Here is a 43,195-nt window from a genome sequence, read left to right on the forward strand (position 1 = left end):
AAGGGGGTGTCCCAAAAGCCATGAAATGGCTGCTTGGGACACCCTTTGGTTTTAGAGTAGGATATACTTAGGCACTTCGAGAGGACGCTCCGTGAACGGACCGTTGTTCCAATCGCTGTTGTCCCCAGATTTTATTTATTTTCCTAAGCGGTGAAAATCCGGGGACAAAGGCGACCGCTACCGCTTTTCCACAATCAGTCCGTCCTCTCCACTGTTTAAGCGGGAGAATCATTTTCAATTCTTTTAAAAATACAAAAAAAGAAACCATTCTTTGGTAAAATGGAAGTGTCGAGCAACCATTTCAAAGGAGGGTTTCTTTTGTACATTCAATATACCATGGACCAACTTTGCTTGCCAATGGATCTGGAAGAAGATATTCCAGAACACCACCTCGTTCGTGTCGTGAATGCGGCCGTCAATCGGCTGGACGACGCCATTTTTGACGCGGCCTACCCTGGCGGTGGCCGTGACAGCTATCACCCTAAAATGCTTACCAAAGTCATCATTTACGCCTACACTCAGCGTATATATTCCTCCCGCCAAATCGCCAAATCCATCCGGGAGAACATCCTCTTCATGTGGCTCGCCGGACGGCAGCGGCCAGACTTTCGGACCCTTAACCGCTTCCGCTCCGAGCGGATGAAGAGCGTTCTCGAAGCCGTATTTACCGCCGTGCTTCAGTTTCTGGCTGACGAAAAATACGTTTCTTTGGAGCAGTACTTTGTGGACGGAACCAAAATCGAGGCCAATGCTAACCGTTATACGTTTGTGTGGGGCAAAGCCGTCAGCAAACACAAAGCCAAACTGCAGGAAAAGGTACATGCCCTGTTCGCTGACATTGAAGCGGCACAAGAGCAGGAAGACCAAGAGAATCAAGGGAAAGATCTTGCTGAACTCGGCACAGGTTTCGAAGTGAGCAGTGTAAAACTCGAACAAGCCGTGGAAAAGCTTGAAGCTCAGCTTGCCCTAAAACCGAAAGACAAGCCCCTAAAAAAGGCAGTTCGGAGGCTACGGAAGGATTTGCTTCCTCGGCTGCTAAAGTACGAGCAGTACCAAAAGCTGCTTGGTGACCGAAATAGTTTCAGTAAAACAGACTCAGACGCGACGTTTATGCGAATGAAAGAAGACCACATGCGAAATGGCCAGCTGAAACCAGGCTACAATGTACAGATTGGGACCGAAAACCAGTTTATTTTAGCCTACAGTCTACACCAAAGAGCGACCGACACCCGCTGTTTACAACCGCACATGGAAAAAGCAAGGCAGATCCTTGGGAAACTTCCAAAGACCGTAATTGCGGATGCCGGCTACGGCAGCGAAGAAAACTACGCCTACCTGGAAAAGAAAGAGATTCAGGCGGTAGTGAAATATGGCAGCTACCACAAGGAAAAGAGCAAAGCCTGGAAAGCGAATGTCGGAAAGATGGAGAACTGGATGTACAACGAAGCCGAGGATCACTGGATATGCACGGCTGGACAAACGCTGTATTTCCGCAAAGAGAGTAAGGAAATCGTAGAGAGCGGATACGAAATTCGGAAGCGTCATTACCGAAGTCAGAGCTGCGAAGGATGTCCGCTAAAAGAAAGCTGCACGAAGGCAAGGGGAAATCGGGAAGTCGTGGTGAGCTTGGAACGATTACGGTACCAGAAGCAGGCTCGGGAAACGCTGCAAAGCGAGGAAGGATATCTCTTATCCGTACGCCGAATGACGGAGCCAGAAAGCGTATTTGGACAACTGAAGAACAACCGGGGCTTCCGGCGATTTCTGCTTCGCGGCATCGAAAAAGTGACGCTGGAGGTCGGCTGGCTTTCGCTCGCCCATAATCTATTGAAGCAAGCTGTAAATGACCAAAAACGCAGAGCAGCGATTCTCCAATAACGGGAGAATCGCTGCTCTGTTGACGTTTTAAGCTTTTGAGAACACAGAGGGCCTGTCTCCGCCAGTAGAATATCTACTTATGGGACAGCCTCTCTTTGTATTTCTCCTGTCATTGGCAGTGGTGAATACGATGAATTAGGGTACATTATCTATAGGGGGTAGGAGGCTCATCAAAGTTCTGGTACAATGATATTTTGCGTTGCAGGACTAATTGTCATCAGGAGGATTTTTACAAAGTGATAAAGGACATGATAAGTCTAACCAAGCCTAGGCTGCTGCAGTTAAATGTATTTGCCTCCTTGGCCGGCTTCTGGATTGCTTCACGCTGGTCGCTGGATTGGGGCATTATGCTCTGGATGCTGATCGGTACTACCCTAACGATTGCCTCGGCCTGCGTAATGAACAATTATTGGGACTATGAGCTGGATCAGCGAATGGAACGAACGCGGGAGCGTGCTGAGCCCATTGATCGACTTTCCTTACGATTTGTCTTCGGATATAGTATTGTGCTCGGGGTCATCGGGATCGGAATTTTGTTCTTACTCGTGAATCCCGTCACAGGCTTGCTGGGACTGCTTGCCTGGTTCGTTTATGTGGTAGTGTATACAATGTGGCTGAAGCGCAGTTCCACCTGGAGCACCTCTATTGGTGGAATTGCTGGCTCCATGCCTCCGGTGATGGGCTATTGTGCTGTTCGTGGAGAGGTTGATCTGGGTGCATGGCTCCTGTTCATCTTTTTGTTTCTGTGGCAGCCCGCGCACTTCTGGTCCCTTGGCATTCGTCGGGTTGAGGAATATCGGGTAGCTGGCTTTCCACTTCTGCCTGTCGTAAAGGGCGTCCGTCGTACGAAGCTGCAAATGATTCCCTATGTACTTCTGCTAATACCTGCTGGCATTTTACTTTTCGTATATGGCTATACCGGATATATTTTCTTGGTGGTGTCGGTCATTGGCGGCGTGGCATGGCTGGTGCATACCATCAGCGGACTTCGTGTTCAGGAGAATGAGCGCTGGGCCAAGGTGAATTTCATGTTCTCCGTCAATTATCTAATGATCATGTTCATTCTCATGGTAGTCGATACGCCACGCCTGTAGTGCTTATTTACTCTTCGTTAAACTTATGCTTCTTAAGAAGCATTCTTTCAGAAAGCTTTTAGCTACGCTTCTCCAGCACGCTTCTGCACGCTTCATTATCGTTTGTTGTTGAATTGCTTCGTATATAACGACTAGTAAGGTGCAGGAGGTTTGTTCATGATAATCTAATTTGCACTTGTAGCATGAAATCCATACAACAAAACCTCCTACACCTTGACTAAGGTACAGGAGGTTTTGTTCGTGTTGATCTTATTGTGCGCTGTCGATAACCTCTTGCGGGATCGAAATAGCTTCCACCTCGTTAAGCTTGGAGAAGGTAGCGTCCATGGCCATGCTCATATCAAGTGATTGCCCATCCATGCTCATGTCCATCTGCATTTTGACAGTGGAGCTAAGTGGGAAATAGGTCTTTTTATCAATCAGATAGCTGATCTCCATACTCTTCAGGTTCATTTGCTGCAGCATCGCCGATAGCTGTTCGTCGGCAGCACCACTTTGACTCAGAAATTTCTCGGCCAAGGCTTTTACGTTATCGCCAGAAATCTTGGCTTCCATGAAGTATTGTCCATCCTTCTCGGAGACGTTAACTTCGTCAAGGATCGAGCTGAGCTGCTTCAGCTGCTCCTCAGGATTCCCTTGTGCTTTCATCTGTTCAACCAGTTCTGTAATGGTCGCATCAGGCAGCTTCATCCACGTTCCGGCATTTTCCATGTAGGCAGCTTTTTCGGTAATGTACTGCTTCATGGTTGTTTTCTCGGCAACACCAGGCATCTCGGTAACAATCTCCGAATAGACGCCAAGTGGCTCACCTACATAATCCATGTCAATAGTCATATTGAGCTTCTGATCCTGTGTATTCTCACCAGCTGTGATCTTCATGTCTTGGTTGATGCTGCTTTGCATGTGGAAGCTCTTCAGATTGGCTCCCTCACTAGCAACCTTCTCGATCAATTCCTGAGCTGTTGGCAATGCCTCTGCTTGAGTAGCTGTACCTGTACCTGCGGCCGGAGCCGCCTCTTGTGGAGCAGCGCTGTTGCTACCACATGCGGTGATGCTGATCGCCGCGAGCAACCCCACTGCAATTGATGTCCATTTCTTCACAATTATACCCCCTAATGTAGTTAGGGATTCTGCTTGTGTCGTGTAACACTTCTTTATTCCAGACTGCCTTCATGGTAATAGCAATAAAAGAAAACACAGAACCCTCTTTATTCAGTACTGCATAATGGTTATGCAAATACTCAATACACCTAATCATAACCAATATTGGCGAAATATGCAGGAGTCTTAATTCCTAACATGGAATGTATTGTTTGCACACCAAATTAATCATACTTTTTTTCAAAATCAGGAATAATGTCCTAGAAACAGACTTTTAGTATGTATTTTTTGTAAGCTATAATAGCATCAGGACAGCTCTGCTTTCACAAAAGAACATGATGTGGGATGATGAAGGCACAGGAAGGGGTAGGGATATGGGATTGGAGCCAGGAAAGACGGTTGTTGGTTTTATTGGTATTGGTGTCATGGGGAAAAGCATGGCTGGGCATATCAGGCGGGCCGGATATGAGCTGCATGTGTACACAAGGACAGCTGCAAAGGCGCAGGAGCTGATTGAGCTGGGTGCTGTGTGGCAGGAATCGCCTGCACATCTTGCGGAGATCTGTGACGTGATCATCACGATGATTGGCTATCCCAAGGATGTGGAAGAGGTATATCTGGGGACAGAGGGGTTGGTCCAGCATGCCAAGAAAGGTGCTTATCTCATTGACATGACGACCTCCAGTCCACTTCTGGCTGCGCGGATTCATGAAGCTGCAGCAGCGAGGGGATTGTATGCACTGGATGCTCCCGTATCCGGTGGAGATATTGGAGCACGGGACGCGAGACTGTCCATCATGTGCGGTGGTGCGGAGGATGACTTCGCAGCCGTGCTGCCGATCTTGGAGCTTATGGGAGCCAATGTGGTGCTACAAGGTAAGCCAGGAGCAGGACAGCACACGAAGATGTGCAATCAGATTGCCATCGCAGCGGGAATGATTGGTGTGTGTGAAGCGCTGGCTTATGCACGTACTGCTGGTCTGGACCCGGCGCAGGTACTGAAAAGCATCGAATCCGGGGCTGCAGGTAGCTGGTCGTTAAGCAATCTCGGTCCGCGGATGATCGCGGGTGATTTTGAGCCGGGCTTTTATGTGAAGCATTTTATCAAGGATATGGGGATCGCCCTTGAGGCTGCCAAAGAGATGAAGCTGGAGACACCGGGTCTGGCTCTGGCAGAATCTCTCTATCGCGAACTGGCTGCTCTGGGCTACGAGGAGAAGGGCACGCAGGTGCTCTATAAGCGCTGGTTCCAGGACTAGACTAGTGACTTGACCAGCACCTTAACCAGTATCGAGATCAAGTGTGAGTGTAGAGTCGCTGCAAGCGGGGAGCCTTTTTCAATGCGAAATTAGATTCGCTCAAGGTACTGCTATAGGATTATTCAATAATCGCTAAGCTACAACGGTACGCCTTGGAGGGCTGTGAATAGTCTCCAGGGCGTTTTGAATTTCTACTATTTCGCAATTGCATAAATATGAAATGAACCAGAGACTGAGTACGAATAGATGACTTCAGCTAATAAGGGGAATTGGTACAAAGTTCTTAAAAAAAGGCTACCACAAGCTGATATGATTTGTCGCCGCATTGTACTATGATGCAATAAGTGCATTATTTGTAAGAGACTACATAAGAAGACATAGAGGAGTGGGTATTTGTTTTGAAGACAGGACATCAGGATCACAGCACAGTACACCAATCAAGCCTAATGGACAGATTCAGAGGCAGTGTCAGCTTGAAGCTGCTCATGATCGGATTAATCATCGTTCTGCTGAATGCATGCGGTAGTGGTAAAGGTAGTGGTGATGGACAGACGCTCGACAGTCCGAATATCGACAGTGATATCCAGGTCGGGCAGGAGACAGGTCAGCCGGCTACTAATGATACGAAGACAGAAGACGGGGCAAGTGAGACGACTGGAACGCAAGCAGCTGAAGACACAGCTACAGACTCAGGGACGGCCAGTCCCGCTGGACATCTCGGATTAGAGACCTCGCAGGAGGAGCTGGGCTCGTATGTGGATGAGCATGGCTTCATTCGCATTAAGGAGCATCCCATCCGTCGAGTGAAGGTGCAGGATACGGGCAACATCACTGTAGCCAATTTCGGGGATTCAGTAGTCAATGTAGAGACAGAGGAGGCCATCCATCCGAATTCAGAGCAATATATTCAGGATGCGTACACATTCTTCACAACAGGGCTTGCACCAGAGGAGACCTATAAGACATGGAACGAGGCCTCTAATACGGAGAGAGCGCTGGTGAAGGTACTATTTTTGTCGAGAGAAGGATTGCTGATCCTGGAGGAGGCTCAGCGGACCAATGACTTCACCAGTGAGTCGGCGCGTAATTCGCTTCGATTCTTCCAGGAAGCTTCTTCTTTGGATTCGTGGCTGCCTAGCGGGATAACCTCCTCGGACACGATTATGTTCACGAAGTATGACACGCTAACCAAGCCTGCCTGGGCGAAGCTGGCCGCAATTCAAGATCCGGCAGCACAGCCTGAAGCATTCGCAGCAGCCTACCAAGAGGCAAGAGCAGAGACTAACAATATCATGGGGCTTCTCAATATATTCCTGTCGCCGAATGCACAGGAGCGTCTGGACAAGCTGGATAATGGCAGCAAATAGAATCTATTCAGGTTGAACGCGTAAAAGTAAGAAAAAGGAGGGCAACAGAGAAGTGTGAAATGGGAAGAGAGACCGCTGTATGCTCTCTTTTATTCTTCAATAATAGAGTCATAACTTGGCTGGCTAGGATGATCTAGTCAGCTCTTCTTTTTTGGCCACCTCTATGCTCGGGGGTCTTAGTTGATCCGCATATTCACTTGCTTCCTTAGCTAGTATCACCGATTCGATCCACTCATCCAATCCAATTATAGATTGTTCGCTTTCGTCTTATAACGATGGATGCAGGAGCTTTATGAACTAGCTTCTCAGCATAACACCTCAAAGGTCGAATCATTGAAGAAATGGTACGGATTTTTGAACACTGTGGATAGAAGACAGAAATTATAATAATAAATGGTAATTCAGTATGGCGTGGTAGGGAGGCGCGCACCAGCAGATTGGCAGCATCTATTTTTGTAAGCGCAAACATTTAACGATTGTTCAGAATGAATGTACCTTGGACCATGACTACACTTGGAAGGAGACTGTACATGAAGAAGCGAACAAAAGGAGCTGCGCAAAAAATAGCGATCATTGCTGTAAGCGCAATCATGATTGTGACTGGTGTGGGAGCCGGGGGGCAACCGGCAGCAGCCAGCACCGAGGGGGCTGGGGAGACAAGGATGAAGCAGATGGAATATCTGAACCGTGGACTAGTCGCGGCCACAACGCCGGACGGAGCATTCTTAAGCTGGCGTCTGCTCGCGGATGAAGCTACGGGCCATACAGCATCTGGTCTTAGCGGACCGGGCTTCTATGTATACCGGAACGGTGAGCGGATTGCTTATGTCACGGACAGCACTAATTATCTGGACCGTGAGGGAACACCGGAGTCTCAATATTCCGTATCTGCTGTCGTATATGGAGCGGAAGCTGATCCAACGGGCACTACAGAGGATGTGTATGGCCTAGAGCTGGAGAGAAGTCCTGTAGTACAGCCTTGGGATGGCGAGTACATGGACCTGCCACTGAAGAAGCCGGCCGATGGCGTTACGCCAGCAGGAGAATCCTATACTTACTCGGCTAATGATATGAGTGTGGGAGACGTGGACGGTGATGGAGAATACGAATTGTTCGTGAAATGGGATCCATCCAATGCCAAGGATGTGTCCCAGAAGGGCTACACGGGGAATACTTACATTGATGCCTATCGCTTGGATGGCACCCTGCTGTACCGTATTGATCTGGGGAAGAATATTCGTTCAGGCGCCCATTATACACAATTCATGGTCTATGATTTTGACGGGGACGGGAAGGCAGAGCTAATGTTCAAGACGGCCCCGGGCACGCAGGTCATTCCTTATGATGCGCAAGGTCGTGCAGGCAAGGCGCGTTATATCACGATGCCCAAAGCAGATCTCAAAGCAGGCTATAGTCATAAGGATGACTACCGCATGAGTGCGGAGGATTACTATGAGCATGTCGTGAACATGTTCATGAACTGGCATCGTCATGAGGAGGTCCTTAACGGGAACTGGCCAGCAACTCTGGAGGAGAGCTTCGGAATCGAGCCTCGATACAACTATCCACTCTCTCGTGCAGACGCTGAGAGCCTGGCTGACTATTTCATAGATGAATACGCTCCTTCCCGGAGTACTCGCAATGAATTGCGAAGCTTCGAGGGCTTCATCCTGGAGGGACCAGAATATCTGAGTGTATTCGAAGGACTTACAGGCAAGGAGCTACAGACGATTCCGTTCAAGGTAGGACGTCATGATGATGGTCTAATGTGGGGAGATTATGCCATGAGCCGTATCGAACCGGGTAACCGGGTAGACCGTTTTCTGGCAGGAGTGGCCTATCTGGATGGCGAGCATCCATCGGCTGTCTTCGCACGCGGCTATTACACACGTTCGACGCTGGTAGCGTACCGTTGGGATGGTGAGCGTCTGAAGGAGGATTGGCTGGTGGATAGCGGCTGGACACCGATGAGCAATCCGTTCAATGACGGACCGCATGGTGTTAATGGCACGGACCCTGAGTTCGGAACACTGACGACCCAAGGCGCCCATTCTCTCAGCGTGGCGGATGTAGATGGTGATGGCAAGCATGAGATTATTTATGGCTCGGCTACGATTGATCATGATGGCTCCCTGCTCTACAGCTCCATGGATGTCATGCCTCCAGAGAGCGCCACGCCAGGGACGACAGCACGGCTCGGACATGGAGATGCGTTGCATGTCGCTGACATAGATCCGGATCGTCCGGGGCTGGAGATCTTCATGGTGCATGAGGGGGGTTCCTATGCTCCGTATGGCTATTCCCTGCGGGATGCCCGGACCGGTGAAGTCATCTACGGAGGATATACAGGCAGGGATACTGGACGTGGCATGGTCGGGGATGTAGATCCTTCGCATCGTGGTCTGGAGACCTGGGCTGTCCAGCTTCGTACCGCCGATGGGCAGCAGATTAGTACTTCCATTCCGGGCACGAACATGAATATCAAGTGGGCCGCTAACATGACGACACAGATTGTGAATGGCTCCCTGGAGAACACACCAACTATCGAGGACTGGCAACGGGGAACGTTGCTGACAGCAACAGGAACACGCACCAATAATCACACGAAGGGTACGCCCTCTCTTGTAGCTGACATCTTCGGTGATTGGCGAGAGGAGCTGCTTGTGCGCACAGCCGATAGCTCGGCCATCCGTATTTATATGAGCACCGAGTTAACGGATCGAAAGCTGTATACACTCATGCATGATGCGCAATACCGAACAGGAATTGCATGGCAGAATTCGGGCTATAATCAGCCATCCTATCCAAGCTTCTATTTTGCTTCAGATACGGAGTGGTCTGAGGTGCCGCTTCCACAGCTGCGGGCTCCGGGAGCACTGCATGGAATGGGGGAGGCGTTGAAGCAATTCAAGGCTGATGGTGAAGTAGATGAGAAGGTGTCCCGTAAGCTGGAGCAGCGTCTGACCCAGGCACAGCGACAGCTGGATCGAGGGGAGCTTGGCAAGGCTGAGGAGCATGTGCAGCAGATGATCCGATTGCTGGAGAAAAGTAAGAAGCCGCAGGATATCTCCGTGCGTGCTGAGCATGGCTTGCTTCGATACACGAATATGTTCTTGGGTTCGAACTAGATCGGGAACGTATTCATGTGACCCGACCCTGATCGCTTCATGATTCGTTAATATCTTCCGGTAGATATGGCCTTGTGCCATGATCTGCCGGAAGTTTTTTTGCAATTTCGGACGAAGCTACTGGCAAATGCAGAAAATCATAAAAATATGGGGTATATTAAAGTATACATATTTTGCAATTCACAGTATGAATAACAGGTCCGACAGAGGACGGAAAATTCCGGTTTCGGAGGAATGACTGACTATGGCACTCATATTTACTTTCTTGAAAAAATACCGGATTGCTTCTTGTGTGGCACTGAGTATGATGCTGATCGAACTAGTTGTAGAGCTGTTGCAGCCCTGGATCATCTCCAAAATCATTGATGAAGGAATACGTCAGCAGAATGCGCAGGTCGTATGGATGTGGGGTGGCATCCTGACTGGTGGAGCACTATTGGCCTTCGCAGGGGGTGTATTTGGCTCCTTCTACGCATCACATGCCAGTCAGGGAGTCGGCTACGATCTGCGTGATCGCCTATACCGCAAGCTGGAGTCACTGTCCTACGCAGCGTTTAGCCGCTTTGCCGTGTCCTCGCTCATTACGCGTCTCACAGGTGATGTCACGCAGCTGCAGGAGACGATCTTTATGAGTCTGCGTTTCATGTCACGGGTGCCGTTAATCGTCATCGGGAGTGTCATCATGTCATTATTGGTCCACTTCAAACTGGGGCTGCTGCTAACGGTGATGGTTCCCATCCTGATCGTAATCCTGACCATCGTCATGAAGCGGGCAGCACTGCTGTATCGAAGTGTGCAACGCAGACTGGATAAGGTAAATGGGGTCATCCAGGAGAATCTCAGCGGGATTCGTCTGATTCGCGTATTTGTTCGCATGAAGCACGAAATGGGCCGCTTCGCAGAGCATAATCGGAATCTGATGCAGGGGACGATGTCTGCCTTGCGGTTCACGGAGACGACAATGCCCTTTGTGCTGTTCCTAATGAATCTGGGCATTATCGGTGTGCTGTGGCTGGGAAAAGCGGATATTGCTACCGGAGATGCTACGATAGGTGAAGTCGTTGCGGTCATTAACTATATGCTGCGGACCATTGGAGCCTTGTCGGCCTTGTCGTGGATTGTATCGACGTATTCCAGGGCCGGGGCCTCCGCACAGCGGATTGGTGAGGTGCTCTACGCCGAGGATCTTGCTCCAGAGAGCTCGCACTCTCTATCGAACTCACACGCTCTATCGAACTCGCAAGCACTATCGAACTCGCAAGCACTATCAAACTCGCAAGCTCTAGAGAGCTCGTATGCTCCAAGGAGTCTTGTCCCACAGAGCCATGCATCAGTAGCGAGCCCTTCGAACGGTGATACTCCAATCTCCGAAGCTAATGGTACTACGGAACGGTCGAGGTCTGAGATAGGGCCTGCGTCAGCGCCGATTGTGGGAGACATTGCCTTCGAAGAAGTAAGCTTCAGCTACCCCGGAAGCGACCTGCCTGTCCTGCTAAATATATCGTTCCAAGCGAGAGCGGGGCAACGGATCGCCATCATGGGGGCTACGGGCTCAGGCAAGACGTCCCTGGTGCAGCTCATCCCCCGCTTATACGAGGAGAATTCGGGCGTGGTGCGTATGGATGGACATCCGGCGCGTGAGCTGGATGTGCACCAGGTAAGAAGCTCTATTGGATATGTACCGCAGGAGGTGCTGTTATTCTCGGGCAGTGTGCGTGACAATATTGCTTGGGGGAATCCAGCGGCAACAGCTGCGGAGATTGAGCTTGCAGCCCGCCAAGCACAGATTCACGAGACGATTGAACGTCTGCCACAAGGCTATGATACGATGATCGGCCAAAAAGGTGTGAATCTGTCCGGCGGCCAGAAGCAGCGGCTATCCATTGCCCGTGCGCTAGTTCGCAAGCCAGCGATTCTTATTCTGGACGACAGCACAAGTGCGCTGGATGTGCAGACCGAGAATGCTCTGCTGCGGGAGCTAAAAGAATTGGCGTGCACAACGATTCTCATTACGCAGAAGGTCAGTTCAACGGCCTCAGCAGATCTGATTTTGCTATTGGACGAAGGACGGCTAATGGAGAAGGGGAGCCATCAGGAGCTGATGGAGCGCTCATCCTTATACCGTACCATTTATGATTCACAGCATGAGGAGGAGGGGCAGCATGTTCAAGGCATTCGTTGAGCCTTTCCGTCATCCACGTCCTGTCATAGAGCCGGGCGCAGGACAGGCAGCAGGCTCTGGCCGAAGAGGCAGACCTGCCAAGGTCAAGGACTGGTCTGCTACGTTGCGGAGATTGTGGACCTACCTTGCGTCGCGCAAATTAAAGCTGTTCTGGGTGCTCTTCATGGTAGTGCTTAGCTCAGGCCTCGCACTACTAGGACCTTATATGGTTGGGGTGGCGGTGGATGACTATCTGCAGGGTGCAGGTAGCTGGAGCTGGGGGTATTACCTCTGTGCGCTGGCCCTCGTCTATGCTCTTGCCTCGATCACAGGCTGGCTGCAAAGCATCTGGATGATCGGAATTGCCCAGGATACGGTGTATCGTCTCCGGTATGACCTGTTCTCTCATCTGCATAGACTGCCGGTCGCCTATTTTGGCAAGCGCCAGCAGGGAGAGATTATGAGCCGTCTGACCAATGACATCGAGAATGTTAGCTCGACGCTGAACAGCTCGGCTATCCAGATATTCTCAAGTGTGCTTACCCTGCTCGGTACGCTTGGCGTCATGCTCTGGCTGAGTCCGTTGCTGACACTGCTCACCTTCATTGTTGTGCCTTTGATGTATGTGGGGATGCGCTGGATTACACGCAGGACAGGTCCCTTGTTCAAGCAACGCCAGCGCAATCTGGGCGATCTGAACGGCTACATAGAGGAGACATTGTCAGGACAACGGCTAATCAAGGCCTTCTCTCAGGAGCAGCGGGTCATACGTGAGTTCGGAGAGCGCAATGACCGCATCCAGTTATCTGGCTTCTGGGCGCAGACGATTTCCGGCTTCATTCCGAAGCTGATGAACGGACTGAACAATCTCAGCTTTGCCATTGTAGCAGGGATCGGCGGGATTCTGGCTATCCACGGAGCTGTGACGGTAGGCATCATGATCGTCTTCGCCGAGTATGCTCGCCAATTCACACGACCGTTGAACGATCTGGCGAATCAATGGAATACGCTCCTGTCTGCTCTGGCTGGAGCAGAGCGTGTATTCGAGGTGCTGGATGAGGATGAGGAGGCTGGTGATGAAGGAGGCTCTACAGTAATCTCCAGTGTACAGGGGGCTGTGCGTTTTCAGAAGGTAACATTCTCCTATGACAAGGATAACAGTGCAACTCTAGAAGACATCACTTTTGAGGCTCAGCCTGGTGAAATGATTGCCCTGGTCGGTCCTACCGGAGCTGGCAAGACAACTTTGATTCAGTTGATATCCCGCTTCTATATTCCTGACGCTGGCACGATTACGCTCGACGGGCGGGACCTGAGCACGATCACCCGCGAAAGTCTGAGATCTCACATGGCCTTCGTGCTGCAGGATTCCTTCCTATTCGAGGGAACCATCCGCGAAAATATCCGGTATGGAAGGCTGGATGCGACGGATCAGGAGGTGGAGGAGGCTGCCAGGCTTGCGAATGCCCATTCCTTCATTTCCCGATTGCCGCAGGGCTATGATAGACTGCTACGGGCAGATGGAAGCGGAATTAGTCAGGGACAGAAGCAGCTGCTGGCTATTGCCCGAGCCATGCTGGCTGATCCTGCTATTCTCGTACTGGATGAGGCGACCAGCAGCATAGATACAGTTACTGAGATCAAGATTCAGGAAGGGCTTCACCGTCTCATGCAGGGAAGGACCAGCTTTGTGATAGCCCATCGGCTGAATACTATCCGCAGAGCTGACCGTATCCTGGTGCTGAAGGACGGAAGATTGATCGAGCAGGGGACCCATAAGGAACTTCTGGCCGAAAAAGGCTTCTACAGTCGCCTGGTCTCTGGTCAGCTGGAGCATTAAATAGCAGGTATATTACGATAGGTCTATTAAGCAGAGCACTATTTCCCAACGATGGGGGAACGAGTGCTTTGTTTTTTTATACGATCGCTATGATCCTTTGTTAGAAGCCACTCATCTGTTAGAAGCCGCTCATCCTGGCCTGTTCAGAATCCGTTCAGTGCGTCCTGTTAGAATGAGTGCCACAAGATACTTCAGACAGCCGTGTGTCCACTGGGCTCAATTCGAGAATGGGGACGGCATTACAATATTATATAAAAGGACGGACAGGGCTAATATGAGTAAAAGTTCATACAGCTTGGCGTTGTTGTCGGGGAAGACTGTGGAAGAGCATTGTAGAGAGATTATGCAAATCTATCGAAGATACAAGTTCATGAAGGATGAAGATCTCGGCAAGATCATCCGTTCAGCACAGCAGGAGCCGAAGTCAGCACAAGATAATGAATGGCGTTACATGGTATTCGCTGCAGCAAAAGAGGCCGTTCGCAGGGTGACAGGGCTGGAGGTGCATGATGTTCAGCTCTCGGCAGCCTGGTTCATGACAGAAGGATATTTCATCGAAATGAGATCGGCAGAAGAGAGGCTGCTAGTCTCTCTTTTGGCATCGACCTGGTTAGCTGTACAGGGCTGTGGAGTTCACATCATGGCTGTCAGTGATGAGGAAGCCTTCCAGGACTATAAAATGCTGCGTCCAATCTTTGAATTGCTTGGCATGCAAGCAGGTATGAATTATCCACAAGGAACCGTGAAGCGTAAGCAGCAGGCTTATTTGGCTGATGTGACGTTCGGCGGTTTTCATGAATTCATGGCCGATTATTTGCACGATCATCTGACGATACAGGACAGGGAGCGCATTCAGACCTTTCACCGATATGCGATTATTCATGATGCTGAATCTGTGCTGATTCGTCATATGCTGAGTCCTTTGATTATGCAAAGACAAGGGTATGGAAAAGAGGATAGTGAGCATCTGTTGCGGGTAGAAATGTCCATAGCTCACTATTACAGACAATATACGCACGTGTGTGGCTCAGCGGCTGTACTGACTTCCGATGAGGAGGAGCTCGCACGGATCTATGGTGTTGAATGTGAGATTATGCCTTCCTCGCATCTGCGCCAGCGTGCACTCACAGAGGAGATTGTTCGCCACCACCGCTCAGCCGCCAAGATGACTTGGAACAGACCTGGCTACCAGCCTGAGTCATCAGACAGTCTTCGGGCAGCGGGATTAACTTGTCTCGCAATTAAGCCCGATAAGGAGAAGGAGCATGCCGAGAAGATCTTCAAGGAGCAGCAGGAGGAGCTCTCCTTCCATCTGCATCGACTTGGGCGCACCAAAGAGATGAGGGCACGTGCAGCTGCGCTGGATGAGCCTTTATACGATCACCGCTCCAAGATATATAGCCGAAGAGATCAGATGTGGGAGAAGAAGTCTGTTGCAGGTCATCTCCATACACATTTGAAAAGATATATACAAAGGTATTCGGGGCCACGAAGTAGCCTTCAGCTACAATTATTTAACTTGGGGCTTGAGCTGCTTGAGGATCGACATCCAGTACTGCAGGAGGAGCCTTTAACAACTATGGAGCTTATCGAGACCTGGGACGATCTGTGGGCCGCGATGCTGCGTAGGAATGGTGCCTCCAGAATGCTCATGCACTGTCGGGAACAGTATATGCGTATGCTGGATAAGCACTGGTCACTATATACGGAGAGCTTATTGGAGCTTAAATGGGGAATGACCCAAGGGAAGGAAGAACGCCAAGGAGTAGCAGAGGCTTATTATCAGGCTGCTGAGCATTTCTTTCAGCAAGCGGATCAGGAATGGAACGGTGACTTTGCCTCATGGATGCTGGAGACCGCGTTGCCATCTTATTTGGCACATGGGTCCAGCTTGGCCTGATCCTCTGCCCGAATCGGACAAGCTCGTGTATACTGTAACCATACAGTGACGAACTTAGGAACAGCGACATGTTGCTAGGATTCATGATGGAGGTTATTGCATGACTACACGAATCATTCTGGATGTCGATACAGGGATTGACGATTCACTCGCTATTGCCTATGCTGCAAGCTCGCCGGAACTCGAATTGGCCGGAATTACGACTACGTACGGGAATATCTCGCAAGAAGAGGCTACGCGTAATTCCTTGATATTGCTGGAGCTGCTGCAACATGATGCACCGGTGTATCCGGGAGCTGCCAAGCCCTATGCCCGTGAGCTGTTCAAGCCTTATGCCCGGCATATTCATGGGGAAGATGGTATTGGCAATCAACTGGCTGGGGAGCCGATCAGGAAGGCAGAGGAGAAGCATGCAGCCGACTTCATTATTGAGCAGGCCAAGCTTCATCCACAGCAATTGACGGTAATTGCTGTGGGACCTCTGACGAATCTGGCTCTGGCACTCGACCGATGCCCGGAGCTGCCGCAGCTGCTCGGCCATCTGATTATTATGGGGGGTGCCGTGACAGTTCCGGGGAACGTTACACCTACGGCAGAGGCCAATATTTATTCTGATCCAGAAGGAGCTGCTCGCGTAATCGAAGCAGGCTTCCACATGACGATGGTGGGGCTGGATGTGACGATGCAGACCCTTCTGCCACAGCGACTCGTAGAGAAATGGCGGGCACAGGGGACAGCGCTATCCGGTTTCTTGACAGGGATGACGGAGTTCTACATCGACGCCTATCAGAAGTTCAAGCCGGGCATTGCTGGCTGTGCGCTGCATGATCCATTGGCTGTAGGAGTGGCCATTGATCCGAGCTTTGTTCGCACGAAATCCATGTACATTCAGGTGGAGGCTGGGGCTTCAGTGGCTGTCGGAAGAACGAGTCAGTCAGACGGACCCATAGGGTCCGCCAGTCAGCAGATTGAAGTGGCACTCGAAGTGGATGCTGACAGATTCCTGGAGCATTTCTTGCAAAGGGTCATGCATATCCACAGCACAGCGGCTAACTAAACGTTTATTCTACAATCATGTCTCTCTTTTTGTGGGGAGCATGATTTTTTTTGTTGACACACCGTACTAACTGTATTATATATGATAGTACAGTTAGTACAGATATTAGAGATAAAGAACACTTGGAGCATATGAAACGGGATTATGAACCTTAACCGAAAGGAGGAAGTGTATGTTTGAATTGGATGTTCGCAGCCGGAAGCCCATCTACGAGCAGCTAATGGATAAAATTCGATCCTTGATAGTCAGTCGTGCACTGGCACCGGATGAGCAGCTTCCGTCTGTACGCGTCTTGTCCTCACAATTGACGGTGAATCCCAATACGATTCAGAAGGCTTACCGCGAGCTGGAGCGAGAAGGCTACATTTATTCCGTTCCCGGCAAAGGCAGCTTCGTATCTCCGTTGGAGGAGCTACCCCAAGGAGTCAAGCTGGAAGAGCTACGGGGACATATGCTTACTTTGATGGAGGAGGCTATATTCTTGGGTATGACGAGAGAGGACCTGCTGCAGCTATATGCAGAAGCGTCTCAGCTTCAGCACGGAAGGGGGAAGCACGATGATTGATATTAGTGGGGTCAGCAAAATCTATGAGAGTGAGAAGGCGGTCGACAGCCTGACCATGCAGGTACAGCAGGGATCTATCTTCGGATTGCTCGGCTCGAATGGAGCTGGCAAGACGACTTTGCTGAAGATGCTCGCAGGAATCATCCGGCCCGATGAGGGGACGATTACATTGGAAGGGCGCGAGATCTATGAGCAGCCAGAGGTGAAGCGGCGGGTGCTGTTTGTTCCCGACAGCCCGTACTTTTTTCCACAATCGAATTTGCGTCAGATGGCGGATTTCTACCGATCAATCTATTCGTCATGGAGTGAGGAGAGGTTTAGTCAGCTCAGTAGCATATTCAAGCTGGACCCTCGTCGCAAGCTACATCGCATGTCTAAGGGAATGCGGCGTCAGGCAGCCTTCTGGCTGGCTCTGAGCAGTTCCCCGGATCTACTCATTTTGGATGAGCCCATTGATGGTCTTGACCCGGTTATGCGCAGACATATGAAGAACCTGCTGTTCCAGTATGCTGCCGAGCGTCAGATGACTGTCGTAATCTCTTCCCATAATCTGCGAGAGATTGAGGATATGTGCGATCACGTAGGCATTATGCACAAGGGGTGCCTCTTGCTTCATAAGGAGATCGACGATCTGCGAGGAGATATTCACAAAATTCAGGTCGCCTTCAAGGAAAGTGCTCATCTTGATGAATTAGAGCAGCAGCTAGATATCTTACATAAAGAACAACGTGGCACGGTACTGCTCTACATCATTCGTGGCGATCAGCTTCGTATTAAGAATGTGTTCGCTTCCTATCAGCCTTTGGTTATGGACCTGCTTCCGCTAACCTTGGAGGAAATATTTATCTATGAAATGGGGGACGCCGGGTATGCCATCCAACCGATCCTTCTTTAATCGTGGCATGTTTCGTCAGAATCTTAGACAGCACGGGTGGATCAGCATCTTGTATCTACTCGCTCTGATTTTCGTACTGCCGATCCAACTCATACTAACCGTGAATTGGGAGGGAAGGCTTGGAAGGGAGCAGCTCGACAATCTCTTTGTCGTGCAGGATGCCTTGCAAGCTCTCATTTTGGTGGTATTTCCTGTTATAACCGGGGTGTTCATAACCAGATACCTGCAGAGCAGGGCCGCTGCCGATCTCTACCATAGTCTCCCGCTACGTCGGAGCCAAATGCTGACCAATCAGCTGTTGTGCGGGGGGCTCATTGTGCTGGTACCTGTATGTCTGACCACTGGCATTTTGATCTTGATGACAGGGAACGAGCAGTTAGCTTATCTTTTTGAAAGTGCTGATGTATGGTATTGGGGAATTACCGCGAGTATGGTGTCACTGTTCCTGCTTGCCTTTACGATATTCGTTGGGATGTGCGTAGGACAGTCTATATTCCAGACGGTGGTAGTCAGTATTTTATTGCTTCTTCCTGCCCTATGGGTGGAGTTGATAGAGTTATATTTGCGAAAGTTCATCTTCGGGTATCCAGATGTCAGTCTGCTGGGTATGAAGAGTGAAAGGCTATCGCCGCTAGTCACGGTATTCTCCGCTTATTATTTGCCATTAACCTGGATTGACCTGCTCATATATATTGGATTATGTGTGATCTTCGTCGCACTCTCATTCCTGCTGTACAAGAGAAGACATATTGAGAAGGCGTCACAAGCCGTCGTGTTTACTTACTTTCACCCGGTATTTAAGGCAGGGGTAGTCCTGTGTGCAATGATGGTGGTGGGATTTTATTTCAGTGAGCAATCACGAGGGAGTCTGTCATGGACGTTGTTCGGATACGTGCTTGGCGCGGTGATCGGATACATCGCTGCCGAGATGATGCTTCGCAAGTCGTGGCAGATCTGGGGTCGCAAGATGCTTGTGGAGTCTGCCGTATATACAGCTGTTATTGGACTCCTGCTCTATATTCCTGTCTCTCCGTGGACTGGCTATGAAAGTCGAATACCAGCAGCTTCTACGGTGGACGGCGTATTTTTCGGGGAATATTTACATCCATACAACCAAGATGGTAATGATAACAAGGACATTCCATATGTACAAAATGAAGAATATACGGCTGCTGTCCTGAGCCTGCATCGTGAGATCGTTACCTCGCGTCCTGACGAACGTCGGATAACGGGTAGAGAAAGCCGTCCCGTGGTGATCTCCTATCATCTGAAGAATGGGAAAACGATGCTGAGAGCATATACTGTGCCTGAGCAGCAGCTGAGGGAGCAACTGAAGACGGTTATGGAGATGCCTGCTTATAAGCAGGAGCGGTATCGTCTGCAGCAGCTGGAGGCTTTGCCGGATCGCGTCACCATTGAATCTCCTGACAGCTACAACAAATATACTGTGGTAACTGGTAAGGATGAGATTGATGAACTGATGCAGGTGCTTACTGAGGAATACCAAGCGATGGACTATGAAGTGATGAGCGATAGCATCCGGCCCCGTGCAAATATTGATTTGTTATGGCAGTCACAGGACAAACAAGAAGTGGACCAGAACAGGATTACTTTGCAGTGGAAGCCTAGCTTCAGCAAGCTGAGTGCCTGGATGGAGGAGCGTGGGTTTGCACAAGAGGTTGCTCTTCAGCCTAAGGACATTCGAAGTATTGAGATTGTGAAGTATACACCAGCAAGTGCAGAAGCTATGTCTCAGCAGTGGCTGCCACCATATGAGCTCGTCAAGCAACCCAATTCCATTTCCTTGATGGAAGCTCGGGACGACGCTATGATGCAATATATTCTGGACCATAGAAGAGATTATGATCCTGCTGATCCGCGGACAGCCTATGTACTTCGAATGCTAGTTCAGAATACGGAGAATTTCTACGTACTGTTCGCAGAGGATGTGACACCAGAGCTGACTGCATTTCTTGAGCGCTGACCAATTGCTCGCAAGATAAATTCAGCTTAAAGCAGTCTGTTGTCTGTGAAAGTACGTCAATAGAGTTTGTTATAAAGGAATACCAGGGATGATCTCTGATTGGTTCAGAGGTCATCTTTTTTTGGTATATGCGGATAAAAATCGACAACAAATGATACATAACGTATTTATGTTAGATTATTTGACCCGAAATTGGCTTGATTGCTGCAAGAAATTTCTAATGCAAATTAGTTTAAAAAGCATATATTAATTCAATTTAACATTCAAAATGTAAATAAATAAAGAGAAAAATGGTAGAAAACTAATATTTTTTGCGCTTATAATTATTTTTTTGTAACATTATTTGAAAAAGGTAATTGCCCACCCCTAGGAATGTGTGTATACTAATTGTATAATTCATACCACATAATGTTAAATAAACTAACGTGAAACAGCACAAAGTTTCGCAAAACTCATTAGGGGGAATCTCAGTGAAGTTCAAGGGACAGGTATGGATCGTGTTAGCACTGATTACGGCGTTGCTCGCAGGTTGCGGAGGGGCTGGTGGTAATGAAGCTGCTCCTGCATCATCTGAGCCTGCAAGCAGCAGTGAAAGCAAGCAGGTTATCAAGATTGCTACCCAGTCTCCGCTGTCGGGCGGAAGCTCTGTTCAGGGAGAGGCAATCAAGCTTGGAGCGCAGATGTCCTTGGACGATCACAAGGAAGAATTCAGTGCTCTTGGCTATGAGTTGGAGCTAGTGCCGTATGATGATCAAGGAGATCCCAAGAAGGGGGTCGCGAATGCGGAATTGATCGGTGCTGATCAAGCTGTACTTGGGGTCATCGGCCATCTGAATTCAGGCGTGACGATTCCTTCCTCCGTTATATATGAGAAGTACAATATTGCTATGATATCGCCAGCCAGTACAGCAACGGACGTCACCGACCGCAAGCTGAAGGTTGTGAATCGGGTGGTAGCCCGTGATGACTTCCAGGGCCCGGCTGCTGCCGATTATGCAGTGAATACGGTCGGAGCGAAGAATATCTTCGTGGTTCAGGATAAGACGGCTTACGGACAAGGGCTTGCGGAGGCGTTCCGCGATGCGGCCCAAGGTCTTGGGGCTAACATTTCGGGATATGAAGGAATTACGGTTGGTGAGAAAGACTTTAACGGCGTGCTTAATATCGTAGCTGCCCAGAAGCCTGATTTTATTTTCTTTGGTGGTATGTATGCTGAAGGCGGCTTGCTGGTCAAGCAAGCGCGTGACAAGGGGATCACAGCACCGCTGATGGGTGGAGATGCGCTGGATTCCTCGGGTATGGTTAATGTTGCAGGTGCGGAAGTCAAAGGTGCGCTATACAGCTCGGTTGCTGGGGATATTACGAATTCAGACAGCGGCAAACAATGGGCTGACAAGTATGAACAGACGTTCAAAAAGAAATCAGAGGGATATTCCGTATATGCTTATGACTCCATGAGTGTGTTGCTTGAGGCTATCAAGAAGGGCATTGATGAGAATGGAGGCAAGCTTCCTACGCGCGAAGCAGTCAGCACAGCGGTTCGGGCAACTAAGGAGTTTGAGGGTGTAGCAGGCAAGATCACATTTGATGACATTGGTGACAATGCGTATGCGAAGGTGTTTATCTACGAGTTCAAAGATGCAGCTTACCCGGGTGAGATGATCTCGGAGATTGAGAACAGTAAATAATCATCGCATTTTGCAGCCAAGGGGTTCGTGCCGATTGGAGGCCGTCATCCCTTGGCTGTTACTGCATTTGTCGAGAGGAGCAGAACTATGTTAGGGAGCATGCTGCAATCTTTGCCACAGGTATTAATTGATGGTCTGGCGCTTGGGGCGATCTATGCTGTCGTTGCCTTGGGATACACCATGGTGTACGGAATTCTGGAATTGATTAATTTTGCTCATGGCGAAATATTTATGACAGGCGCATTCGTGGGCACGGCGGTGCTGTTCATGTTCCAAGCCTTTGGCTGGATGCAGGGAATACCGTCATGGCTATTCTACATTCTTATTATTGTAGTAGCGATGCTAATTACCGGTGCGCTCGGGGTCGGTATTGAACGAGTAGCCTACAGGCCCTTGAGAAAAGCACCCAAGCTGATCTCGTTAATCTCTGCTTTTGGGGTATCCTTCGTGCTGCAGGATGTGATTCGTTTTATTGCGGAGCTGAAGACAGGGAATTTCGTGGTGAGCACCCCGACGCTGTTCTCGGAACGCTTCAATCTGGAACTTTCCTCGATCTCCAGTGTATTTTCGGATGCGACGATCAAGGCGAATACGGTGTTTATCCTAATTGTGGCCATTCTTCTGATGGCAGGGCTCGACCTGTTCGTGAATCATACCAAGTGGGGAGTAGCCATGCGGGCGGTTGCCCAGGATCGGGAGACGGCTTCGCTGATGTCCATTAATGTGAACAAGGTCATCGTACTTACCTTCTTCATCGGCTCTGCTCTGGGAGGTTCGACAGGTGTGTTGTTCGCCCAGCAGTATGGCACGATTGATCCTTATATCGGCTTTATTCTGGGAATGAAGGCATTTACGGCGGCTGTACTCGGCGGTATTGGTAACATTCGGGGAGCGATGTTCGGTGGTCTGGTTATTGGTGTGCTGGAGATGTTCGCCTCCTCGAATCTGGGTCTGATGACGAGCGGCAACTTCGGCGCGGAATACAAGGACGTGTTCGCATTCATGATCCTCATTGTCGTGCTGATCTTCAAGCCAGAAGGCTTGTTCGGTAGAGCAGTCAAAGAGAAAGTGTAGGTGGACTGTATGAAGCGAATTCAAAGCATGATTACAAGCTTAATTCAAGCTAGCAGGCCTATCCAGGCTGGAATTCTGATCGTCTTTGTAGCACTGGCAGCCTCGGGAGTCTATTTCATGGACAAATCGGTTGCCTCCTTCCTGCTGCTGCTGGGCTCATTGCTCATGTTGTACTACACAACCTTCAGTAACGGGATGAAATGGGCGATTGCCGGCGTGCTGCTGATCTTGATTATTCCGTTTGCTAGCTCGGGTGGACCTGCTTACGAATCCTACATGGAGGTAGCGACACAGTGCGGAATCTATATTGCCATGGCCTTGGGGCTGAATATTGTCGTCGGGTTCGCCGGGCTGCTGGACATGGGCTTTGTTGCATTCTTTGCAGTTGGGGCCTATACCTACGGCATTTTCGCTACGGGGCAGGCTAATAATTTTATCCGTGGCGATATCTTTCCGCTCGATGGCACAAGCTTCTGGATCTTTATTCTACTGGGTGGCTTCATGGCGGGGATCTTCGGAATATTGCTAGGGCTACCTGTGCTCAGGGTAAAAGGGGATTATCTGGCCATAGTGACCTTGGGCTTCGGAGAGATTATCCGGATTATCTTCAATAATATGGAGAAGCCAGTGAATATAACGAACGGAGCGCTCGGGTTGTCCTCTATTCAGCCTCCCGTATTATTCGGATATGTATTTACGTTCCCGCATCAATTTTATTTCATTGTCATAGGGATTCTGGCTGTGGTCATCTTCGCAGTGAGAAGACTTGAGCATTCACGCCTCGGTCGCGCCTGGAAAGCCGTCCGTGAGAACGAGATTGCCGCTCAGTCCATGGGGATTCCGCTGATTCGTACGAAGCTTACGGCCTTCGCAATTGGTGCATCCTTCTCCGGGATGATGGGGGTCGTGTTCGCAGCCAAGCAGACCTTCATTGACCCGACGAGCTTCACACTCATTGAATCGACGACGATTCTAGTCATGGTGGTACTGGGGGGGATGGGAAGCGTCCCAGGTGTCATTCTAGGTGCGGCGCTGGTCACTATTCTGAATCTGCAGGTGCTGACGGAGTTCACAGGTTGGCTGAACCAGCTCTCCAACAAGGGGATCATAGAAATCCCGAATGCATTATCTCCGGCGAAGATGCAACGCTTTATTTTTGGGGCTATTCTGATTCTGGTGGCCATCTACAGGCCGCATGGTTTGATCTCAGCCAAGAACCGTAAGGTGGCTGTACCTGGCAAGCGGGAATCCAGCGTACACCCAGTCTCTAGCAAGGCGACATTACCTGAATAAGGTTAGGAAGGAGGAGAGCAATGTCGATACTAGCAGTTAAAAACCTTAAGAAGCAATTTGGCGGCTTGCTGGCGGTGAATGGGGTGAACTTTGAGTTCCCGGATGCGACAATCTCGGCTGTAATCGGCCCCAATGGAGCCGGAAAGACAACCTTTTTCAACATGATAACCGGCATCTATGTCCCGGATGAAGGAGATATTGTGCTGGATGGGGAGTCGATTGTGAATGTGAAGCCTGACCGGATTACGGGCAAGGGCATTGCGCGTACTTTTCAGAACATTCGTCTGTTCGGGTCCATGACGGTGCTGGAAAATGTTCAGGTGGGAATGCATATTCACCTAAGGACGGGCATTGTCGGAACATTGCTGAATCTTGCCCGTGTCCGGCATGAGGAGCAGTATGCGCAAGAGGAGGCTTACCGTCTGCTTGAATATGTGGGGCTAGCCCCGTGGTTTAACGATGAGGCTAGCAGTCTATCCTACGGTGCTCAGCGTCGACTGGAGATCGCGCGAGCGTTGGCGGCCAGACCGAAGGTGCTGCTGCTGGATGAACCGGCAGCCGGGATGAATCCGAGAGAGACCGTGGAGCTAACGCAGCTCATACGCCGCATACAAGAGGAGCTAGGCATAGCTATCATTCTGATTGAGCATGACATGAAGCTGGTTATGGAGTTGTCCGAGCATATCCTGGTACTGGATCATGGAGAGAAGATTGCCGAGGGTGGTCCGGCAGATATTCGCTCCCATCCGAAGGTGATTGAGGCCTATCTTGGAAAAAGTGCTGTAGAGGAAGAGGTGACGGTATGAGTCTGCTGAAGATGGAGCAGGTGGAGGCTTATTACGGCGGTATACAGGCGCTCAAGGGCATCTCGCTAGTGGTGGAGCAGGGGGAGATCGTGACACTGATTGGCTCCAACGGGGCGGGAAAGTCTACGACACTCAAGGCCATATGTGGGCAGGTTCAGACGAAAGGTAAGGTGATGTTTGGCGGGAGCGACATCACGTCCAAGCCGCCCTACGGCATCGCATTGGAAGGGATTGCTCATGTACCGGAGGGGAGGCGGATTTTTCCCAAGCTGACCGTGAAGGAGAATCTGGAGATGGGCGCCTTTTCCGTAAAGGATAAGAAGCTGATTAAGGAGAGAATTGAGAAGGCGTTTGTCTATTTTCCACGCTTGAAGGAACGATTCAATCAGGCTGGCGGCACGATGAGTGGTGGCGAACAGCAGATGCTGGCGATTGCCCGCGGACTAATGATGGGCCCCAAGATATTGCTGCTTGATGAGCCTTCTATGGGGCTTGCTCCTGTGCTTGTGGATCAAATATTCGAAATTATACAGGAGCTGAACGCTGAGGGAATGACGATCCTGCTGGTTGAGCAAAATGCTTACCATGCGCTTCAGATTGCGCATCGTGGATATGTCATTCAGACGGGAGAGATTATACTGCAGGATGATGCTTCCCGCTTGCTGTCCAATCATCAAGTGAAGGAAGCGTATCTGGCCTGATGGTTAACGGATATGGAATTGAATAGAGGTATCTTGATCAAAATCAGGCAGGTCCCCTTTTTACCGTCGTGCGTTATCGTAAGGCGGAAGGAAAGGGGTCTTTGCTTACGATATGCTGCGAAAATATAGCATTGGATACAAGACCTGAAGCGATGTGATGGTGCAGATTGACGATTGTCGAACAAGGAAATATAATATAATTATTGTAAAAATTTGGTGCAATTCTCTCGTCAAATTCCGATTGGAGGTGTGATTCGTATGGCTGAGACTACCACGATTCGTGACGAACTCAGGCAGCATCTGATAAGACAAAACTATACATTGGAGCAGTTCGCCGAGATTAGTGGGATTAATCGGGGGACGCTTAGCTCCATCCTGAGTCTACATTCACCGCGTCCCATATCTGTCGGGCAATTGGATCGGATCACTGAGGGTATGGGACGCATGGAGGGTGACTTGTATGACGTCTATGTAGAGGAATGTCTGGTAGAGTTCGCACCACATTGGCGGAGAATTCGCCCATTCCTGCTACGCTGCGCAGAGCTTGGGAAGACAGCCTGTATTCACAGGGTGCTGAATCAACTGGCTGATGATTTGTCCTACATTCCAGGAATTTTCGAGACGGCAGAGCAGATGTATCAGGGGCAGCTGTATAGCGCGTCGGCAGTGCTCTATGAATGCATTGCCGAGAGCGAGCGGTATGCTCACTCCGAGAGGCTGGCCACTAGCCATTACCGTCTCTTCGTCATCGCCTGCAAGCTTCAGGGCAATGCAGCGGACGAGACGATTCGCTTCATGCCATACCGGACCAAGCTGCCTGAGAGCTATGCTGTAGATGCCTTACTGATGCTATGTCAGCAATTTGCCATGACGGATCGCTGGACTGACGTCTATGCGATAGCGAGTGAACTGGAACAGTTAGCAGGGACTATGCTGCACAATCCCCGTGAACGAAAAGAATTTGGACAAACATTGTTGCAGGAGAAGGAGCTTCAGCCGCTAATCGTCTACTATGGGCAAAGTCTGTTCTATCGTGGAATTGCAGCGGAGCAGCAAGGGAGGCTGGATGAGGCGCGGAGCTGCATTCAGGCTTACCAGGAGCTTAGCGGGCTTGAAGAGCTGGATGAATGTGGATTTCAGGAAGCGCAGCAGTTGGTTCGACAGGCGCAGAAGCACCTGTATATGCTGGAGCTACGTAGCGGTAATGTGATGCTGATTACGGAATATGCTGAATTCCTGGCAGGAGGGGAGCCTGCGGAGCTTATGGAAGGGCTGCTGTTGCTGGTGCAGACGGCCATCGCTCATCGGATCTGCATCGATAAGCAGTTAGCGCTACTGCTGGTCGATATGGAGTTTGGTAGTCATGCTGGTGAAGGACAAGCGTGTGGTAGTCTGGGAAAAGCTCAATATGCTCGCTTCTGCTACTATTATGGCATCTATTTGCTTAGCAGCAGACGCTATACCCTCGGCTTGAACTATAATCTGCTTAGCCTCCAGCGTTCGCTAGAGCTGAATCAGACGGAACAATTAGTATTATGCATGGCCTTGTTCGAGGAATATCGTAGCGAGGCAACAGTAGCGCAGCGTGAGCAGTTCGAATTGCTCTGCAAAAATGTACTGCGTCAGACAGAGCGGACGATCCCGGCTGCCTTAGAAGCCTTGGCATGAATCTTACACGCTTTATTGAGCGTGTTTTTTTAATCAAGCGGTCTCAACCCTCTGATGCTGCGGAAATTGCTATCAATGAAAGTAGTGCAAGAATCATTAAGGGAACGGGCAAAAGGACAGCTCACAAAAGTCTGTCCCATGCCTGTTTTTATTTAACTGCAAATCTATAAAGATCTATAAAAATCTACGCAAGTCTACGCAAATCTATTGCAAGTCAACTTCTAGATTAGTGCCCCATAACCGCCTAATAATTGGACAGGCTTAGCCATCTCAAGAGTTCTTTGATGCTTTATTTAGAGAAGGATCGATCTTACTGGGGGAGCTGTGGTCTATCGAACGGAAGAGGCCTGCTCTGTTGGTGCCTGCGTTGCCAAAGCCTCCTCTACGGACATATAGTTATATCCCAGATCCCGGGCTACAGCCTGATAGGTGATAAAGCCGTTCAACGCATTGGTCCCACTGCGAATGGCTGCATTACTGCGAATGGCTTGCTCGGCGCCCAGATCAGCAATGCGTATGGCGAAGGGCATTGTGGCATTGGTCAGTGCCAATGTGGAGGTCTGAGGGACGGCTCCCGGCATATTTGCGACAGCATAATGGAGGACGCCATGCTTCACATACGTAGGGGCGTCATGAGTAGTGATATGGTCGATTGTCTCTACGATTCCACCTTGATCAATGGCTACGTCTACGATGACAGAGCCAGGCTTCATCGTCTTCACCATCGCTTCAGTCACCAGCCTGGGTGCTTTGGCTCCCGGGATCAGTACAGCTCCAATCAACAGATCAGCCTCTGCCACGGCAGTGGCAATATTGGAAGGCGTGGATGCGAGTGTGCGTATATGTGTACCAAAGATATCATCCAGCTGACGTAGACGAGGCAGACTCAAATCCAGCATCGTAACATCTGCGCCGAGGCCAATAGCCATCTTGGCAGCATGTGTACCCACGACCCCGCCGCCAATAATCGTTACCTTTCCTCTCGACACCCCCGGAACACCGGATAATAGAATGCCTTTGCCGCCCTTAGGCTTCTCCAGCAGCTGTGCTCCAATCTGCACGGACATGCGTCCGGCGACCTCACTCATGGGGGTCAGCAGTGGCAGACTGTCATTCACCTCTATAGTCTCATAGGCGATAGCCGTCACTTTGTGATCCGTAAGGGCTTTGGCCAGAGCAGGCTCGGCCGCCAGATGCAAATAGGTGAATAAAATGAGTCCTGGGCGAAAATATTCATATTCGCTTGACAGAGGCTCCTTCACCTTCATGATCATATCAGCACGTGACCATACCTCGGCTGCGTCATGAATGAGGGAGGCTCCTACTGCCTCATATTCGGGATCAGAGAAGCCACTGCCCGCACCAGCTGTACACTCGATCAGTACGGTATGTCCATACTGCACCAGCTGTGCAGCCCCCGCTGGAGTAAGGGCTACACGATTTTCATTGTTTTTGATTTCTTTGGGAACGCCAATAATCATAATCCAATCACCTCATTCATAAAATGGCATGCAGGTTGTACATTTCCTTTCATCCCGATGGTGTCTTCGTTCGTAGTTGTTTAGACCCGTTCTTCATAGTAAGTGTTAGATTTACTGTCAGTTTACTAGTCTCTGTTCCGGTTGGCACTATACATTCTGTCAATGGATTTACAGTGTGGGCGTTACTTTTTGTTGAATTATCCAGTGCGATGCCGTAAAATCCTCTTGTAATGTGAACTAATATCACATAAGGGGGTCGTTATGAACGGGAAAGATACATTTACCATCGCAGATCTGCTGAAGAGACCCGTATTCCAGCGAGCGGTTCTGGTCGCTGGAATCCAGGGCGTGCAGCGCACCGTCGGTTGGGTGCATGTACTGGAGATTACCCATGTATCTCCGTTCGTAAGCCGGCATGATCTTATATTATCTACGGGTCTTTGGATGAAGCGTGATGAGAAGGAACGAATTGAGTACATGGAGCAATTGATTCGTCAAGGAGCGGCAGGCTTATGCGTGGAGTTTGGCACGACTATTGATACGATTCCCGAAGAAATTCTGTCGCTTGCCAATGCACATCAGCTACCGATTATTGTATTTGAGCAGCCTGTGAGATTTGTTGAGATCACTCAGGATATCCACTCCCTTCTTATTAACCGTCACCACCTGCTACTGCAGGATCTGGAGAGCTTCTCGCGAAAGCTACAGACAGAGACCCTGCGTAGCTCTGATATGACAGCAATCCTTCGTCTGCTTCAGGAATATGTGTCACGGCAGGTTGTCTATATGTCCACTATTGATGGGAACCGTTTTGTCCCTTCTATTCATGCAAGGCTTGCCGAACGTCTGGAACAGCTATATTCACAGGAGGTAGAGGGGGCTTTGGGGTCGGATCGGGAAGCGCACTCCGTATTCAGGCTTAACGAGCATACATCCATCCTGTTCTCCCCTGTAGTCTGCTTCGGTCAAGTATTCTCGGCTGTCGGCATCTTCATTCAAGCGGATGAGACTCTGAAGGAGTCGATGTCACTGCTTCTGGATCATACGTCAAGGGCGGCTGCCACACTGGTGCTGCGCACACAGTTCTTGGAGGAACGAACCCTTCGCAATCAGAATGAGCTGATTCAGGATCTGCTTCATAGGAGAATTGCTAATGAAGAGCAGGCTCAGAGTCGGATGGGATTACGTCTCTTGACGAAAGGGCAGTATTGGTTCACAGCGGGCATGATCGAGGTAGAGCATCTGCGCAAGGACATTAGCCAGGTGCGTAGAGAGGCCGTACACCAGGATCTCCTGGTGCTGTTGCGTTCCTTGCTCAAGAAGCTGAACTTGCACGGGCAGATTATGGCCAAGGGGAATCAGGTCTACTTGCTGTGCACAAGAGAGGCGCTTACCCCCAAATCAATTGTGCACATTCGCGAAGTGTTAGCTCAATTGATTCAGGGTATGCGCAATTATGCAGAGAAGCAGCTGGAAGGAGTTCGAATCCATGCAGGCTTTGGCCGCAGCAGATCTCGTGCACTGGAGGCGAATCAGGGCTTTGAGGAAGCCTATCAGGTGATTGAGATCGCCCGAAGCGTGAAGGGAAAGCGAAATGTATTGTTCTATGAACAGCTTGGGATCTATCAGCTTCTGAAGGCAATTCCACGCAACCCTTTTTTGACAATGTTCGTAGAGGATCATATCGGCGAGTTGATCGCTTACGATCTGGAGCACCATATGCAGCTTATGGATACGCTGGAGATGTACCTCAATTGCTCTGGCTCCAAGCAAGATACCGCTGATCGGCTATTCATCCATCGGCAGACCCTCTACAATCGCTTGTCCAAAATCCAGGAAATTCTCGGTGAAGGCTACATGGAGGCGGATAAACGACGCTGTCTAGAGATGGCGCTGCTCGCTCATCGAATGCTCCAAGGTGAAAGCTGAATCGTACTAATTAGGACCAAGGACCCTGTCGTATGTAAGTGTTTACTCTCTTTAAGGCTGATTTACAAATGCAGCTAACATTGAGATAATAGGAGGGAAATTATTACTGGCATTGTAAAATGTTCATTAGGGAGGAGAAATCGCATTGAAGATTAAAAAGTGGCTTGCAGCTCCGTTGGTGCTGTTATTGATCGTCTTGACGGGGTGTCAGGCGGTAGGTGGTCTGGATGTGAACAAGGCTCTGTTAGGGAGCATTGATGTAAAGAGCTCGGAATCTCGCTCGACAATCTCGTTACACTTGGAACCAGCAGCGGGAATCACGGCCGGGGATAAGGAAATTATTGATCTTATTAATTCCATCAGTCTGTCCTTTGATGAAGTGAAGGCTCAGTCCCAGGAGGTAGCTTCTGCCAAAGGGGTGCTGGCTGTTCAAGATGTCCGTCTTCCATTCGAGATGGCTGTGGATACGCAAGGTGTAACTGTGCTGGTTGAGGGGGCCAAGAAGCCACTATACATACCTATGACGCAGGACCCTATGCTGGCTGAGCTGGGATTGAATCAGAAGGAGTTCCAGGAACAAATCGTTGAGCTGGTGAAGGATGCGGCTGGTCTGTTCGTTGAGCACGCTCCGAATCCATCCAAAATCACCGTTCAATCTGTGAACGAAGAGGTATACGGTGAGAAGCTGCAACTGACCAAGCTGCAGGCAGAGATCAGTGCCGAAGAGGCTGTTAAGCTTGTTAAGCCGATGCTGGAAAGCCTGTCCAAGGATGAGACAGGGCTGAAAGAGCTCATCGGTCAAGTGCTGGAGGTTGCATCCAGCGTAACTGCATCAATGGGCGAAGAGGTTACGGAAGGTCCTCTGCTGCAATACCGTACAGACAAACAAGCGGGAATTGACGCAGCTTATGCTGAGGTGAAGACGGTTCTGGATGAACTGATTCAACAATATGACGCAGGTGTGACCCTGATGTATGCCCAAGTACCTGAACTCAAGACGGTATTGGGACCGAACACGAAGCTGAGCACTGAGCTGTACTTTGACAACAACCTGAACATCCGCAAGGATCGGACGGAGTTGGTCGTAGCTCTGCCTGCTAACCAGGGGGTTCCGATCTCATCTGCAAGCCTTGTTAGCGAGAATGAAATCTGGAATGTGAATGGTGCAGTAACCGCAGCCAAAATTGATACCTCTGCAGGTGTGATAACCCTGGAAGACAGCTCGTCAACAACTCCAGGCAGCATGCTCCGCAATTTTGACAGCAATTCCTACATCTATTCTTTGCTGAAGGATACGATGAAGATCACCCAGAAGTATGGCTACTACTACCCAGAAGAAGAATATGGGGTAATTAACCGCAATGGCACGAACCTCGTGTCGGTTCGGGATCTGGCTTATACTTTCGATGCTGATCTGAAATGGGATGCAGATGCCAAGGCAGTTCTGATGACTGATGATATTACTGGAACGGTCATTAGTCTGAAGAATGGAGCGAAGGAGATCATCGTTGATGGTCAAACCATTGCTCTGCCGACACCAATCTACACCGATAAGAATGGTGACATGTACATTCCGATTCGCCAAGGAGCACAGGCATTGGGAGCTACCCTGGAGATCGATGAGGATGGCATGATGATTCTGGAGCGTAAATAACCGTTGATGTACTACAGTATAGCTGTACTATAGTATAATAGAGGGCGGCTCGGACAGAGAACTTCTGTCTGGGCTGCCTTTTTCGTCGTATGAACACTGACTTTTGCGAGAGGAGAGGTTGTTGTGGTCATGTACCCGCCTTGGTCCTATTCCCAGTCCAGAGCGAATATGTTCAATGAGTGTCTTCGCAAGTATTACTATCACTATTACGGCTCGCACAATGGCTGGAATCCGGAGCAGTCCACCCCAGAGCAGGTGAAGTTATATCGTCTCAAACAGCTTAGCAACCTGTATCTGTGGTTCGGGGATCTCGCGCATCGAATGTGTCAGTCAGCTGTGCAGGCGCTTGATCAGGGCAAGCCAGTGCCTCGAACGGCCTTTCTACAGCAGGCGATGAAGGATATGCTCAATCAAGGCTATCAGGAGTCAAAGGATGTAGAGGCGTGGCTGTTGCAGCCCAAGCGCAGATTGATGCTTGCCGAAATGTATTACCAGGAAGAGGACAAGCTCCGCGAACGAATCATGGTGATTAAGGAGCGCCTTGGGGCGGTCATTCAGCATCTATATACCTCCGAGACTTGGTCTGAGCTGCAGCGGAGTGGAAGCCAGATTGTAGAGGTGGAGAAGTGGGACACCATGCTGCTGCATGAGACAAAGACGTTTGTGAAGATGGATCTGCTGTATCGGCGGAATGACGGTCGCATGATTATCGTGGACTGGAAGACGGGCAAGAAAGAGGATTTCACAGATCAGCTCTATCTGTATGCTTCTTATGTAAGAGATACGTATAATCTTCCTCTACAGGACATAGAACTCCGTGTTGAATATCTGGCGACAGGTGAGCAGGAGACTTATCAGGCGACCAGCGAAGACATTCAGCGTGTAGAAATACAAGTGGGAAGAGACCTCGATGAGATGAAGTCGTGTCTGGATGATGAATACTACAATCGGCCCAAGCCTATGACGTATTTTACGCCAATGCCCTCAAGACGAGCCTGTGGAGGCTGTAATTTTCGGGAAGTCTGTGAATATCGCGTCTACTAACAAGCTATAAGACCCATATGAAGAAAATATCTCTGTATTCATAGGTCTTTAGACTCTCGTACTCAAGGCCCCTGCTATTATATGGTAGTGATATATATCACGCTAGCTTTATGGATGAAATGGTAAAATTATTCAATGACGATTCAAGGGGGCATCATGAAATTATCTTTGGGCGCTAAAATGGTATTAGGCTTCATCATTATTTCTGCAATCACCTACGGTACCAGTTCCGTCTTTATCTTTGTTCTCAAAGATTGGATTGCTCCGTCCATGGCAGAGTGGGTCTACATTTCAATCATTCTGCTGTTGGGTGTGATGTGGAGCGGGATACTCGGCTGGCTCATCTCGAAGCTGCTCACCAAGCCGATCGTTGTATTGGCAAGAGTAGCAGAGGAAATCTCCTCTGGCAAGCTTGCGGTGGATATCCCTGAACGACGCGAACAGGACGAGATTAAAGTGTTGTACGATTCGTTCCGCCATATGGTTCATAATCTTAAGGACTTGTTCGAGGAAATCTCACATAGCAGCAATACAACCTCTCATAATGCAGAGACATTGAGCGCAGCAATCGCTGAAGCTACTGCACAGATTGAATCCATGTCTGGTCAGGTAGATGTCATTGTAGAGGGGGTAGAGGAACAGAAGAAGGCTTCCACTCAATCCATTGAGACAGCTGACCGCATGCTGGGCGATTTCAGGATGATGCATACCAAGTCTGAGCATATGCTATCCATGTCAACACAGATGGAGGGCTCGGTAGAGGCTACTCGTGCTGTCTTCTCGTCCTTGCTTGCAGGTATGAACGAACTTATGAAATCGCATTCGCAATCCAGAGATGTCGTATCCCGACTGGAGCAGGAAGCCTCCAAAATTGAAGAGATCACAGCGAGTGTCAAGGAAATTGCGGAACAGACCAATCTGCTGGCACTTAATGCGTCTATCGAGGCGGCCCGTGCGGGTGAGGAAGGTCGGGGCTTCGCCGTGGTGGCCGAGCATATTCGTGGACTGGCCTCCCAGAGCTCCGCATCGGTAGAGCAGATTAACGAGATGATCAGCCGTATACAAGGGCAGATTCATGAGACGGTCACGCTCATTCATCGTCAGAATACGTTGGTGATGGAGGAAGCCAAGCGTAGCCACTCTGTCGAGGAGACCCTGAAGGGGCTCATAGCGATGATTGCTGAGTTCATTGATGCTACGCGGGTAATGGAGACGTCCGTTGCACAGCAAGCGACTCGTGTCGAGCAGACGTACGAGTATATGAATCGCATCCAGGAAATGTCGACAGCCTTCCATGATGGGGCACAGCGAATCTATGAGGCTGCGAACGAGGAGACAGCTATTATGGAAGAAATATCATCCTCCTCCGAGGAGCTTAAGGCTTTGACGAACAAGCTGCTCATGAAGACACGGACCATACAGGCTTAGTGATTGTATTAGCTGAAGGCTTCTAACTAGCTCTTGATGACCTAGTACGGCCTTGTCGCTAAGCAACAGGTATGAATAGAACAGCTTGGGGGAGCTCGTATAGCTCTACTAACAAAGAAAGAGGGATTCACGCAGCAACGGCTGCAGTGAGTCCCTCTTTGTGGTTATACTCGCATATCGGATGAGGTATGGCTAGTCCTTCAGAGCGAAGAACTCGCAGTTGTCACGTGAATGGTAATCGACCTCGCTGACACTTCGCTGGACGACGATGGTCTGATCATCAAAGCGAATGACGACTCCTCCGCTGCCAACGAGCTGATCCGCTTCGAAGATGCGGACCGGGATGCGCAAATCCATAACTTCCTGGAAATCGGCGTCTGTATTTAATCTGCGATTAATTGGCATATGATATCTCCTTATTGAACGGAATGCAGTGTTAAGAATGCATGATAAAGTATGTTATCCTAATCATCATATAACAAATAGGCATAAAAAGCTGTAGTGCGAGCCGAAGAAGCTCCGTGGACTCATTTATGTTATAATTTGGCTTGTACAACTTAGGCTAATAGGGCGGTCGGCTAATCTCCCGGAAGGGAGGTGATGCCTGTGGAGGTCAAAGACGCATTGATGCTAATGGTAGCGTTTGGATCATTGCTTATCGCATTGATCGGGCTTGTCGTTACAATATCCATTGCGCTTAATCAACACAAAAAGAAATAGACCGCCCGCCCAAGGGATAGGGTCTATTTCTGATCGCTTTCTCACAGCCGGCCGCTCTTTTAGCGGTGTTGTGCAGGGACCGGTTGCCGCCGGTCCTTTTTATATTCTTATGTTAGCATACACGAATTATACAAGCAATGTGATTGCGGACAGTTGCTGGAGCTGTTGAATGAAGGTTAGGAATATGAGACGGGACAACAACAGATATCGTAAAGGACAATAGATGTAAGGAAGGAGATTCTATGAAAGATTGGCTGAAGACAATATTATTACTATTTGTGGCCGCGCTGCTAACAAGGTTCATTCCATTTTCTTATCTATTCCGCACACTGGATACAATGGTGCATGAATTCGGTCATGCTGTAGTCACGCTTTTGACCTCAGGCGAGGTCATTCGTATTGATCTCAACGCAGACCATAGCGGAGTGACCTATTCAACATTAACTTCCAACTGGGCGGCTATTCTTACAGCATTGGCAGGATATATCGGTGCTTCCCTGTTTGCTGTACTTCTTTTCTATTTATATCACAAAAGGCTTGAACAGCTGGGGTTCGCCGTGATGACCTTGATTGCCGCCGTTATGGTCGCACTGTACGTGCATGGTGGCTATGGCTTTTGGTGGCTAGCTGGCTTCATACTTTTGAATGCCATTATTATGTTCTTCGCGGGCGATTGGCTGCGCAAAGGGTATTATCTGCTGCTCGCGTTCATCACGCTTGAGGAATCGGTGCTAGCTCCAAGCATGCTCATGTTGGCTGCCGTCACCTCGCCAGGGCAAGCCGGGGATGCGTCTAATTTGGCCGCGAGTACGTTCATTCCTGCTCCGGTATGGGCTGCACTGTTCCTGTTCGTTGCGCTGTGGTGTGCAAGGCTGGCTGTCTCGTTATTCTTACGCCGGAGCCGCGGGCAGAGCAGCAGGGGAGACTCTCGCAGACGACAATCCATGGATATGACCGGCTAGCATGTACAATCCATCGCTGTATAACTCGCTTCATTAATGTCCACGCTCCTGAACACGCTGGGCAGCCTCAAGGCACCGCCAGTAGGAAGTGCATAGCATAGAGCCGAACAGTATGAGAGGATGGGTCCTCATATCATGTTCGGCCTCTTGCTGTAGATTCAAGCTATGTCTGAGTATGCATTGACACAGTAGCTATCCGCGGAGTAACGATTCTGCTCCATCAATGTAAATCTCGGTTCCGGTGACATGAGAGGACTCGTCAGATGCCAGAAAAGAAACAAGATGAGCCACCTGCTCAGAGGTACCCGGCGCATCTTCAAGGGGATGATCCCCCTCCGGGAAATCGACTGTAATCTGTACCTCTTCCAGATCGTCAGACGGATAAGTGTTATCGTCAATGTCTGTCTCAATGGCACCAGGACAAATGGCGTTGACCCGGATTTTGTACTGGGCCAGCTCCAGAGCAGCCATTTTCATGAACGCTATCTGCCCGGCTTTGGTAGAAGCATAGGCTGAGAAGCCAATGTTGGAGAAGGTACGATTGCCATTAATGGAGCTAGTAATAATGATGCTGCCTCCCCCACGTGCTCGTAGATGAGGAATGGCATATTTGACTGTTGCAAAGGTGCCCCGGAGATTAATGTTCATCGTCTGATCCCAATCCTTGATGTCCATCGTCTCAATGGGTGCCATGGAACCGTTGATACCCGCGTTGGCGAAGATAATATCGAGCCCGCCCATCTGGCTTGCAGCCTGATCCATGCTGCCCTGGATCATATCCGTTCTGGAAATATCGCATTTCATGACAAGCGCTTCACCACCTGCACGTTCGATGATGTCCTTCGTCTTCTCAGCATGCTCTGGTGTACGGTCCAGCATGACGACTCTGGCACCCTCTTGAGCAAACCTGATCGCTGCAGCTTGTCCGATCCCTGAACCGCCCCCTGTGACTACGGCCACTTTTCCCTGTAATCGTGAATTTGTCATAGGTATGCTTCCTCCTTCTCTAACAGGCTGTGCTTTCTTGTATTCCATACCCTCGTCGAGAATAGGATAAACACAGGAGCGCGGAAATACAGGCAGCCTCAGCCAGCATGAGGGGGATGTGTGCCCCCTTAATCCGATTCTGATATCCGCAGAGACTGTGAATCAAAGCAGGGGTTATAGAAGTCATGTGAACAAAAGGTTAATGAACTGACGAGAGTTTAAGTCATATACAAGAGCAGAGCCACAGAGACACAGAGCCACAGAGACACAGGTGTAGTTACAGACACAGATTCCGATAGATATGCAGTCCATATCTAGAAGAAGAAGGAGGCGGGAGAATGAGCGCAGGTACGTTGGGCTCGAATGAACGGGTACGGAGACTGATGACGGGAGCTTCTATTCAGATTGATCCGCTATTTGCGTATTACCAGAATCGCTCGGCTGACAGCGTGGCAGCAGAGCTTGAGGCTGCGGGCTACGGCTGTGTCCATTATTTTGTAGTCCGTGAGGATCAGGTCAACGATAAGATCGTGGAAGCTCTCCAGCGACGCGGAATAGCCGTCTGGGCGATGATCCTGGGAAATGGGGTGTTCAGCACAGCTCATCTCCCTGAAGGCTGGAAGCAGTGGAGGATGGAGCTGGTAAAGGAGCCTAGCGATAGCTATTGCCGACTGTCACCGTTCGCAGAGGAATATGTGCAGTGGCGAAAGCAGGAGGCGACCCGGTTGGTACAGCGCATACCTTTCGACGGGTTCGAGATTGCCGAGCCTTATTTTCCCGAATGGGAGGGGTTAGCCAGTGGGACCTATGGAGATATCGGGGCACATGCGGCAGCTGCCTTCCAGGCAAAATTCGGCTCTGTGATGCCGGATTTCAGAGACAAGCGTTCATCACGTTATTACAAAAAAGTCCCCGAGCTATATAGCCAATGGGTCGAGCTCAGAGTGCAGGCCGTGAATCACATGATTGATGAAGTAATTAATGGAGCCGGTGGTGTTCGTCAAGCCAGACCGGATATTCAAATAGCGACCTGGTCGCTTGCTGTACAGAGTGGAAGGAAGGGGCCAGCGTTACTGCGGGAATGGCAAGGACTCGATGCCGTCTCCATGATTCGTCAGGTCAAGCCCGATATGCACGTTCTCCAGACGCATTGGCCAGACTGGATGAAGGCCAGACTACCTGCCGATTACATTGCAAAGTATCGAGAGTTCCTTGATCCGATCCGCTCCAGCTATCCGGGGCTACCCATTGGCATTCAGGCGGATATTGGCTCGCTTCCTCGGATGGTACGCGGGACAGATTGGCTGCGGCAATTTGCTGCCCATGTTCCCACAGCTGGATTTGATGCTTGGACTGCCTATGAATACCATGTTGGCGGTTATATGTATGACCAGCCCCCGATTCCATTATCGGTCAGTCGCTCAGCGGCTAATGAGCTTGTCGTTACCTTCAACAAGCGCATTGAGACGAATGCTGCACTAAGTGTTGGCCATTATCCTCGTCAAATCTCTGATTACGTTGTGGAGGAACTGCGCATACACTCATCAGAGACGGATGGGAATCGCCTGTATCTGCTGCTTGAGGGGCTACCTGTCGAAGCTTTTGTAATGCGCCTGAGCGGAGTCCAGGACACGCCCCAGCTCTGGCTACAGAAGCGCAGAAAAGCGAATTCTATTCCGACCGCTGCCCATGTTCAGGTACCGAGCTGGAGATAATCTCTCACTGGAATCCGCATCTAAAGTGACTCAAGTGCGTATAATTAGGGTAAAGAAAACGTATACATGATACATGAGCTTAGCTTCTCAGGAGCACTTAGGTGGGTTCCGATGCAGGATCTCCTATACTTAAGCAGAGAGACCGCATGCATCGCATGCGGTCTCTGGTCCCAGGATATGAAGCTGGGATCTGGTCAGGTTATGGTCACGAGAGATTGATCCAGGAGTTGATTATATTCATCCTGAAGGATGGGCGCTCTCTTATTGTACTTTTACAGGCTCGGGGTACTCTTTGCCCAAGGTGTCGATCGTTACCTTCTTCATAACTGGTGGATCATTTGGACGATCATTTGCACCACGGGGAAGATTGACGATTTCCTCGACAACATCTTGTCCTTCTGTTACCTTACCGAAGGCCGCATATTGACCATCCAGCTGGCTGGCATCGGCTGTCATAATGAAGAATTGCGAGCCGGCAGAATCCAGACTTTGTGAGCGTGCCATGGAGATGACGCCTGTAGTGTGCTTCAAAGTGTTATCAAAGCCATTGGTTTTGAACTCGCCTTTGATACTGTAGCCAGGACCACCTGTACCCATTCCCTCAGGGTCTCCACCCTGAATCATGAAGCCTGGGATGACCCGGTGAAAGATCAGCCCGTCATAGAAGCCCTGCTTGGCAAGGCTAATAAAGTTATTCACCGTATTTGGCGCTACCTCCGGATAGAGCTCAAGCTTAATCACTTTGCCGCTGTCCATCTCGATCGTTGCAATCGGATGGGATACCTCACCCGTGCTTGCGGTAGATTCTGTCGGAGCTGGCTCTGGTGTTGGCGCTGGAGTCGCAGCTGGCTTCGAGCCGCAGCCTGCAAGAATCACCATGAGTGCAGCAAGAAGGCTGATCAGGATGGTGTATCGTCTGGAACGCTTTTGATTCATAGAGTTCATCGTTTCTACTCCCTTGTACATGATATGTAACCTGATTGTGTGCGGTAACTTGGGTATGGCGGTATTGAATTGCTGCTTGATGCCCATACTGCTGCTATCCCAAGGAAAGGGGAAGAGAACAATATGGAGATGAATACGAAATTAATCAAAGGTCTGGCGTGGGGGCTGCTGTTCAGCCTTCCGGTATGGACCGTCGTCTGCTATTGGTTGCTTGCTATACAGGATTGGCTATAGTCTTCAAGATTACTCTTTTCAAATACATTTTTCATATACATGCATTAAGAAGCATGTTGCCAAGCCGGAGCCCAGAGGGCTGCGGCTTATTTAGATGTTAGAATGTATAAGCTGTCATCAGCGTGAGAAAAGAAACAGACCACAGCCTCACTCAGAAGGCGACATTCCTGAAATGTACGTCAGCCGACGCTCATTTATGCTTTTGCCAGTCCATCTTGCTGTTGTTCAGCAAATATTCAAAATCATTATCCAACCGGGCTTGCTCAGCCTTGCGAGCCTCGGCGGCTCGTGCACGCTCTTCCTCCGCTTTCTTGTCCTGCTCGGCCTGAGTAGCTTGTGCTGCGGCCTTCAACTGGGCAAGCACATCACTGCTTAGCATATCCTTTAACGTAGCAGGCTTATCCTGTGCAGAAGGACGAGCAGCTAAAGGCTTTTTATTCTTTTTAGCCATACAATCCTCTCCCAACTCTTCAGGTATTCCAGTGGTTACAGCTATTTATTATACCAGCTTCTTTAGCGTCATGCACCGAGGCTGGTGTGACGGATTCCATAGACCCGATGCTCGTGGGACTGTTGTAATTAGCTATTGATGTCAGGTAAGCTGGACATTTTCGGAAACAGGCGTAGAATGGAGGCAACGGAAAGGACGTGTGCACGATGGACTTCTCTTGGAAACGCAATCTGGTAGTGCTATGGATCGGTGTGTTTTTTTGCAGCACGGCCTATTCCATCTCGATCCCCTTTCTTCCGATCTATCTGAACACGGAGCTTGGTGTAACAGATCGTCTGGAGATCTGGTCTGGAGTGGCCTTTGGGATCACCTTTTTAGCCAGTGCGCTGATCTCTCCATTCTGGGGCTCGCTAGCAGATAAATATGGACGCAAGCCGATGCTCATCCGCTCTGGCTTCAGTCTTGCCATTCTTTATTTCTTGAATTACTTTGTGAATGATCCGTACGCTTTTCTTGTACTGAGGGTATTTCAGGGCTTGCTAGCTGGATTCGTACCGGCGGCCATTGCGCTTGTCGGGACGAATACCCCAGAGGAGAAGACAGGCTATGCGCTGAGTATCATGGCTACCTCGGGTGCTACGGGAAGCATCATAGGGCCCCTGATTGGCGGCGTAGTTAGTCATTATTATGGGAATCGAAGTGCTTTTCTGTTCTCTGCCGTGGTCGTTCTGATCTCGGCACTGATCGCTACGATCGGCGCGAAGGAGCATAAGCTGAATAGCTCTGCTCCTCGTTCTCATATCAAGGATGATTTGAAGGTTGCCTTTGCGAACAAACCCTTCGTGCTGCTGCTCGGTATGGTTGCTCTCAGCTCATTCTCCATCATGATCCTGGAGCCGCTAATTACGGTGTATGTCATGGAAATGGGCGTCGATCGAAATAGCGCCTCGCTAACCTCCGGCATTGTCTTCTCCGCTGTGGGTATTGCCACGGTGGTTATGGCTCCACGATGGGGGCGAATCGGCTCGAGAATCGGGTTCGGCAAGGTGCTGTTTATCGGTCTGATCGGCTCGGGAATCGGTAACATATTGCAGTTTTTTGTCACGGATTTTGTAGGCTTCGGTGTGCTTCGCTTTGCATACGGACTATTCTATGCAGGTGTGCTGCCCTCTATTAATGCCATGATCGTTCAAGTTACGGAACGCGAATTTCGTGGACGAGCATTCAGCCTTAACCAGTCGGCATCCCAACTGGCAACGATGGCAGGACCAATACTGGGAGGCTTGCTCGGGTATCTGCTACCGATTCGCTGGGTATTCATCATTAATGGCATCATGCTTCTGGTGGCTGCAGTTCTCTTATACAGCAAGGCGAGAGCCATGGAGCCCAGAGTGCAAGCCAAGACAGCTCATTCTGCTCAGTAGGGTCATCAATATTATGATAAGATACTTCATAATTATGACGAGTTATCCCAAGCACAGCAGACTAGCCAGAATACCCAGAATACCCAAGAAGACAGCCGCCTCTGAAGTGACCCCAAAAAGTTAGACATTTTATTTAGGCAACCTGGACGGCAAGAGCTCGGTATTGTACTGGGCTCTTGCCTTTTAGTTTAGACTTGATTCGTTTGTGATTGTAGTAATCGATGTATCGTGTAAGTTCTTGCTTGAAGTGGGCTATACTTTCAAACTCGTTGCGATAAAGAAATTCGGATTTCAAAATGCCAAAGAAGTTTTCCATCACCGCATTATCATAACAATTCCCTTTTCGAGACATGCTCTGGGTAATACCTTGTTTCTTTAAAGCATGCTGATATTGTTTCATCTGATAGTGCCAGCCTTGATCAGAATGCAGGAGGAGTTCACCCCCTTCGGATAAGCGTTCAAAGGCCTGGTTTAGCATATCCGAGACCAAGGAGTAGATGGGACGAGATCCGATAGTGTAGGTGATAATTTCACCGTTAAACAAGTCCAATACGGGAGATAGGTACAGCTTCTGACCCAACAACTTAAACTCCGTAATGTCGGTAACCCACTTCTCATTTGGCTTTTGCGCCTGAAAATGGCGGTCAAGCAGGTTTGGGGCTATTTTACCTACAGTTCCTTTGTATGAACGGTATTTCTTCATTCGAACTATGCATTTCAAACCTAACTCCTTCATGATACGCTGCACTTTTTTATGATTAA

At 49.7% G+C, this 43,195-nt stretch carries 33 protein-coding genes; 26 read left to right on the forward strand and 7 right to left on the reverse strand.

What is annotated here, in order from left to right; genetic code table 11:
- Nucleotides 1-318: 318 nt before the first annotated feature.
- Both K331_RS0121415 and cyoE read left to right on the forward strand, forming a co-directional pair.
- Nucleotides 319-1,878 carry an IS1182 family transposase gene (locus tag K331_RS0121415; protein ID WP_028589927.1) on the forward strand — a complete coding sequence of 520 codons (1,560 nt, stop codon included), beginning with the start codon at nt 319-321 and terminating at the stop codon, nt 1,876-1,878.
- Nucleotides 1,879-2,072: 194 nt separating this feature from the next.
- On the forward strand, nt 2,073-2,972 hold the full coding sequence (cyoE, locus tag K331_RS0121420; protein WP_226383665.1) for a heme o synthase: 900 nt from the start codon (nt 2,073-2,075) through the stop codon (nt 2,970-2,972).
- Between the two features lie 249 nt (nt 2,973-3,221).
- On the opposite strand, the gene K331_RS0121425 is transcribed toward cyoE, so the two are convergent.
- A complete protein-coding gene (locus tag K331_RS0121425) occupies nt 3,222-4,073 on the reverse strand; it encodes a DUF6612 family protein (RefSeq protein WP_028591866.1) in 852 nt (283 codons plus the stop codon).
- A 335-nt stretch (nt 4,074-4,408) separates the two neighbouring features.
- Between K331_RS0121425 and K331_RS0121430 the strand changes: the two genes are divergently transcribed.
- The 16 genes from K331_RS0121430 to K331_RS0121505 all read left to right on the forward strand — a co-directional run bounded on the left by K331_RS0121430 (nt 4,409) and on the right by K331_RS0121505 (nt 27,459).
- Nucleotides 4,409-5,332: an NAD(P)-dependent oxidoreductase gene (locus tag K331_RS0121430; protein ID WP_081625264.1), complete on the forward strand. Its 924-nt coding sequence runs from the start codon at nt 4,409-4,411 to the stop codon at nt 5,330-5,332.
- A 398-nt stretch (nt 5,333-5,730) separates the two neighbouring features.
- Nucleotides 5,731-6,699, forward strand: coding sequence for a hypothetical protein (locus tag K331_RS0121435; protein WP_018885154.1), 969 nt, complete (start codon nt 5,731-5,733; stop codon nt 6,697-6,699).
- Nucleotides 6,700-7,229: 530 nt separating this feature from the next.
- Nucleotides 7,230-9,827: a rhamnogalacturonan lyase gene (locus tag K331_RS0121440; RefSeq protein WP_018885153.1), complete on the forward strand. Its 2,598-nt coding sequence runs from the start codon at nt 7,230-7,232 to the stop codon at nt 9,825-9,827.
- 244 nt (nt 9,828-10,071) lie between these two features.
- Entirely contained in the window at nt 10,072-12,009 is a 1,938-nt protein-coding gene (locus tag K331_RS0121445) for an ABC transporter ATP-binding protein (protein WP_028591867.1), read from the forward strand.
- Complete coding sequence (locus tag K331_RS0121450) at nt 11,990-13,828, forward strand: ABC transporter ATP-binding protein (RefSeq protein ID WP_028591868.1); 1,839 nt, start codon at nt 11,990-11,992, stop codon at nt 13,826-13,828. The genes K331_RS0121445 and K331_RS0121450 overlap by 20 nt, the downstream gene beginning before the upstream one ends.
- 274 nt (nt 13,829-14,102) lie before the next feature.
- A complete protein-coding gene (locus K331_RS0121455; protein WP_036635504.1) occupies nt 14,103-15,728 on the forward strand; it encodes a DEAD/DEAH box helicase family protein in 1,626 nt (541 codons plus the stop codon).
- A 100-nt stretch (nt 15,729-15,828) separates the two neighbouring features.
- Entirely contained in the window at nt 15,829-16,785 is a 957-nt protein-coding gene (locus K331_RS0121460; RefSeq protein ID WP_018885149.1) for a nucleoside hydrolase, read from the forward strand.
- A gap of 172 nt (nt 16,786-16,957) precedes the next feature.
- Entirely contained in the window at nt 16,958-17,350 is a 393-nt protein-coding gene (locus tag K331_RS0121465) for a GntR family transcriptional regulator (protein ID WP_028591870.1), read from the forward strand.
- On the forward strand, nt 17,343-18,245 hold the full coding sequence (locus tag K331_RS0121470; protein ID WP_028591871.1) for an ABC transporter ATP-binding protein: 903 nt from the start codon (nt 17,343-17,345) through the stop codon (nt 18,243-18,245). Before K331_RS0121465 ends, K331_RS0121470 begins: the two co-directional genes overlap by 8 nt.
- Nucleotides 18,199-20,229 (forward strand): DUF6449 domain-containing protein, encoded by a 2,031-nt coding sequence (locus K331_RS0121475; RefSeq protein WP_156897695.1) that lies wholly within the window; start codon nt 18,199-18,201, stop codon nt 20,227-20,229. Before K331_RS0121470 ends, K331_RS0121475 begins: the two co-directional genes overlap by 47 nt.
- Nucleotides 20,230-20,699: 470 nt before the next feature.
- Complete coding sequence (locus K331_RS0121480; protein ID WP_018885145.1) at nt 20,700-21,917, forward strand: branched-chain amino acid ABC transporter substrate-binding protein; 1,218 nt, start codon at nt 20,700-20,702, stop codon at nt 21,915-21,917.
- Between the two features lie 87 nt (nt 21,918-22,004).
- On the forward strand, nt 22,005-22,991 hold the full coding sequence (locus K331_RS0121485; protein WP_018885144.1) for a branched-chain amino acid ABC transporter permease: 987 nt from the start codon (nt 22,005-22,007) through the stop codon (nt 22,989-22,991).
- Between the two features lie 9 nt (nt 22,992-23,000).
- The gene (locus K331_RS0121490) at nt 23,001-24,284 is read left to right on the forward strand and encodes a branched-chain amino acid ABC transporter permease (protein ID WP_028591872.1); all 1,284 of its coding nucleotides are present in this window, start codon (nt 23,001-23,003) and stop codon (nt 24,282-24,284) included.
- 20 nt (nt 24,285-24,304) lie between these two features.
- Nucleotides 24,305-25,090 carry an ABC transporter ATP-binding protein gene (locus tag K331_RS0121495; RefSeq protein WP_028591873.1) on the forward strand — a complete coding sequence of 262 codons (786 nt, stop codon included), beginning with the start codon at nt 24,305-24,307 and terminating at the stop codon, nt 25,088-25,090.
- Complete coding sequence (locus K331_RS0121500) at nt 25,087-25,791, forward strand: ABC transporter ATP-binding protein (protein WP_028591874.1); 705 nt, start codon at nt 25,087-25,089, stop codon at nt 25,789-25,791. The genes K331_RS0121495 and K331_RS0121500 overlap by 4 nt, the downstream gene beginning before the upstream one ends.
- 258 nt (nt 25,792-26,049) lie before the next feature.
- Entirely contained in the window at nt 26,050-27,459 is a 1,410-nt protein-coding gene (locus K331_RS0121505; RefSeq protein WP_028591875.1) for a helix-turn-helix domain-containing protein, read from the forward strand.
- A gap of 329 nt (nt 27,460-27,788) precedes the next feature.
- Here K331_RS0121505 and ald read toward each other — a convergent pair whose 3' ends face one another.
- Nucleotides 27,789-28,940 carry an alanine dehydrogenase gene (gene ald, locus K331_RS0121510; RefSeq protein WP_028591876.1) on the reverse strand — a complete coding sequence of 384 codons (1,152 nt, stop codon included), beginning with the start codon at nt 28,938-28,940 and terminating at the stop codon, nt 27,789-27,791.
- A gap of 261 nt (nt 28,941-29,201) precedes the next feature.
- On the opposite strand from ald, the gene K331_RS0121515 reads away from it, so the two are divergent.
- From K331_RS0121515 to K331_RS0121530, 4 genes are all read left to right on the forward strand, one after another.
- On the forward strand, nt 29,202-30,869 hold the full coding sequence (locus K331_RS0121515; protein ID WP_028591877.1) for a PucR family transcriptional regulator: 1,668 nt from the start codon (nt 29,202-29,204) through the stop codon (nt 30,867-30,869).
- A gap of 145 nt (nt 30,870-31,014) precedes the next feature.
- Entirely contained in the window at nt 31,015-32,523 is a 1,509-nt protein-coding gene (locus K331_RS0121520) for a copper amine oxidase N-terminal domain-containing protein (protein ID WP_028591878.1), read from the forward strand.
- 123 nt (nt 32,524-32,646) lie between these two features.
- A complete protein-coding gene (locus tag K331_RS0121525; RefSeq protein ID WP_028591879.1) occupies nt 32,647-33,567 on the forward strand; it encodes a PD-(D/E)XK nuclease family protein in 921 nt (306 codons plus the stop codon).
- A 156-nt stretch (nt 33,568-33,723) separates the two neighbouring features.
- Nucleotides 33,724-34,995 carry a methyl-accepting chemotaxis protein gene (locus tag K331_RS0121530; RefSeq protein ID WP_028591880.1) on the forward strand — a complete coding sequence of 424 codons (1,272 nt, stop codon included), beginning with the start codon at nt 33,724-33,726 and terminating at the stop codon, nt 34,993-34,995.
- A 192-nt stretch (nt 34,996-35,187) separates the two neighbouring features.
- Here the strand turns inward: K331_RS0121530 and K331_RS0121535 are convergent, their stop codons facing one another.
- Nucleotides 35,188-35,400 (reverse strand): hypothetical protein, encoded by a 213-nt coding sequence (locus K331_RS0121535; RefSeq protein WP_018885134.1) that lies wholly within the window; start codon nt 35,398-35,400, stop codon nt 35,188-35,190.
- Nucleotides 35,401-35,601: 201 nt separating this feature from the next.
- Between K331_RS0121535 and K331_RS32800 the strand changes: the two genes are divergently transcribed.
- Complete coding sequence (locus K331_RS32800) at nt 35,602-35,715, forward strand: putative holin-like toxin (RefSeq protein WP_018885133.1); 114 nt, start codon at nt 35,602-35,604, stop codon at nt 35,713-35,715.
- Nucleotides 35,716-35,957: 242 nt separating this feature from the next.
- A complete protein-coding gene (locus tag K331_RS0121545; RefSeq protein WP_028591881.1) occupies nt 35,958-36,677 on the forward strand; it encodes a M50 family metallopeptidase in 720 nt (239 codons plus the stop codon).
- Between the two features lie 192 nt (nt 36,678-36,869).
- Here K331_RS0121545 and K331_RS0121550 read toward each other — a convergent pair whose 3' ends face one another.
- Nucleotides 36,870-37,664 carry an SDR family oxidoreductase gene (locus K331_RS0121550; RefSeq protein WP_028591882.1) on the reverse strand — a complete coding sequence of 265 codons (795 nt, stop codon included), beginning with the start codon at nt 37,662-37,664 and terminating at the stop codon, nt 36,870-36,872.
- Nucleotides 37,665-38,002: 338 nt separating this feature from the next.
- Between K331_RS0121550 and K331_RS0121555 the strand changes: the two genes are divergently transcribed.
- Nucleotides 38,003-39,379 (forward strand): hypothetical protein, encoded by a 1,377-nt coding sequence (locus K331_RS0121555; RefSeq protein WP_028591883.1) that lies wholly within the window; start codon nt 38,003-38,005, stop codon nt 39,377-39,379.
- Nucleotides 39,380-39,640: 261 nt separating this feature from the next.
- Here K331_RS0121555 and K331_RS0121560 read toward each other — a convergent pair whose 3' ends face one another.
- Both K331_RS0121560 and K331_RS0121570 read right to left on the reverse strand, forming a co-directional pair.
- A complete protein-coding gene (locus tag K331_RS0121560; protein ID WP_028591884.1) occupies nt 39,641-40,315 on the reverse strand; it encodes a peptidylprolyl isomerase in 675 nt (224 codons plus the stop codon).
- A 433-nt stretch (nt 40,316-40,748) separates the two neighbouring features.
- The gene (locus K331_RS0121570) at nt 40,749-41,009 is read right to left on the reverse strand and encodes a YqkE family protein (protein ID WP_025676601.1); all 261 of its coding nucleotides are present in this window, start codon (nt 41,007-41,009) and stop codon (nt 40,749-40,751) included.
- 206 nt (nt 41,010-41,215) lie between these two features.
- On the opposite strand from K331_RS0121570, the gene K331_RS0121575 reads away from it, so the two are divergent.
- Entirely contained in the window at nt 41,216-42,433 is a 1,218-nt protein-coding gene (locus K331_RS0121575) for an MFS transporter (protein WP_028591885.1), read from the forward strand.
- A 133-nt stretch (nt 42,434-42,566) separates the two neighbouring features.
- On the opposite strand, the gene K331_RS0121580 is transcribed toward K331_RS0121575, so the two are convergent.
- Nucleotides 42,567-43,195 (reverse strand): IS3 family transposase (locus K331_RS0121580; RefSeq protein WP_028591886.1); only part of this gene is annotated, 629 nt, incomplete at its 5' end.

This window comes from Paenibacillus massiliensis subsp. panacisoli DSM 21345 (assembly GCF_000426545.1).
Taxonomy (GTDB): Bacteria; Bacillota; Bacilli; order Paenibacillales; family Paenibacillaceae; genus Paenibacillus; species Paenibacillus panacisoli.

Excerpts from the sequence above, each read along its gene's own strand:
- K331_RS0121430 (WP_081625264.1), top strand. The coding sequence starts at position 4,409 with ATGATGTGGGATGATGAAGGCACAGGAAGGGGTAGGGATATGGGATTG.
- K331_RS0121440 (WP_018885153.1), top strand. The coding sequence starts at position 7,230 with ATGAAGAAGCGAACAAAAGGAGCTGCGCAAAAAATAGCGATCATTGCT.
- K331_RS0121445 (WP_028591867.1), top strand. The coding sequence starts at position 10,072 with ATGGCACTCATATTTACTTTCTTGAAAAAATACCGGATTGCTTCTTGT.
- K331_RS0121450 (WP_028591868.1), top strand. The coding sequence starts at position 11,990 with ATGTTCAAGGCATTCGTTGAGCCTTTCCGTCATCCACGTCCTGTCATA.
- K331_RS0121455 (WP_036635504.1), top strand. The coding sequence starts at position 14,103 with ATGAGTAAAAGTTCATACAGCTTGGCGTTGTTGTCGGGGAAGACTGTG.
- K331_RS0121460 (WP_018885149.1), top strand. The coding sequence starts at position 15,829 with ATGACTACACGAATCATTCTGGATGTCGATACAGGGATTGACGATTCA.
- K331_RS0121465 (WP_028591870.1), top strand. The coding sequence starts at position 16,958 with ATGTTTGAATTGGATGTTCGCAGCCGGAAGCCCATCTACGAGCAGCTA.
- K331_RS0121470 (WP_028591871.1), top strand. The coding sequence starts at position 17,343 with ATGATTGATATTAGTGGGGTCAGCAAAATCTATGAGAGTGAGAAGGCG.
- K331_RS0121475 (WP_156897695.1), top strand. The coding sequence starts at position 18,199 with ATGAAATGGGGGACGCCGGGTATGCCATCCAACCGATCCTTCTTTAAT.
- K331_RS0121485 (WP_018885144.1), top strand. The coding sequence starts at position 22,005 with ATGTTAGGGAGCATGCTGCAATCTTTGCCACAGGTATTAATTGATGGT.
- K331_RS0121490 (WP_028591872.1), top strand. The coding sequence starts at position 23,001 with ATGAAGCGAATTCAAAGCATGATTACAAGCTTAATTCAAGCTAGCAGG.
- K331_RS0121495 (WP_028591873.1), top strand. The coding sequence starts at position 24,305 with ATGTCGATACTAGCAGTTAAAAACCTTAAGAAGCAATTTGGCGGCTTG.
- K331_RS0121500 (WP_028591874.1), top strand. The coding sequence starts at position 25,087 with ATGAGTCTGCTGAAGATGGAGCAGGTGGAGGCTTATTACGGCGGTATA.
- K331_RS0121505 (WP_028591875.1), top strand. The coding sequence starts at position 26,050 with ATGGCTGAGACTACCACGATTCGTGACGAACTCAGGCAGCATCTGATA.
- ald (WP_028591876.1), bottom strand. The coding sequence starts at position 28,940 with ATGATTATTGGCGTTCCCAAAGAAATCAAAAACAATGAAAATCGTGTA.
- K331_RS0121515 (WP_028591877.1), top strand. The coding sequence starts at position 29,202 with ATGAACGGGAAAGATACATTTACCATCGCAGATCTGCTGAAGAGACCC.
- K331_RS0121530 (WP_028591880.1), top strand. The coding sequence starts at position 33,724 with ATGAAATTATCTTTGGGCGCTAAAATGGTATTAGGCTTCATCATTATT.
- K331_RS0121535 (WP_018885134.1), bottom strand. The coding sequence starts at position 35,400 with ATGCCAATTAATCGCAGATTAAATACAGACGCCGATTTCCAGGAAGTT.
- K331_RS0121545 (WP_028591881.1), top strand. The coding sequence starts at position 35,958 with ATGAAAGATTGGCTGAAGACAATATTATTACTATTTGTGGCCGCGCTG.
- K331_RS0121550 (WP_028591882.1), bottom strand. The coding sequence starts at position 37,664 with ATGACAAATTCACGATTACAGGGAAAAGTGGCCGTAGTCACAGGGGGC.
- K331_RS0121555 (WP_028591883.1), top strand. The coding sequence starts at position 38,003 with ATGAGCGCAGGTACGTTGGGCTCGAATGAACGGGTACGGAGACTGATG.
- K331_RS0121560 (WP_028591884.1), bottom strand. The coding sequence starts at position 40,315 with ATGAATCAAAAGCGTTCCAGACGATACACCATCCTGATCAGCCTTCTT.
- K331_RS0121570 (WP_025676601.1), bottom strand. The coding sequence starts at position 41,009 with ATGGCTAAAAAGAATAAAAAGCCTTTAGCTGCTCGTCCTTCTGCACAG.
- K331_RS0121575 (WP_028591885.1), top strand. The coding sequence starts at position 41,216 with ATGGACTTCTCTTGGAAACGCAATCTGGTAGTGCTATGGATCGGTGTG.